Source organism: Streptomyces sp. CT34 (genome assembly GCF_000805335.1).
Classification (GTDB): Bacteria; Actinomycetota; Actinomycetes; order Streptomycetales; family Streptomycetaceae; genus Streptomyces.
Map to the genome: position 1 here is coordinate 3,703,362 of NZ_KN708638.1, position 56,643 is coordinate 3,760,004.

At 72.7% G+C, this 56,643-nt stretch carries 49 protein-coding genes, 4 tRNA genes and 2 pseudogenes (1 of these 55 cut by a window edge); 17 read left to right on the forward strand and 38 right to left on the reverse strand.

Translation table 11 applies throughout. The annotated features are described in order from the left end of the window. The 3 genes and pseudogenes from RZ84_RS16140 to RZ84_RS16150 form a co-directional block, all read right to left on the reverse strand. Positions 1-631, reverse strand: a pseudogene (locus RZ84_RS16140) (transcription termination/antitermination NusG family protein); the annotation flags it as partial. A 73-nt stretch (positions 632-704) separates the two neighbouring features. Beyond that, the gene (secE, locus tag RZ84_RS16145) at positions 705-1,001 is read right to left on the reverse strand and encodes a preprotein translocase subunit SecE (RefSeq protein WP_043264910.1); all 297 of its coding nucleotides are present in this window, start codon (positions 999-1,001) and stop codon (positions 705-707) included. Positions 1,002-1,109: 108 nt separating this feature from the next. Beyond that, a tRNA-Trp gene (locus tag RZ84_RS16150) sits at positions 1,110-1,182 on the reverse strand. 183 nt (positions 1,183-1,365) lie between these two features. Between RZ84_RS16150 and RZ84_RS16155 the strand changes: the two genes are divergently transcribed. Both RZ84_RS16155 and RZ84_RS16160 read left to right on the forward strand, forming a co-directional pair. Next, entirely contained in the window at positions 1,366-2,601 is a 1,236-nt protein-coding gene (locus RZ84_RS16155) for a pyridoxal phosphate-dependent aminotransferase (RefSeq protein ID WP_043264911.1), read from the forward strand. A 125-nt stretch (positions 2,602-2,726) separates the two neighbouring features. Further along, on the forward strand, positions 2,727-3,764 hold the full coding sequence (locus tag RZ84_RS16160) for an adenosine deaminase (protein WP_043270016.1): 1,038 nt from the start codon (positions 2,727-2,729) through the stop codon (positions 3,762-3,764). Between the two features lie 33 nt (positions 3,765-3,797). Here RZ84_RS16160 and RZ84_RS16165 read toward each other — a convergent pair whose 3' ends face one another. The 6 genes from RZ84_RS16165 to RZ84_RS16190 all read right to left on the reverse strand — a co-directional run bounded on the left by RZ84_RS16165 (position 3,798) and on the right by RZ84_RS16190 (position 6,376). Further along, entirely contained in the window at positions 3,798-4,883 is a 1,086-nt protein-coding gene (locus RZ84_RS16165; protein ID WP_043264912.1) for a UDP-N-acetylmuramate dehydrogenase, read from the reverse strand. A 73-nt stretch (positions 4,884-4,956) separates the two neighbouring features. Further along, complete coding sequence (locus tag RZ84_RS16170) at positions 4,957-5,391, reverse strand: MaoC family dehydratase (protein ID WP_043264913.1); 435 nt, start codon at positions 5,389-5,391, stop codon at positions 4,957-4,959. Between the two features lies 1 nt (position 5,392). Beyond that, positions 5,393-5,845 carry a MaoC family dehydratase N-terminal domain-containing protein gene (locus RZ84_RS16175; protein ID WP_043264914.1) on the reverse strand — a complete coding sequence of 151 codons (453 nt, stop codon included), beginning with the start codon at positions 5,843-5,845 and terminating at the stop codon, positions 5,393-5,395. Positions 5,846-5,929: 84 nt separating this feature from the next. Next, complete coding sequence (gene rpmG / locus RZ84_RS16180; protein WP_006604855.1) at positions 5,930-6,094, reverse strand: 50S ribosomal protein L33; 165 nt, start codon at positions 6,092-6,094, stop codon at positions 5,930-5,932. 89 nt (positions 6,095-6,183) lie between these two features. Next, a tRNA-Met gene (locus RZ84_RS16185) sits at positions 6,184-6,256 on the reverse strand. 47 nt (positions 6,257-6,303) lie between these two features. Then, positions 6,304-6,376: transfer RNA gene (locus RZ84_RS16190), tRNA-Thr, on the reverse strand. A 181-nt stretch (positions 6,377-6,557) separates the two neighbouring features. On the opposite strand from RZ84_RS16190, the gene RZ84_RS16195 reads away from it, so the two are divergent. Both RZ84_RS16195 and RZ84_RS16200 read left to right on the forward strand, forming a co-directional pair. After that, the gene (locus tag RZ84_RS16195; RefSeq protein ID WP_043264915.1) at positions 6,558-7,826 is read left to right on the forward strand and encodes an amidohydrolase family protein; all 1,269 of its coding nucleotides are present in this window, start codon (positions 6,558-6,560) and stop codon (positions 7,824-7,826) included. An 88-nt stretch (positions 7,827-7,914) separates the two neighbouring features. Then, positions 7,915-8,577, forward strand: coding sequence for an NAD(P)H-binding protein (locus tag RZ84_RS16200; protein ID WP_043264916.1), 663 nt, complete (start codon positions 7,915-7,917; stop codon positions 8,575-8,577). Between the two features lie 989 nt (positions 8,578-9,566). Here RZ84_RS16200 and RZ84_RS16205 read toward each other — a convergent pair. Beyond that, positions 9,567-9,648, reverse strand: a tRNA-Tyr gene (locus RZ84_RS16205). 189 nt (positions 9,649-9,837) lie between these two features. Here RZ84_RS16205 and RZ84_RS16210 point away from each other — a divergent pair. From RZ84_RS16210 to RZ84_RS16220, 3 genes are all read left to right on the forward strand, one after another. Continuing rightward, positions 9,838-10,326 carry a YajQ family cyclic di-GMP-binding protein gene (locus tag RZ84_RS16210; protein ID WP_043264917.1) on the forward strand — a complete coding sequence of 163 codons (489 nt, stop codon included), beginning with the start codon at positions 9,838-9,840 and terminating at the stop codon, positions 10,324-10,326. 367 nt (positions 10,327-10,693) lie between these two features. Then, entirely contained in the window at positions 10,694-11,290 is a 597-nt protein-coding gene (locus tag RZ84_RS16215; protein WP_052229968.1) for a hypothetical protein, read from the forward strand. 196 nt (positions 11,291-11,486) lie between these two features. Continuing rightward, positions 11,487-11,768 (forward strand): hypothetical protein, encoded by a 282-nt coding sequence (locus RZ84_RS16220; protein ID WP_043264918.1) that lies wholly within the window; start codon positions 11,487-11,489, stop codon positions 11,766-11,768. Positions 11,769-11,855: 87 nt separating this feature from the next. Here RZ84_RS16220 and RZ84_RS16225 read toward each other — a convergent pair whose 3' ends face one another. From RZ84_RS16225 to RZ84_RS16295, 14 genes are all read right to left on the reverse strand, one after another. Next, positions 11,856-12,248, reverse strand: a complete 393-nt coding sequence (locus tag RZ84_RS16225) for a YccF domain-containing protein (RefSeq protein WP_043264919.1) — start codon at positions 12,246-12,248, stop codon at positions 11,856-11,858. 116 nt (positions 12,249-12,364) lie between these two features. After that, positions 12,365-13,231: a zinc metalloprotease HtpX gene (htpX, locus tag RZ84_RS16230; RefSeq protein ID WP_043264920.1), complete on the reverse strand. Its 867-nt coding sequence runs from the start codon at positions 13,229-13,231 to the stop codon at positions 12,365-12,367. Positions 13,232-13,423: 192 nt separating this feature from the next. Beyond that, positions 13,424-14,938, reverse strand: a complete 1,515-nt coding sequence (locus tag RZ84_RS16235; protein ID WP_043264921.1) for an NADH-quinone oxidoreductase subunit N — start codon at positions 14,936-14,938, stop codon at positions 13,424-13,426. Continuing rightward, positions 14,938-16,587 (reverse strand): complex I subunit 4 family protein, encoded by a 1,650-nt coding sequence (locus tag RZ84_RS16240; RefSeq protein ID WP_043270019.1) that lies wholly within the window; start codon positions 16,585-16,587, stop codon positions 14,938-14,940. Before RZ84_RS16240 ends, RZ84_RS16235 begins: the two co-directional genes overlap by 1 nt. A 113-nt stretch (positions 16,588-16,700) precedes the next feature. Further along, positions 16,701-18,698: an NADH-quinone oxidoreductase subunit 5 family protein gene (locus tag RZ84_RS16245; RefSeq protein WP_043264922.1), complete on the reverse strand. Its 1,998-nt coding sequence runs from the start codon at positions 18,696-18,698 to the stop codon at positions 16,701-16,703. Beyond that, positions 18,695-19,069 carry an NADH-quinone oxidoreductase subunit NuoK gene (nuoK, locus tag RZ84_RS16250; protein ID WP_043264923.1) on the reverse strand — a complete coding sequence of 125 codons (375 nt, stop codon included), beginning with the start codon at positions 19,067-19,069 and terminating at the stop codon, positions 18,695-18,697. Before nuoK (RZ84_RS16250) ends, RZ84_RS16245 begins: the two co-directional genes overlap by 4 nt. Next, on the reverse strand, positions 19,069-19,686 hold the full coding sequence (locus RZ84_RS16255) for an NADH-quinone oxidoreductase subunit J family protein (protein WP_043264924.1): 618 nt from the start codon (positions 19,684-19,686) through the stop codon (positions 19,069-19,071). Before RZ84_RS16255 ends, nuoK (RZ84_RS16250) begins: the two co-directional genes overlap by 1 nt. Beyond that, positions 19,683-20,252 carry a 4Fe-4S binding protein gene (locus RZ84_RS16260; RefSeq protein WP_052229969.1) on the reverse strand — a complete coding sequence of 190 codons (570 nt, stop codon included), beginning with the start codon at positions 20,250-20,252 and terminating at the stop codon, positions 19,683-19,685. The genes RZ84_RS16255 and RZ84_RS16260 overlap by 4 nt, the downstream gene beginning before the upstream one ends. Before the next feature lie 146 nt (positions 20,253-20,398). Continuing rightward, positions 20,399-21,364, reverse strand: a complete 966-nt coding sequence (locus tag RZ84_RS16265; protein WP_043264925.1) for a complex I subunit 1/NuoH family protein — start codon at positions 21,362-21,364, stop codon at positions 20,399-20,401. Then, positions 21,361-22,980, reverse strand: coding sequence for an NADH-quinone oxidoreductase subunit C (locus tag RZ84_RS16270; RefSeq protein WP_063772682.1), 1,620 nt, complete (start codon positions 22,978-22,980; stop codon positions 21,361-21,363). The genes RZ84_RS16265 and RZ84_RS16270 overlap by 4 nt, the downstream gene beginning before the upstream one ends. Further along, positions 22,977-23,756, reverse strand: a complete 780-nt coding sequence (locus RZ84_RS16275) for an NADH-quinone oxidoreductase subunit B (RefSeq protein WP_078893819.1) — start codon at positions 23,754-23,756, stop codon at positions 22,977-22,979. Before RZ84_RS16275 ends, RZ84_RS16270 begins: the two co-directional genes overlap by 4 nt. Then, a complete protein-coding gene (locus tag RZ84_RS16280; RefSeq protein WP_043264926.1) occupies positions 23,747-24,148 on the reverse strand; it encodes an NADH-quinone oxidoreductase subunit A in 402 nt (133 codons plus the stop codon). Before RZ84_RS16280 ends, RZ84_RS16275 begins: the two co-directional genes overlap by 10 nt. Before the next feature lie 404 nt (positions 24,149-24,552). Further along, complete coding sequence (locus tag RZ84_RS16285; protein WP_277816875.1) at positions 24,553-25,911, reverse strand: CpaE/TadZ family protein; 1,359 nt, start codon at positions 25,909-25,911, stop codon at positions 24,553-24,555. A gap of 929 nt (positions 25,912-26,840) precedes the next feature. Then, positions 26,841-27,956 (reverse strand): secretion protein snm4, encoded by a 1,116-nt coding sequence (locus tag RZ84_RS16295; protein ID WP_241777730.1) that lies wholly within the window; start codon positions 27,954-27,956, stop codon positions 26,841-26,843. Between the two features lie 204 nt (positions 27,957-28,160). Here RZ84_RS16295 and RZ84_RS16300 point away from each other — a divergent pair, with 204 nt between their 5' ends. The 6 genes from RZ84_RS16300 to rarD all read left to right on the forward strand — a co-directional run bounded on the left by RZ84_RS16300 (position 28,161) and on the right by rarD (position 36,597). After that, positions 28,161-29,396: a sensor histidine kinase gene (locus RZ84_RS16300; protein WP_043264927.1), complete on the forward strand. Its 1,236-nt coding sequence runs from the start codon at positions 28,161-28,163 to the stop codon at positions 29,394-29,396. Between the two features lie 167 nt (positions 29,397-29,563). Next, on the forward strand, positions 29,564-30,886 hold the full coding sequence (locus RZ84_RS16305; protein ID WP_043264928.1) for a sensor histidine kinase: 1,323 nt from the start codon (positions 29,564-29,566) through the stop codon (positions 30,884-30,886). Positions 30,887-31,122: 236 nt separating this feature from the next. After that, positions 31,123-31,782 carry a response regulator transcription factor gene (locus RZ84_RS16310; RefSeq protein WP_043270032.1) on the forward strand — a complete coding sequence of 220 codons (660 nt, stop codon included), beginning with the start codon at positions 31,123-31,125 and terminating at the stop codon, positions 31,780-31,782. Between the two features lie 306 nt (positions 31,783-32,088). Beyond that, a complete protein-coding gene (locus RZ84_RS16315; protein ID WP_043264929.1) occupies positions 32,089-34,041 on the forward strand; it encodes a 2-oxoacid:acceptor oxidoreductase subunit alpha in 1,953 nt (650 codons plus the stop codon). Beyond that, a complete protein-coding gene (locus tag RZ84_RS16320; RefSeq protein WP_043264930.1) occupies positions 34,034-35,128 on the forward strand; it encodes a 2-oxoacid:ferredoxin oxidoreductase subunit beta in 1,095 nt (364 codons plus the stop codon). Before RZ84_RS16315 ends, RZ84_RS16320 begins: the two co-directional genes overlap by 8 nt. Before the next feature lie 428 nt (positions 35,129-35,556). Next, positions 35,557-36,597: an EamA family transporter RarD gene (gene rarD / locus RZ84_RS16325; protein ID WP_043264931.1), complete on the forward strand. Its 1,041-nt coding sequence runs from the start codon at positions 35,557-35,559 to the stop codon at positions 36,595-36,597. Here rarD and RZ84_RS16330 read toward each other — a convergent pair. From RZ84_RS16330 to RZ84_RS16355, 6 genes are all read right to left on the reverse strand, one after another. Beyond that, positions 36,587-37,453: an ABC transporter permease gene (locus tag RZ84_RS16330; RefSeq protein WP_043264932.1), complete on the reverse strand. Its 867-nt coding sequence runs from the start codon at positions 37,451-37,453 to the stop codon at positions 36,587-36,589. The genes rarD and RZ84_RS16330 overlap by 11 nt on opposite strands. Beyond that, positions 37,440-38,453 (reverse strand): ABC transporter ATP-binding protein, encoded by a 1,014-nt coding sequence (locus RZ84_RS16335; RefSeq protein WP_043264933.1) that lies wholly within the window; start codon positions 38,451-38,453, stop codon positions 37,440-37,442. Before RZ84_RS16335 ends, RZ84_RS16330 begins: the two co-directional genes overlap by 14 nt. Before the next feature lie 177 nt (positions 38,454-38,630). Next, complete coding sequence (locus tag RZ84_RS16340; RefSeq protein WP_043264934.1) at positions 38,631-39,890, reverse strand: LolA family protein; 1,260 nt, start codon at positions 39,888-39,890, stop codon at positions 38,631-38,633. A gap of 347 nt (positions 39,891-40,237) precedes the next feature. Further along, positions 40,238-41,251, reverse strand: a complete 1,014-nt coding sequence (locus tag RZ84_RS16345) for a polyprenyl synthetase family protein (protein ID WP_043264935.1) — start codon at positions 41,249-41,251, stop codon at positions 40,238-40,240. A 458-nt stretch (positions 41,252-41,709) separates the two neighbouring features. After that, positions 41,710-42,912, reverse strand: a complete 1,203-nt coding sequence (locus tag RZ84_RS16350; RefSeq protein WP_043264936.1) for an NAD(P)-binding domain-containing protein — start codon at positions 42,910-42,912, stop codon at positions 41,710-41,712. A gap of 25 nt (positions 42,913-42,937) precedes the next feature. Continuing rightward, complete coding sequence (locus tag RZ84_RS16355) at positions 42,938-44,146, reverse strand: carboxylate--amine ligase (protein ID WP_347232764.1); 1,209 nt, start codon at positions 44,144-44,146, stop codon at positions 42,938-42,940. 300 nt (positions 44,147-44,446) lie between these two features. Between RZ84_RS16355 and fahA the strand changes: the two genes are divergently transcribed. From fahA to RZ84_RS16370, 4 genes and pseudogenes are all read left to right on the forward strand, one after another. Continuing rightward, positions 44,447-45,688, forward strand: coding sequence for a fumarylacetoacetase (fahA, locus tag RZ84_RS16360; RefSeq protein ID WP_043264938.1), 1,242 nt, complete (start codon positions 44,447-44,449; stop codon positions 45,686-45,688). Between the two features lie 34 nt (positions 45,689-45,722). Continuing rightward, positions 45,723-45,887 (forward strand): annotated as a pseudogene (locus RZ84_RS41195) (GPP34 family phosphoprotein); the annotation flags it as partial. A gap of 282 nt (positions 45,888-46,169) precedes the next feature. Continuing rightward, positions 46,170-46,568 (forward strand): hypothetical protein, encoded by a 399-nt coding sequence (locus RZ84_RS41200; protein WP_052229970.1) that lies wholly within the window; start codon positions 46,170-46,172, stop codon positions 46,566-46,568. 37 nt (positions 46,569-46,605) lie between these two features. After that, on the forward strand, positions 46,606-47,091 hold the full coding sequence (locus RZ84_RS16370) for a hypothetical protein (RefSeq protein ID WP_043264939.1): 486 nt from the start codon (positions 46,606-46,608) through the stop codon (positions 47,089-47,091). 83 nt (positions 47,092-47,174) lie between these two features. Here the strand turns inward: RZ84_RS16370 and nuoN are convergent, their stop codons facing one another. The 8 genes in view from nuoN to RZ84_RS16410 are tightly spaced (at most 13 nt apart) and all read right to left on the reverse strand, a layout consistent with a single transcriptional unit that may run on beyond the window. Next, entirely contained in the window at positions 47,175-48,827 is a 1,653-nt protein-coding gene (gene nuoN, locus RZ84_RS16375; RefSeq protein ID WP_043264940.1) for an NADH-quinone oxidoreductase subunit NuoN, read from the reverse strand. Beyond that, the gene (locus RZ84_RS16380; protein ID WP_043264941.1) at positions 48,824-50,491 is read right to left on the reverse strand and encodes an NADH-quinone oxidoreductase subunit M; all 1,668 of its coding nucleotides are present in this window, start codon (positions 50,489-50,491) and stop codon (positions 48,824-48,826) included. Before RZ84_RS16380 ends, nuoN begins: the two co-directional genes overlap by 4 nt. 3 nt (positions 50,492-50,494) lie before the next feature. Beyond that, positions 50,495-52,378: an NADH-quinone oxidoreductase subunit L gene (nuoL, locus tag RZ84_RS16385; RefSeq protein ID WP_043264942.1), complete on the reverse strand. Its 1,884-nt coding sequence runs from the start codon at positions 52,376-52,378 to the stop codon at positions 50,495-50,497. A 13-nt stretch (positions 52,379-52,391) separates the two neighbouring features. Next, complete coding sequence (gene nuoK, locus RZ84_RS16390) at positions 52,392-52,691, reverse strand: NADH-quinone oxidoreductase subunit NuoK (RefSeq protein ID WP_006604821.1); 300 nt, start codon at positions 52,689-52,691, stop codon at positions 52,392-52,394. Next, positions 52,688-53,542 (reverse strand): NADH-quinone oxidoreductase subunit J, encoded by an 855-nt coding sequence (locus RZ84_RS16395; protein ID WP_043264943.1) that lies wholly within the window; start codon positions 53,540-53,542, stop codon positions 52,688-52,690. The genes nuoK (RZ84_RS16390) and RZ84_RS16395 overlap by 4 nt, the downstream gene beginning before the upstream one ends. Then, on the reverse strand, positions 53,539-54,189 hold the full coding sequence (nuoI, locus tag RZ84_RS16400) for an NADH-quinone oxidoreductase subunit NuoI (protein WP_043264944.1): 651 nt from the start codon (positions 54,187-54,189) through the stop codon (positions 53,539-53,541). Before nuoI ends, RZ84_RS16395 begins: the two co-directional genes overlap by 4 nt. Further along, positions 54,182-55,561 carry an NADH-quinone oxidoreductase subunit NuoH gene (gene nuoH, locus RZ84_RS16405; protein ID WP_043264945.1) on the reverse strand — a complete coding sequence of 460 codons (1,380 nt, stop codon included), beginning with the start codon at positions 55,559-55,561 and terminating at the stop codon, positions 54,182-54,184. The genes nuoI and nuoH overlap by 8 nt, the downstream gene beginning before the upstream one ends. Continuing rightward, positions 55,558-56,643: the 3' end of an NADH-quinone oxidoreductase subunit G gene (locus RZ84_RS16410; protein ID WP_043264946.1), read on the reverse strand. It continues 1,425 nt past the right edge of the window; the window shows 1,086 of its 2,511 coding nt (coding positions 1,426-2,511); its start codon lies beyond the right edge, outside the window; it ends in the stop codon at positions 55,558-55,560. The genes nuoH and RZ84_RS16410 overlap by 4 nt, the downstream gene beginning before the upstream one ends.

Genomic DNA, 56,643 nt, shown 5'->3' on the forward strand with positions numbered 1-56,643 from the left:
CCTTGGCGGCCTTCTCCTCGGCCTCCGGGGCGAGCATCTTGACGATCTCGTCCAGGGTCAGCGGGTACGGGTCGTAGGCGTTGCCGACGAAGCCGGTGACGCCCGGCGTGTTGCGGACCACGCCCCAGGACTCGTTCGTCAGGTCCATGCGCACCAGCACATAGCCCGGGAGCTTGTTCTGGCGGACGGTGCGGCGGTCGCCGTTCTTGATCTGGACGACCTCTTCCTGCGGCACCTCGGCCTGGAAGATGTAGTCCTCGACGTTCAGCGAGACGGCGCGCTGTTCGAGGTTGGTCTTCACGCGGTTCTCGTAGCCCGCGTAGGTGTGGATGACGTACCACTCACCGGGCAGGCCACGCAGTTCGTCGCGGAGGGCGGCCACCGGGTCGACCGGCTCCTGCTCCTCGGCGGACTCGACGGCCTCGGCCTCGTCCTCGACGTGCACCGCGGCCTCCTCGGCGGGCTTGCCGGCCTCGGCTTCCTCGGCGTCGAGCTCGTCGATGACGTCGGCGCCCTCGATGATCTCGCGCTCGGTGTCGTTGCCCTCGACCTCGGCCGAGGCAGCCGCGTCAACGTCGGCCGCTGCCGTCTCGGCGGATTCGGCGGCGTCGTTCAGGTTCGGGTCAGACACGGTGGCTGCTTCTTCCTGGCTTCAAGGGGTTGAACATGCGAAATGGTGCCCGCGCAGGCGCCCCTCCGCGGGATCAGCCGAAGACGTACCCGACGGCTCGGTTGATTCCCAAGTCAATCACGGTTACGAGACCGATGATGATGACAACGAAGACGATCACCACACTGGTGTACGTCGACAGCTGGCTGCGCGTGGGCCAGACGACCTTACGGAGTTCCGCGATGACCTGGCGGTAGAAGAGCGCGAGCCGTGCGAAGGGGCCCTTCTTGCCGCGCTTGCCACCGCGGCGGGGCTTCTTCTGGGAATCCGTGGCGTCGTCCTCGGAACGACCACGCTCAGGCATGTCGATGGAGCCCAGGGCGTCCGTCACTCGTCCTCACCTGAATCCGGGTCGTGGCCGTGCCGCGCCCGGCCTGGCCGCACGGCGGTGCATTTCGTACGTACGCGTGCACGCACCTTGGTGACGAAGTGCGTGTAGCAGGGCCGGAGGGACTTGAACCCCCAACCGCTGGTTTTGGAGACCAGTGCTCTACCAATTGAGCTACGACCCTTTGTGGTTCCCCCAACCTACCGCATGCGGCCGACTGCACTAAGTTCGTGCGCCGCGGCGACCCGTCGGGAGCCAACGGTCAGCGAGTGTACGTGGTTCGGAGCCGGGCGTCGAACAGAAACGTCCCGGGTGGCGCCCGCAAACCCAGGTTCCGGGCCGGATAGCCGTCTGCGACGATGCCTGTATGAGCGCTGCCACTCCTTCCGTACCGTCCCCCGCCGACCGCCGGGTCTCCGCCCGCGTCGGTTCGATCTCCGAGTCCGCCACCCTCGCCGTCGACGCCAAGGCCAAGGCCCTCAAGGCCGCCGGGCGCCCGGTGATCGGCTTCGGCGCCGGTGAGCCCGACTTCCCCACGCCCGACTACATCGTCGAGGCGGCCGTCGAGGCGTGCCGGACCCCGAAGTACCACCGCTACACGCCGGCCGGCGGCCTCCCCGAGCTGAAGTCCGCGATCGCGGCGAAGACGCTGCGCGACTCCGGCTACGAGATCGAGGCCGCGAACGTGCTGGTGACGAACGGTGGCAAGCAGGCCATCTACGAGGCGTTCGCCGCCATCCTGGACCCGGGCGACGAGGTCATCGTGCCGGCGCCGTACTGGACCACCTACCCCGAGTCGATCCGGCTCGCGGGCGGTGTGCCGGTCGACGTGGTCGCCGACGAGACCACCGGCTACCGCGTGACGGTCGAGCAGCTGGAGGCGGCCCGCACCGAGCGCACCAAGGTCCTGCTGTTCGTCTCGCCGTCGAACCCGACCGGCGCGGTCTACCCCCGCGAGCAGGTCGAGGCGGTCGGCCGCTGGGCCGCCGAGCACGGCCTGTGGGTGCTGACCGACGAGATCTACGAGCACCTGGTCTACGGCGACGCGGAGTTCTCGTCGCTGCCGGTGGTCGTGCCGGAGCTGCGCGACAGGTGCATCGTCGTCAACGGCGTCGCGAAGACGTACGCGATGACCGGCTGGCGGGTGGGCTGGGCGATCGGCCCGAAGGACGTCGTCAAGGCCGCCACCAACCTCCAGTCGCACGCCACCTCCAACGTCTCCAACGTGTCGCAGGCGGCGGCCGTCGCGGCGGTCACCGGCGACCTCACGGCCGTCGAGGAGATGAAGGTGGCCTTCGACCGGCGCCGCAGGACCATCGTGCGGATGCTCAACGAGATCGACGGCGTGCTGTGCCCGGAGCCGGAGGGCGCGTTCTACGCGTACCCGTCGGTGAAGGGGCTGCTGGGCAAGGAGATCCGCGGCCGTCGCCCGCGGTCCAGCGTCGAGCTGGCCGAGCTGATCCTGGAGGAGGCGGAGGTCGCCGTCGTCCCGGGCGAGGCCTTCGGTACCCCCGGCTACCTGCGGCTTTCGTACGCGCTGGGCGACGAGGACCTGGTCGAGGGCGTCTCCCGGATCCAGAAGCTGCTGGCCGAGGCGAAGTAGCGCCGGCACCCGGGCGCGGGTGATGCGGGGCCGGAACATCTTCCGGCCCCGCACGCCTTTCCGGTGGTCGCTTCGTTCGGGGCAGGGCCTGTACCAGCGGTGCACGGGTGCGGCAGTATCTCCAGATGGAGCGTGTTCGTGATCTGCGTCAGTTGCCGAAGGCCCACCTGCACCTGCACTTCACCGGCTCGATGCGGCCGGCGACCCTGCTGGATCTCGCCGACAAGTACGGCGTCCACCTGCCCGACGCGCTCAGGGGCGGTGAGCCGCCCCGGCTGAGGGCCACGGACGAGCGCGGCTGGTTCCGCTTCCAGCGGCTCTACGACATCGCGCGGTCGTGCCTGCGGTCCCCCGAGGACATCCAGCGGCTGGTGCGCGAGGCCGCCGAGGAGGACGTCCGGGACGGGTCGCGCTGGCTGGAGATCCAGGTCGATCCGACCTCGTACGCACCGCGGCTGGGCGGGCTGATCCCGGCGCTGGAGGTCATCCTGGACGCGGTGCGCCGCGCCTCCCGCGACACCGGGCTGGGCATCCGCGTGCTGGTCGCCGCGAACCGCATGAAGCACCCCCTGGACGCCCGCACGCTGGCCCGGCTCGCGGTGCGCTACGCCGACCGCGGCGTGGTCGGCTTCGGGCTCTCCAACGACGAACGCCGGGGTCTCGCCCGGGACTTCGACCGGGCCTTCGCCATCGCCCGGGACGGCGGTCTGCTGGCGGCCCCGCACGGCGGCGAGCTGTCGGGGCCGGCGAGCGTACGGGACTGCCTGGACGATCTGCACGCCGCGCGGGTCGGGCACGGCGTACGGGCCGCGGAGGATCCCGTGCTGCTGCGGCGGCTGGCCGCGCGCGGGGTGACCTGCGAGGTGTGCCCGGCGTCGAACGTGGCGCTGGGCGTCTACGAGAAGCCGGAGGACGTGCCGCTGCGAACGTTCTACGAGGCGGGGGTGCCGATGGCGCTGGGCGCGGACGATCCGCTGCTGTTCGGCGCGCGGCTGGCCGCGCAGTACGAGATCGCCCGGAGCGCGCACGGCTTCACGGACGCCGAGCTGGCCGAGCTGGCCCGGCAGTCCGTACGCGCCTCCCGCGCCCCCCAGGACGTCCGGCAGCGGCTCCTGGCGGACGTCGACGCCTGGCTGGCCGCCCCGCCGTCGCAGGAGCCCTGAGGCGGGTGCGCGCGGTCCGCCCCGGCCGCTCCGCTACAGGCTGACGCCGACCGTCACCGGTTCGTTGACCAGGGTGATGCCGAAGGCGGCCCGGACGCCGTCGCGGACCTCGCGGGCCAGCGCGAGCAGGTCCTCGGTGGTGGCCTCGCCGCGGTTGGTCAGGGCGAGGGTGTGCTTGGTGGAGATCCGGGCGGGGCCGCTGCCGTAGCCCTTGGTGAAGCCGGCCCGGTCGATGAGCCAGGCCGCTGAGGTCTTCACCCGGCCGTCGCCGTCCGGGAAGGCGGGCGGCGCGGCGTCCGGGCCGAGGCGGTCCCGGACGCGCCGGAGGAAGGCGGCGTGCTCGGCCTCGGTGAGGATCGGGTTGGTGAAGAAGGAGCCGGCCGACCAGGTGTCGTGGTCCGCGGGGTCCAGCACCATGCCCTTGCCGGCGCGGAGCGCCAGCACGGTCTCCCGGGCGGTGGCGGCCGGGACCCGGTCTCCGGGCTCCACGCCGAGTGCGCGGGCCGTCTCGGCGTACTTCAGGGGCGCGGAGAGGCCGCCCGCGTCCTCCAGGGCGAAGCGCACCCGCAGGACGACGAACCGGTCGGGGTGCTGCTTGAAGCGGCTGTGGCGGTACGAGAAGGCGCACTCCTCGTTGGTGAGCGTGACCGTCTCGCCGGCCCGGCGGTCGTAGGCGACGACCTCGGTGATGGTGGCGGAGACGTCCTGGCCGTACGCGCCGACGTTCTGGATCGGGGTGGCGCCGGCCGAGCCGGGGATGCCGGCCAGGCACTCGATGCCCGCGAGTCCGGCCTCGACGGTGTGCGCGACGGCGTCGGACCAGTTCTCGCCGGCGGCCAGCTCCAGGTCCGTGCCGTCCAGCCGGAAACCGCGGGTGGCGATGTGCAGGGCGGTGCCGTCGAAGCCCTTGTCGGAGATGACGAGGTTGCTGCCGCCGCCGATGACCAGCAGCGGCGTGCCGGCGTCGTCGGCCGCGCGGACGGCCGCGATGACCTCCTCGTCCGTGGTGGCCGTGACGAGGCGGGTCGCCGGGCCGCCGAGCCGGAAGGTGGTCAGCGGGGCGAGGGGGGCGTTGTCTTCTGCGGTTTCTACGACTTCTGCGGTGTCTGCGACGTCCACGTGTTGTTCCTGCACGCGCCCCAGGGTACGGGGGCGGTCCGGCGGGGCCGGCCGGCCGCCCCTTCCGGCCGCCTCAGGCGAGGCGGACCACGGCGCGGGACATGCCCAGCACCTTCTGGCCCGCGCTCATCGCGAGCAGGTCGACGCGGACCGTGCGGGCGTCGTCGTCCAGCTTGGCGGCGACCTTGGCGCTGACCTCGATCAGCGCGCCGTTCTCGTCGTTGGGGACGACGACGGGCTTGGTGAAGCGCACGCCGTACTCCGCCACCGCGCCGGGGTCGCCGACCCAGTCGGTGACCACGCGGATCGCCGAGGCCATGGTGAACATGCCGTGGGCGATGACGTCCGGGAGGCCGACCTCCTTGGCGAACTTCTCGTTCCAGTGGATCGGGTTGAAGTCGCCGGAGGCGCCGGCGTACCGGACGAGCGTGGCGCGGCTCACGGGGAAGGACTGCGCCGGGAGTTCGGTGCCGACCTCGACGTCGTCGTAGGCAATCTTCGCGGTCATCTCACGCCTCCTCAGCGCGCCGGGCGACGAGTTTGGTGAATGCGGTCACAACGTGCTCGCCCGCCTCGTCGTGCACCTCGCCGCGGATGTCGACGATCTCGTTGCCGGCCATGGTCTTGACGGCCTCGATGGTGGAGGTGACGGTCAGCCGGTCCCCGGCGCGCACCGGCCGGTGGTAGGCGAACTTCTGGTCGCCGTGCACCACCCGGCTGTAATCCAGGCCCAGTTGCGGGTCCTCCACGACCTGTCCCGCGGCCTTGAACGTGATGGCGAACACAAAAGTCGGCGGCGCGATCACATCGGGGTGGCCCAGCGCCTTGGCGGCTTCGGTGTCGGTGTAAGCGGGGTTGGCGTCACCGATCGCCTCGGCGAATTCGCGGATCTTTTCCCGGCCGACCTCGTACGGGTCGGTGGGCGGGTACGTGCGTCCGACAAAAGACTGGTCGAGCGCCATGGGGCTCGCAACCTCCCTGTACTGATGGTGATAACGCCGTGAGGCCGCCCCCAGATTGGGGACGGCCTCACGGACTAGCCTGTGTTATCGCGTCTCGCGGTGCGCGGTGTGCGAGTTGCAACGGGGGCAGTGCTTCTTCATCTCAAGACGGTCCGGGTCGTTACGCCGGTTCTTCTTGGTGATGTAGTTCCGCTCCTTGCACTCCACGCAGGCCAGCGTGATCTTCGGGCGGACGTCGGTGGCAGCCACGTGAGTGCTCCTTGACGGACGGATGGACGAATCGAACGCATAGAAGAGTAGCCGATCGGAGGACCGACCCCACAATCGGCTACTGTCAGTAGCGGTGACCGGACTTGAACCGGTGACACAGCGATTATGAGCCGCTTGCTCTACCGACTGAGCTACACCGCTGTGATGTGAGAGTTCCTCGTCCGAGGACGAGGTCCCCCACACATCAGAGCCCCAATACGGAATCGAACCGTAGACCTTCTCCTTACCATGGAGACGCTCTGCCGACTGAGCTATTGGGGCGAGCGATGAAGACATTACACGGCCCGCCGCCAAACGTGAAATCCGTATCGGGGCCGCGCCCCAACGGCCTCGCGCACCACACCGGTACGACTATTTCGCGCCTGCGCGAAGCTCTCCGGACGGGAGCCTAGGCTCGGAAGAACGCTGCGTGATCTTGCACGCCGTGCCTTCGAGGAGCGCGATGTCCGACAGCAGTTCACCGCAGCCCCAGCCACAGCCGGGAAAGCCCGGAGGCGCCGGCCGGTACGCCAGGTCGGAAGCCGGCGCGCTCGTGCTGTGCGGGGCCCGGCTCGCCGACGGCCGCACCGTGGACGTACGGCTGGGCGGCGGGCGCATCGAGGCGGTGGGCACGGCCGGCAGCCTCGCCCCGCAGGGCGCCCGGGTGGACCTCGCCGGCTATCTGCTGCTCCCGGCTCCCGCGGAGCCGCACGCGCACTGCGACACCGCCCTGACGGCCGACTCCGACGGTCCCGCGTCCGACTCCTCCGAGGACGTCCAGCGCCGTACGACCGAGGCGGCGCTGCTCCAGCTCGGGCACGGGGCCACCGCCTCCCGGAGCCACGTCCGGATCGGCGACGTCCAGGGGCTGCGGTCGCTGGAGGCGGTGCTCCAGGCCCGCAGGTCGTTGCGCGGGCTGGCGGACCTGGCGGCGGTGGCGGTGCCGCGGGTGCTGACCGGGGTGGCCGGTGCGGACGGGCTGGCGATGCTGCACGACGCCGTCAAGATGGGCGCCACTGTCATCGGGGGCTGCCCGGACCTCGACCCCGATCCGGCCGGGTACGTCGAGACGGTCCTGGAGGTGGCCGGCGAGCACGGCTGCCCGGTGGACCTGCACACCGACGGGGACGACCCGGCGCGGCTGGCGCGCTTCGCGGCGATGTCCGGTGGGCTGCGGCCGGGGGTGGCCATCGGGCCGTGTGCCGGGATGGCGCGGATGCCGCGGAGTGTGGCGTCCCGGGTCGCGGAGCAGCTGGCCGCCGCGGACGTCGCGGTGGTGTGCCTGCCGCAGGGCGACTGCGCGGGCCTGGAGCGGTTCGGCTCGCGGGTGTCCCGGCCGGCTCCGGTACGGCTGCTGCGGGCGGCCGGCGTGCGGGTGGCGGCGGGCAGCGGGGCACTGCGGGACGTGGCGAACCCGGTGGGGCGCGGGGACCCGCTGGAGGCCGCGTATCTGCTGGCGTCCCTCGGGGAGGCCACGCCGGAGGCCGCGTACGAGACGGTGAGCGCGGCGGCGCGGGCGACGCTGGGGCTGCCGGAGGTGCGGGTGGAGGCGGGCTTCCCGGCGGAGCTGCTTGCGGTGCGCGGGGAGCGGATCGCCGGGGTGCTCTCGCTGGCGTACAGCCGGATCGTGGTGCACCGGGGGCGGGTGGTGGCGCGGACCAGCGCGGTGCGCGAGTACTGCGACTCGGCGGTGGACGTGGCGCTGGAGCTGCCGCGGCAGTCGCAGCGCTGAGGGCCGGGCGGGCGGCGGCCGGACGGGCTCGGCGCCGCACCGGCCGGTCCGTCGGTGCGGCGGGGCGGTTCGGCGTACCGTCGGCTTCATGCGCATTGTCATCGCAGGTGGACATGGTCAGATCGCGCTGCGGCTGGAGCGGTTGCTGCACGCGCGCGGGGACGAGGTCGCCGGGATCGTCCGGCGGCCGGAACAGGCCGGCGACTTGCTGGCCGCGGGTGCCGAGCCGGTCGTCTGCGACCTGGAGTCGGCGTCGGTGGCCGATGTCGCCCGGCATCTGGAGGGAGCGGACGCGGCGGTCTTCGCGGCGGGCGCCGGGCCGGGCAGCGGCGCCGAACGCAAGGACACCGTGGACCGGGGCGCCGCGGCGCTCTTCGCGGACGCGGCCGAGGCGGCCGGCGTCCGGCGCTTCCTGGTCGTCTCGTCGATGGGCGCGGACCGCGAGCCCCCGGAGGGCACCGACCAGGTCTTCGCGGCGTACCTGCGGGCGAAGGGCGCCGCGGACGCGGACGTACGGGCCCGCGCCGGGCTGGACTGGACGATCCTGCGGCCCGGCCGCCTCACCGACGACCCCGGTACGGGCCAGGTGACGCTGGCCGACGCGACCGGGCGCGGGGAGGTGTCCCGGGACGACGTGGCGGCCGTGCTGGCGGCGCTGCTGGAGGAGCCGGACACGGCCGGCCGGACGCTGGAGCTGATCGGCGGGGACGTGCCGGTGGTGGAGGCGGTGCGGAACGTGGCGTCGCACTGAGCGTGAACTCGCCGTGGGCCCCGGTGCGTTGACGTCGCGCACCGGGGCCGTCCTACGGGAGGACGAGGATCCGCCGAGGCTGGTCCGCTCCTCGAAGAGCCGGCGCACGGCGGGCGCCTCGGCGAGCGGGAAGCGGGCGTGCACGGCGGTGCGCAGCCGCCCGGCGGACGCCGGGCCGGCCGGCTCAGTCGTCTCCTCCGACTCGGTCATCTCCTCGCGGGCCTGTTCGCGGGCGGCCGTGCGCCGGACGAGCAGAGAGAACCCGGCCACCGTCTTCAGGCCGAACAGCGCGGTCACCGGGACGCCGGCCAGGTCAGGTCGCCGGCGGCGGCTCCGTAGGCGACGGCCCGAGCGGGTGCGCGCCGGCGCGTCCGGGCTCCGCCGCAGGGCCTCGCCGCCAGCCCGCCACGGGACGGCGTCGACGCCCCGTGGCGGGGCGGCGCGCACCCGGTCGGGCAGTCCGGCCGCCGAGTGGCCGGCGGCGAGGTCGGCGCCCAGGGAACGGGCGCCTGTCCGCGTGAGCGGCCGTGAGCGGCCGCCGGCCTTCCTGGACGCCACCGTCCGACGTCGTCGCCCATGACAAGGGCCTGCCGGCCGCCCCGGGCCACGCCGTACGCCTCCCGGCAGCCGCCGGACGAGCGGCCCGGTCCACACCCCGTCCACACCCCGTCCACGCTTTCCGGCACGCTCTGTCAGCACGCTGATCGCCGCACAGCGCCCCGATCCGGCCGCCGAGCCGCCGGCCCACCTGCTCCTCGGCGGCCTTCAGGGCGACGCGGTGCGGCGCCTGCTGGAGCGGGGCGAGGGCGCCCGCCCGGCGGCCTCGCCGCGCACCCCGGTGACCGCCGTGCCCGACGCCCCGCCTGCCACGGAGACCGAAGCCGGCGGGGGGTGTGACACGGCGCGGGTGACACGGGGACGCGCCGCTTCAGGACACACGAAAGGGGCCCTGAATCGTATTCCTACGATTCAGGGCCCCTTCACACCTGTGGCGGCGCCAGGATTCGAACCTGGGAAGGCGAAGCCGGCAGATTTACAGTCTGCTCCCTTTGGCCGCTCGGGCACACCGCCAGGGTTTGCCGCCGGGAGCTCCGCTGTGGGGCGGTACTCCGTGGCAACGACGTAAACCATACCCGATGGCAGGGGGTGCTTCGCCACTCGATTGCGCAGCGCTGGATCTTGGCCAGGTGGCTAGGCTTGGCAGGCGGTCCGGGAAGGACCGCACCTCTGATGGATCTACGTACGAGGAGCCAACTCAACATGGCCGACTCCAGTTTCGACATCGTCTCGAAGGTCGAGCGGCAGGAGGTCGACAACGCCCTCAACCAGGCCGCCAAGGAGATCTCGCAGCGCTACGACTTCAAGGGCGTGGGAGCGTCGATCGAGTGGTCGGGCGAGAAGATCGAAATGCGCGCCAACGCCGAGGAGCGGGTGAAGGCCGTACTGGACATCTTCCAGTCCAAGCTGGTCAAGCGCGGGATCTCGCTGAAGGCCCTGGACGCCGGCGAGCCGCAGGCGTCGGGCAAGGAGTACAAGATCGTCGCCTCGATCGAGGAGGGGATCTCGCAGGAGAACGCGAAGAAGGTCGCCAAGATCATCCGCGACGAGGGCCCGAAGGGCGTCAAGGCGCAGGTGCAGGGCGACGAGCTGCGGGTCAGCTCCAAGAGCCGGGACGACCTCCAGTCGGTGCAGCAGCTGCTGAAGGGGAAGGACCTGGACTTCGCGATTCAGTTTGTGAACTACCGCTGAGAACCCCGGATTCGGGGTGCCTTACGAGGTGGGGCGGATGGGGCGGTGCGACACGGGGGCGCGCCGCCCCACCGGCATTTCGGGCCGCGGCCGGGGCGCGTCGGCCACCCCTTGACCTCAACTCCGCTTGAGGTTGCAGGGTGCGGACATGGCTTCTTCACCTTCCGCCTCTTCTCCGTCTTCCGCGCCTGCCGCTTCTTCGCCTTCCGCTGCGTCTTCCCCTTCCGCTGCGTCTTCCCCTTCCGCTGCTTCGTCGCCTTCCGGCGACTTTCGTAGCGATGTCTTTCCGGAGATACGGCGGGCGGATGCCGGTGCCGTACTGATCGGCGAATGGGACGCGGGGAGCCCGGAGGGGCAGCGGGCCGTCATGGACGGCGTCGCGCGGGCCTGGGAGGAGACGCCGCTGCCGGACGGGTTCCTCTCGCGGGTGCTGTTCGCCGGTACGGACGGGCGCAGTGTGCTCAACTACGCCCAGTGGACGAGTGATTCGGCACACCGGGAGTTCCTCCGTACCGAGGGCACGGGGCTCGCGGACCGGGTCGCGGGGGTGCTGGACCGCGTCGGGGACGCCGACGGTTTCGGCGATTCCGGGCCAGGCCGGTTCCGGCTGCACGGCAGCCTGCTGCTGCCGGAGGGCGAGGCACCGGAGCCGGGCTGCGTCGTACGGGTCGCGTTCCGGACGGCGGGGCACGGGCCGGCCCGGCGACTCGTGGACGGACTGCTGGAGATGTTCGGCGGGCGGCAGAGCGGGGACGGCGGGATCGCCTCGCACTTCCACATCAGCGAGGACGGCACCCGGGTCGTCAACTACAGCGAGTGGACCGATCCGCAGTCCCACGAGCGGGTGGCCGGTACCCAACTACAGGACGGCGGGGCGGTGATGCGCTTCATCACGGGCCTGGAGGGCGTCGAGCCGCTCGGATTCCGGCGGTACACGGCTCCCCGGGGGCTGGTACGCGCCTGAGGCGGCCGGCGGTGAACGGGGCCGGTCCGCGGGCGCGATGACGCGAGCGCGGGGCAGGGCGATCGGCTCCGGCGCCGTCACCACGACGGAGTAACGTGGCGTGATCATGGCGTTACGGCTTCGTTATCGCGGTGATCCCGGCATGGGACCGGGACCAGGACAGGAAGGACGTTCCGTCGTGGGTAAAGCATTGCGTGTGGCCGCAGGCGCCCTCGGGGCAGGTGCGCTGGTGCTGTCGGTGGCCGGCACTGCCAGCGCCGGGGAAATGGGTGGCGGGTATTTCGATCAGGACATCCGGTGCGCGCCGTCGTTCAGCATCAGCCTGCTGCTCCCCCTCACGCCGGCGGAGGGCTGCCGCACGAACATCTTCATCGACAACCACAAGAGGCTCGACAGCATCACCCAGAAGGCCACGGGCAGCATCACCGGCACGGTCGTGACGGACCGGGGCGGCCGGGGCGGCCGGGGCGGCCGTTGACACAGACGCCGCACCCCCGGAGCGCGGTGCTCCGGGGGTGCGGCGTTTGTGTGTCGAGTTCAGCGCATGGTGTTCAGCGTGTGGTGTTCAGCGCGTCGCGAACGGCCGGTCGGTGGGGACGATCTCGCGGCCGAGCGGCAGCAGGGAGATCGGGATCATCTTGAAGTTGGCGATGCCGAACGGGATCCCGATGATCGTCACGCACAGCGCGATACCGGTGACGATGTGCCCCAGGGCCAGCCACCAGCCCGCGAAAACGATCCAGATGATGTTGCCGATCACCGAACCGGCACCGGCGTCCCGGCGCTCCACGGTGGTGCGGCCGAAGGGCCAGAGGGCGTAGCCGGCGATACGGAACGACGCGATGCCGAACGGGATCGTAATGATCAGGATGCAGCAGATGATTCCGGCGAGTACGTAGCCGAGCGCCATCCAGAAGCCGCTGAGGATCAGCCAGAGAATGTTGAGGATGAACTTCATGATCGGCAGCCTTCCACGGGCACGGCGAGTATTTCTGCCGTGCTAGACGCGCCGGACCCTGTGGGACGTTGCATTCAATCTTGCGTGGAGGCGGGCGGCGGCGCCAGCGGCCGGGGTCAGGGGCGGTGGTGGCCGGCCATCTGTTCCAGGCGGGTGATGCGGTCGTGCATCGGGGGGTGGGTGGAGAAGAGGCGGGAGAGGCCCTCGCCGGCGCGGAACGGGTTGGCGATCATCATGTGACTGGCGGTCTCCAGACGGGGCTCGGGCGGGAGCGGGAGCTGCTGGGTGCCCATTTCGAGCTTGCGCAGGGCGGAGGCCAGGGCGAGCGGGTCGCCGGTGAGCTGGGCGCCCGAGGCGTCGGCCTGGTATTCGCGGGAGCGGCTGACGGCGAGCTGGATCAGGGAGGCCGCGATCGGGCCGAGGATCATGATCAGCAGCATGCCCACGATGCCGGGACCCTCGTCGTCGTCCGAGCGTCCCACCGGGATCAGCCAGGCGAAGTTGACCAGGAACATCACGACCGAGGCCAGGGCGCCCGCGACGGAGGAGATGAGGATGTCGCGGTTGTAGACGTGGCTGAGCTCATGGCCGATGACGCCGCGCAGTTCGCGTTCGTCGAGGAGCTGGAGGATGCCGTCGGTGCAGCAGACCGCGGCGTTGCGGGGGTTGCGGCCGGTGGCGAAGGCGTTGGGCGCCTGCGTCGGGGAGATGTACAGCCGCGGCATGGGCTGGCGGGCGGTCGTCGAGAGCTCCCGCACCATGCGGTAGAGCTGTGGTGCCTCGAACTCGCTGACCGGGCGGGCGCGCATGGCGCGCAGCGCGAGCTTGTCGCTGTTCCAGTACGCGTAGGCGTTGGTGCCCACGGCTACCAGGACGGCGACGATCAGGCCCGTACGGCCGAAAAGGCTGCCGATGACGATGATGAGTGCGGACAGTCCCCCGAGGAGTACGGCGGTCCTGAGCCCGTTGTGCCGGCGGTGCACGGTACGCCCTCCAAGTGGTGCGGCAGGGGAACCCTTTGCTTCGTTTCTCCACTCTCCAGTGGACCCTTACTCACTGGTCAACGCGAGATGGGGTGGGGTGGTTCCCCTGGCGTGGCGGGGAGGCGCCGCGCGGGTGCGCGGCCGTGCCCGACCGCCGTACGGGCGGGCCGCGGGGATCCGGCTGCCGTACGGCTAGAGGAGTGCCCCGGAGGCGAAGCGGAGGACCAGCTGGGGGGCTCCGGACAGGGCGATGCCGAGGGCCGCGGCCAGGGTGATGGCGGTGGTGAGGGGGGCCGGGATCCGGGCGCGCGGGGCTTCGGCGGCCGGGGCCGCGCCGCCGCGGAAGAGGACCGCCGTCCACTGGAGGTAGTAGTAGAGCGCGATTACGACGTTGACCGCCATGACGACGGCGAGCCAGCCCAGGCCGGCGTCGACGGCCGCGGAGAAGACCGTCACCTTGGCGAAGAGGCCGATGATGCCCGGCGGCAGACCGGCGAGGCAGAGCAGGAAGAAGCCGAGGGCGAGCGCCACCAGGGGGCGGCGGGCGTAGAGGCCCCGGTAGTCGGCGATGCGGTGGGCGGGGCTGGTGCGGGCCACCAGGGCGGCGACGGCGAAGGCGCCGAGGTTCACCGCGCCGTACATGAGGGCGTAGGCGACGGTGGAGCCGATGGCGTGCGCCGGGTGGTGGGCGTAGCCGGCGGCGGCGATCGGGACCAGGAGGTAGCCGGCCTGGCCCACCGAGGACCAGGCGAGCAGGCGGATCGCGCTGTGCGTGCGCCGGGGGTCCTGACGGAGGGCGGCGACGTTGCCGACGGTCATGGTGAGGGCGGCGAGGACGGCCAGTGCCGGGCCCCAGACGTCGGCGTACGAGGGGAAGCCCTGGACGGTGACAAGGATCAGGCCGGAGAAGCCGACGGCCTTGCCGACCACGGAGAGGTACGCGGCGATCGGCAGCGGCGCGCCGACGTAGGTGTCCGGCACCCAGAAGTGGAACGGGACGGCGGCGGTCTTGAAGGCGAAGCCGACGAGGGTGAGCGCGACGCCGGCGCTCGCCAGGGTGGCCAGGCGGGGGTCCGGGAGGGCGGTGAGGGCGTGCGCCACCCGGGAGAGGTGCAGGCTCCCGGTGGCCGCGTACACGAAGCTGACGCCGAGCAGCATCGCGGCGGTGGCGGCCACGGAGGACAGGAAGAACTTCAGGGCCGCCTCGGAGGAGAGCCGGTCGCCGCGCCGCAGTCCTACGAGGGCGAAGGCGGGCAGCGAGGCGACTTCGAGGGCGATGACCAGGGTGGCCAGGTCCCGGGAGGCGGGCAGCAGGGCGGCGCCGGCCGCGGAGGAGAGCAGCAGGAACCAGTACTCGCCGGTGGGCAGGTCGTGGTCCTTGATGGTGTCGACGGACAGCAGGGCGGTGAGCAGCGCGCCGGCCAGCACCAGGAACTGGATGACCAGGGCGAAGTGGTCGGCCGCGTAACTGCACACGTCCGGCCGCCCGGTGAGGCAGAAGGTGCGGCGGTGGCCGTCCAGGAGGGGCAGCAGGGACAGCGCGGCGAGGGCCAGGCCCGCGGTCGCGATCCAGCCGAGCAGCGGCTTCCGGGCCGTGGGCAGGAAGAGGTCGGCGACCAACACCACCAGGGCGACGGCCGCGGCGATGGTGGGCGGGGCGACGGCGAGCCAGTCGACGGACTGGACCAGGGACGTGACCGAGCTCATCACTTACCGCCTCCGAGGAGCTGCTGGACGGCCGGGTTCGTGAGGCCGAGGAGGGCCGCGGGCCACAGTCCGGCGAGGACGGTGAGGGCGGCGAGGGGGCTCCAGACCACGTATTCGTAGCGCGCGAGGTCGGGGATGGCGGGGACGGCCGGGCGCGCCGCCGCGGTGCCGTCCCCGGGTGCCGGCTCCGCTGCCAGGGTGCCGCCCATGCAGACCCGGCGGACGACGAGCAGCAGGTACGCCGCGGTCAGCAGGGTGCCGAGGCCGGCCAGGGCCATGAACGTCAGGAAGGCGGGGCGGCTCAGGCCCGCGGCCGGGCGGAAGGCACCGAACATCGCCAGCATCTCGCCCCAGAAGCCGGCCAGTCCGGGCAGGCCCAGGGAGGCGACGGCCCCGAAGGCGAGCAGTCCGCCGAAGCGGGGCGCCCGGCCGTAGAGGGCGGCGCCGGTGGCAACCGGAAGGGGCGCGGCGGAGCCGCTCGTTGAGGGGCGGTGGTCGGGCGACGGGAGGGACAAGGTGTCGAGGTCGGTGCTGCCGCAGCGGTCCTTGAGGGCGCCGACGAGGAAGAACAGGAGGCCGGTGATCAGACCGTGCGCGATGTTGGCGAACAGGGCGCCGTTGACGCCGGTGGGGGTCATGCCGGCGATGCCCAGCAGGACGAAGCCCATGTGGCCGACGGAGCTGTAGGCGATCAGGCGCTTGAGGTCGCCCTTGGCGCCCTTGCGGACGAGGGCGAGGCAGGCGAGGGAGCCGTAGATGATGCCCACGGCGGCGAACGCGGCGAGGTAGGGCGCGACGGTGTGCATGCCGTCGGGGGTGATGGGCAGCGCGATCCGCACGAAGCCGTAGGTGCCCATCTTCAGCAGGACGCCGGCCAGCAGTACCGAGCCGACGGTGGGGGCGGCGGTGTGGGCGTCGGGCAGCCAGCTGTGCAGCGGCCACAGCGGGGACTTGACGGCCAGTCCGATGCCGACCGCGAGCACCGCGATCAGCTGGACGGTGTGGCTGAGCTGGGCTTTCGGGCCGTTGTCAGTGGCGAGTGCGACCATGTCGAACGTGCCGGATTTCAGGCCGATGAGGAGGAGGCCGAGCAGCATGACGACCGAGCCGAGCAGCGTGTAGAGGATGAACTTCCATGCGGCTGCCTGCTTCTGCGCACCGCCCCAGCGGGCGATGAGGAAGTACATCGGGATGAGGACCATCTCGAAGGCGAGGAAGAACAGCATCAGGTCGAGGACGGCGAAGGTCGCGAGGGTGCCGGACTCCAGGACGAGCAGCAGCGCCACAAATGCCTTGGGTGACGGGCCCGTTGGCATCTTGAAGTAGCTGTAGAGGGCGCAGAGGAAGGTCAGCAGCGCGGTCAGGACGAGGAGGGGGAGCGAGATGCCGTCGACGCCGAGGTGGATGCGGATGCCGAGCGCCGGGATCCAGCTGAGGTCGGTGGTGGCCTGCATACGGGCCGGGTGGCCGCGGTCGAAGCCGACGGCCAGCGCGAGGGTCGCGGCGAGCACGACCGCGGTGACGGTCACGCCGTGGCGCAGTACGGCCTGGTCGGGGTTTCTGCCCTTCAGGCCGGGCGGGGGTGGCAGCAGGGCGGCCAGCGCGCCGACGAGGGGGAGGACGACGGCGCCGGCGAGGAGGATCTGCATGGCGGTGTGATTCACGGGTCAGGCCCTCCTCAGGGTTTCGGCTCCGGCGAAGCCGGCTGCGAGGGCGCTCGGCTGAGGGTGCGGGGGTCGGCCCCCGGATGATGGCAGCACGGTCAGGCCCCCGTGCCCGTGGCGACGAGGACGGCGGCGACGGCCAGCACGAGCGAGCCGGCGAGCAGCGCGCCGAGGTAGGTCTGCACGTTCCCGGTCTGGGCGCGGCGGACGGCGGCGCCCAGCCAGCGCGGGGCGGTGCCGGCGCCGCGGACGTAGGTGTCGACGACCTCGCGGTCGAGGAAGCGGACCAGCTCGGCGGCGCCGCGGACGGGCCGGACGAACAGTGCGGCGTAGACGGCGTCCAGGTGGAAGCCGACGGCCGCGTGGCGGTGCAGCGGGCCGAGCAGCAGGCGGCCGGGGTCGGCCGGATCCGGGGCCTCGGCGGCGCCCGCGTAGGCCGCGGGGTGGATGACGATGGCCAGTTCCTCGGCGAGCGCGGGGGCGGCGTCGGCGGTGACGACGGGCGCGGGGAGAGGGGTGCGCGCGGCCAGGGCGCTGGTGTGGCGCCAGGCGGCGTAGGTGACCAGGCCGCCGACGAGGGCGGCGCCGGTGCCCAGGACGGAGGTGGTCAGGGTCGGGGCGAGCGAGCGCCCGTCGAACCAGGCGGGCAGGAAGGGGGCGGTCAGGCCCAATCCGACCGTGGGGACGAACAGGACCCACAGGACGGAGGTCATGGCGAACGGCTGCGGACCATGGTCGGGGGCCTCGGCTCCCCGGCCCTTGAAGACCAGCAGCCACAGACGGGTGGCGTAGGCCGCGGTGAGGAGGGCGGTGAGGAGTCCGGAGACCAGGACGGTCCAGCCGGCGGCGCCGGGGATACCGGTGGCGTGACCGGTGGCGGCGTGCTCGGCGGCGCCCAGGACGGCTTCCTTGGAGAAGAAGCCGGCGAACGGCGGGATGGCGGCGAGCGCGAGCAGCGCGACGGTGACCGTCCAGAAGGCGTCCGGGATGCGCCGGGCCAGGCCGCTCGTACGGGACATGGCGGCCAGCGAGTTGGTGCCCGCGGCGTGGATGATCACGCCCGCGCCGAGGAAGAGGAGGGCCTTGAACGCACCGTGGGAGAGGAGGTGGAAGACGGCGGCGCCGCGGTCGCCGACGGCCAGCGCACCGGTCATGTAGCCGAGCTGGCCGACGGTCGAGTAGGCCAGTACGCGCTTGATGTCGTCCTGGGCGAGCGCGGCCAGCGCGGAGCCGACCATGGTGACCGCGGCCATCACCGCGAGCACCGTCAGCGCCGCCGCGGAGGCGGCGAAGACGGGGAGGAGGCGGGCCACGACATAGACGCCGGCGGCCACCATCGTCGCGGCGTGGATGAGCGCCGAGACGGGCGTCGGACCGGCCATCGCGTCCGGCAGCCAGGTGTGCAGCGGGAACTGCGCGGACTTGCCCGCGACGCCGGCCAGCAGCAGCAGCGCGATCAGCGTCGGGTGGTCCAGGCCGTCCCGGGCGACGTGGCCGAGGATGCCGGTGATCCGGAACGTACCGGTCTCGGCGGCCAGCGCGAAGATGCCGAAGAGGAACGGGACGTCGCCGAGCTTGGTGACCAGGAACGCCTTGAGGGAGGCGCTGCGGGCGGCCTCGGTCTCCCAGTAGTGGCCGACGAGGAAGTACGAGCAGATGCCCATGACTTCCCAGCCGACCAGCAGCACCATCAGGTCGCCGGTGTAGACGACCAGCAGCATCGCGGAGGTGAAGAGGGAGACCAGCGCGGCGTAGGAGGCGTAGCGCGGGTCGTCGCGCAGATAGCCGGTGGAGTAGATCTGCACACAGCTCGCCACGGCGCCGACGAGCACGGCGATCAGCGCGGCGAAGCCGTCGATGTGCAGGGCCAGGTCGATCGGGAGCGAGCCGGTCGGGGTGAGCCGGGTGGCGACGTCGGTGGCCGGGCCGGCGCCCTGGCCGACGGCGACGGTCACCGCGAGCACCGCCGCGGCGAGCGTCGGCAGCACGGCCAGCGGGCGGACGAAGCCGGGTGCGCGGCGCCCCAGGAGGAGGCCGGCGACGGCTCCGAGGAAGGGCAGGAGGGGGACGAGTACGGCGGTGGTCGTGAGCGTCACGTGGCGGCCTCCGCCTTGGTGTCCGGCTGCTGCCGGCCGCCGTCCCCGGCATCCGGGCCGGCCGGCCGCTCGGCGAGGTCGCGGAGCCGGTCGATGTCGGAGCTGCCGCGGTTGCGGTAGACGAGCAGCACGATCGCCAGGCCGAGGCCGATCTCGGCGGCGGCGATGGCGATGGTGAAGAGGGTGAGCGCCTGGCCGGCGTGCAGGGTGTCGCGCAGCCAGACGTCGAAGGCGACGAGGTTGAGGTTGACGGCGTTGAGCATCAGCTCGACGGACATCAGCACCAGGATCGCGTTGCGGCGGGCGAGCACGCCGTACAGGCCGGTGCAGAAGAGGAGGACGGCGAGGACGGCCGGGTAGGCGAGATGCATCAGCGCTGCCCCTCCCGGGCGACGGGGGCGGCCGGGGTGCGGCGCACGGCGCCCTTCGCGGAGCCCTCCGCCGCGCCCTTCGCGCCGCCGCCCTTGCGGGACAGCACGATCGCCCCGACGAGCGCGGCGAGCAGCAGGACGGACAGCGCCTCGAAGGGCAGCACCCAGTACCGGAAGAGGCTGCGCCCGGAGACCGCGGCGGAGCCCTGGACGCCGTCGAGGGTGATCCAGGTGGTGCGGAAGGCGTCGACCACGACCCAGACCAGGGCCGCGGCGGAGGCGAGGGCCACCGCGAGCGCGGCCCAGCGGTTGCCCGAATCGGCGTCCGGGGAGCGGCCGATGGGCGCCTTGGTGAGCATCAGCCCGAAGAGCAGCAGGACGACGACGGAGCCGACGTAGATCAGCACCTGCACCCATGCGATGAACTCGGCGGTGAGCAGCAGGTATTCCACGGCGATCCCGCCGAGGGCGACCACCAGCCACAGTGCGGCGTGCACCAGCTGGCGGGAGCTGACGGTCACGATCGCGGCCCCGAGGGTGGCGATCCCGACGAGGACGAAGGCGATCTCGACACCCGTGGGCGTAAGGAAGCCATGGCTTGCGGCGGCGAGCGTCACGTTCCCTCCTCCTTGGTGTCCCGGTCCGGTCTCTCCGGTGCCCCGGCCGGCGCTTCGGCCGCGGCTTCGGCCGCCGCCTCGGCCGCCGCCTCGGCCGCCTGCTGAGCGGCGAGTTTGTCCGCGGCCTTGCGGGCGGCGGCGATCTCCTTGGGCTCCTCGGCCGCCGGGTCCAGCGCGGGCGGCTCGGGCACCGTCCACATCCACTCGCGCAGCTTGTCGCGCTCGTGGGTCAGCTCGCGGATGTCCGTCTCCGCGTACTCGAACTCCGGTGACCAGAAGAGCGCGTCGAACGGGCAGACCTCGATGCAGATACCGCAGTACATGCACAGCGCGAAGTCGATGGCGAAGCGGTCGAGGACGTTCCGGCTGCGCTCCCGGCCCCCGGGCGCGGCCGGCGGCACCGTCTCCTTGTGGGAGTCGATGTAGATGCACCAGTCCGGGCACTCACGGGCGCACAGCATGCAGACCGTGCAGTTCTCCTCGAACAGCCCGATGACGCCGCGCGTACGGGGTGCGAGGTCGGGCTGGACGTCCGGGTACTGGGCGGTGACCGAACGCCGGGTCATCGTGCGCAAAGTGACGGCCAGGCCCTTGGCGAGGCCGCTGCCGGGAATCGAACGGGGTCGCCTGGCAGGCGTCGTCGAGGGGGTTGGGGTCTCCCCTGCTCGAACGGAGTTGAGAGCTTGGGGAACATCGGGCGACGGGCGGGACATCAGGAGATCACCACCTTGACGATGCCGGTGAGGGCGATCTGGGCGAGGGCGAGCGGGATCAGGACGGTCCAGGCGAGCTTCTGGAGCTGGTCCTCGCGGAGCCGCGGATAGGTGACCCGCAGCCAGATGACGCCGAAGGCGAGCACCACCGTCTTCAGCAGCGTCCACAGCCAGCCCAGGCCGTCGGCGCCGAACGGGCCGTGCCAGCCGCCCAGGAAGAGGACCGAGGTCAGCGCGCAGAGGACGACGATCCCGGCGTACTCGGCGAGCAGGAAGAGCGCGAAGCGCAGCCCGGTGTACTCGGTGTACGCACCGAAGATGATCTCCGAGTCGGCGACCGGCATGTCGAACGGCGGTCGCTGGAGCTCGGCGAGCCCCGCGGTGAAGAAGACCGCGCCGCCGACGATCTGCCACGGCACCCACCACCAGTGGAAGGCGCCGAGGATGCCGGGGAGGGAGAGGGTGCCCGCGGCCATGGCGACGGAGGCGGCGGCGAGCAGCATCGGCAGCTCGTAGGCGAGGAGTTGGGCGGCGGTGCGCAGGCCGCCGAGGAGGGAGAACTTGTTGGCCGAGGCCCAGCCCGCCATCAGGGAGCCGAGCACGCCGACGCCCATGACGGCGAGCACGAAGAAGATGCCCGCGTCGAGGGCCTGTCCGACGGCGTTGTGCGGCCCTATCGGGATGGCGACCAGGACCAGCAGGTACGGCAACAGGGCGACGGCCGGCGCGAGTTGGAAGATCCGCCGGTCGGCGCCGGCCGGGACGATGTCCTCCTTCTGCGCGAACTTGACGCCGTCGGCGACCAGTTGCGCCCAGCCGTGGAAACCGCCCGCGTACATCGGCCCGAGGCGGCCCTGCATATGGGCCATGACCTTGTGCTCGGTCTGGCCGATGACCAGCGGGAAGACCAGGAAGACGACGAAGACGGCGAGCAGCCGCAGCGCGATGGCGAGGGTGTCGCTCACGGGGTGTCGCCTCCTTCTTCGTCGGGTCGGCGGGCGGCGGAGTCGGTGTCCGGGCCGGGGCTGGGGGCGGCTTCCTGCTCGGGCGTACGCTCCGGTTCCGGCTGGCGTTCCGGTTCCGGCTGGCGTTCCGGTTCCGGCTGGCGTTCCGGTTCCGGCTGGTGTCCGGGCTCGGGGGTGCGCCCTGCTTCCGGCTCCCGCTTCGCTTCCGGCTTCCGTTCCGCTTCCTGCTCGGGCGTGCGCTCCGCTTCCGGCTCCAGCCCGACTTCCGGCTTCCGCTCCGGACGGGATTCGTCGAAGGCCGGGCGGGCGTGGTGCCAGGGCGCGTCGGAGGAGCGCGGGGGCGCGGGGGCCTCCTCGGCGGGCGGAGCGGGCGGGGTGGCCGGGGTGGCCGTAGCGCCCTCGGGCGCGGCAGTGTCCTTGCCCGCGGCGGCTTCCTTGCCCGCGGCGATGTCCTTGCCCGCGGCAGTGCCCTCACCCACCACGGCATCCGCACCCGCGGCGGCCTGCTGGCTCGCTGAGCCCTCGCTCGCCGAACGCATCCGGCGGGCGGGCCGGTCCGGGCGCCCGGCACGTACCGGGCGTTCGCCGCCGGTAGGCACGGCCGCGGTGCCGGTGGGCCCGGCCGCGGTTCCCTCGGCGGTATCCGGCTCCGCGGCAGCCGCCGTCCCCGCGGCCTGCTGGCTGGCCGAGCCCGCGCCCGCGCTGCGGGTACGCCGGGCCGGCCGCTCGCCGGCGGCGGCACCCGCACCGCGCGCGGCACCCGCCGCACGGGCACCCCGCGCCGGGCGCGCCGGCGCCGGCGGCAACTGGCCCTTGAGCGGGCCCCACTCGTTGGGGTCGGGCACACCGGGCGGCAGCATCTGCCGCCGCTTGGGCCCGCCCGCGGCGGAGCCGCCATGTGCTGCCGCGGACTCCCCCGGTTCCTTGGCACCCGGCCACGCCTTGGCGACCCGTGCCGCGAGCACGAAGTCCTTGCGCAGCGGATGCCCCTCGAACTCCTCCGGGAGCAGCAGCGGAACGAGGTGCGGATGGCCGGTGAAGTCCACGCCGAACATCTCGTGCGTCTCGCGCTCGTGCCAGGCGGCACCGGCGTAGACGCCGACGGCGGTGGGCAGCGCGGGCGCGTCGTGCGGCACGGTCGTCCGGACGAGCAGCCGGCGGACGGTGCCGGGGTGCGCCACCTGCGCGAGGTGGGCGCAGATCCGGAATCCGGTGCCGGGCTCGTCGACGGCGCTCAGCCAGTCGAAGTAGGTGCAGCCGAGGTCGTCGCGGGCGGCGGTGAGCGCGTCGATCCAGCCGTCCTGCGGGACGTCCACGGTCAGCAGGTCGTAGGCCAGCTCCGCCGTGGCACCCGTACCGAAGATCTCGCTCGCGGGGCGCGGCAGCCAGCCGACGCGGGCGGGCTCGGGGGCGTCCTCGGCGGGCTGCCCGTCCGCGACAGGCCGTCCGTCCGCGACAGGCCGTCCGTCCGCCACGGGCTGTCCGTCCGTCACGGGCCGTCCCGCTTGCTGCTCGGTCTGCTGCGCCGGCTGCTCTTCCGGCGTCGTCCGCTCCGGCTGCCGCTCGGGCTGCCGCTCGGATTGCTCGTCAGGCTTCTGCTCCGGCCGTTCGGTCATCGGGGGCCCTCCCCCGTCGCGGTTTCCACCGGATCCTCGGCCGCGCGGGCTTCCTCGGCCACACCGGCCTCCTTTGCACCACCGGCCTCCTTTGCGGCACCGGCCTCCTTTGCGGCACCGGCCTCCTTTGCGGCAGCGGGGTCCTTGCCCGCGCCGGTCTCCTTGGCCGCCGGGGGTGCGACGAGCCCGCTGCGCAGCGCGGCGGCGGACGGCCGGCCGGTGCGCGGGTAGCGCTCGCCCAGTGACTCGCGGGCGATCTTCTCCTGGAGCTTGAGGATGCCCTGGAGCAGCGCCTCCGGGCGGGGCGGGCAGCCCGGTACGTACACGTCCACCGGGATGATCTGGTCGACGCCCTTGGTGACCGAGTACGAGTCCCAGTAGGGGCCGCCGCAGTTGGAGCACGCCCCGAAGGAGATGACGTACTTCGGCTCCGGCATCTGCTCGTAGAGCCGCTTGACCGCGGGCGCCATCTTGTCGGTGACGGTGCCGGAGACCACCATCAGGTCGGCCTGGCGCGGGCCGGGCGCGAACGGGATCACGCCGAGCCGGATGAAGTCGTGCCGGGCCATGGACGCGGCGATGAACTCGATGGCGCAGCAGGCCAGCCCGAAGTTGAAGACCCACAGGCTGTAGCGGCGGCCCCAGTTGAGGACCACCTTCATCGGCTCGGGCGCGAGCCGGGCGAGCACGCCCAGGCGGCGCGGCTCCGGCAGGAACTCGGGGCCGGCGGTCTCGGACGCGGCGGCGGAGCCGGCGGAAACGGGGGTCACGTCCATTCCAGGACGCCCTTCTTCCATGCGTAGAGCAGGCCGACGGCGAGGAAGCCGAGGAAGATGAACATCTCCGCCAGCGTCACGCCGCCGAAACCGGGGGCGGCGAAGATCGTCGCCCAGGGGAACAGGAAGATCGAGTCGACGGCGAAGATGACATAGAGGAACGCGTAGACGTAGTAGCGGACCTGGGTATGCGCCCAGCCCTCGCCGACAGGGTCCACACCACATTCATACGTCAGCAGCTTCTCGGGCGTCGGCACCACAGGCCGCAGCAGCCGCCCGGCCCCGAAGGCCACGGCGACGAACAGCACCCCGACCACGGCGATGATCCCGACGACCGAGTAGCCCTGGAAGTAGTCCGCGGCGACGGTGGTGCGTACGGTCGCGTCCGGCACGTCCGCCCCTCGCTCCCTGACTGCGCTTGTTCAACGACTTCGACGATCTGTACGGGACGGAGTCTAGGCCCTGCCCCGACCGCGCTGAGCAGCCGCATCGTGGCGGATGGCCTGGTTGTCCCCACTTCGCCCTACCTGGGTGGCCGGCAGCGTAGACGGCCGCTCCGCTTGTCTCAGCAGGCGTCTCACAGAGCGGACGGCGGAGGGGCTGGATGACGGGATGGGGAGCTGGGGGGGAGGTGAGGTGGTGCGATGTGGTGGGGGTGGGGCCCCGGGTGGCCGGACCGGCTCGCCCGCCGGAATCCCGCCCCTCGGAATCTCGGCGGAATCTCGCCGGAATCCCGCCGGGGTCCGGTCGGGGTCCCGTCCGGGGCCGGTCGGAGTCCCATCAGGGCCGCTCCGGGTCAGCTCGGGGAGCCGCCGAAGGACGTGCGGGGATCGACCGGCGGGGACGGGGGCGGCGCCTGCGGGGGCCGGGGCGACGACGGGTGCCGGGGGTGCGCCGGCGGCGCGGCGGGTGCCGGGGCCGGCGGCGCGTACGGCTGAGGCGCGTAGGTCTGGGGCGCGTACGTCTGGGGCGCGGGCTGCTGGGGCGCGGGGGCGTACGGCTGGGCTGCCGGCCGGGGGTGCCGGGACGCCGCCTGCTGCATCGTCGGCTGTTGGATCGGCTGCTGCTGTGGTGGTGGTGTCGGCTGCGGCTTCGGCGGAGGGGAGTCCTGGTGGGGCGTCCGCTGCTGTTGCCGACGGCGGTTCGGGGCGCGGGAGACCGCGCGGTCCATGGCCTCGGCCGCGATCCGCGCCGCGGCCTCCCGCGTCCGCTCCCCCAGCAGCTCCGGGCGGATGGCGCCGCCGGCCGCCAGATGGCGGTCGTACGGGAGCGGCAGCACCGCCGCGCCCCCGGCGCCCAGATGGCCGGCGGCCTTGCGGACGTCGACGCCGCTGTCGGGCGAGGAGTGGGTGAGCACCACGACCGTGGTCGGCAGGAGGCCCGGGTGCAGACCGCCGACCCAGTCCAGCACGGAGCGGGTGGCCGCGACGCCCTCCGGGGTCGCCGGGGTGACCAGGACCCGGGCCTGGGTCGTCACCAGCGCGGTGCGCGCCACCTCGGCGGGCAGCGTCTCGCAGTCCACGACCGTGGCCGCGAAGTGGCGGCGCAGGGAGGTCATCACCACGCGGTACGCGTCGATGTCCAGCCGGGCCCCGATGGCGCCCTGGCTGCCGGGCAGCAGCCAGCCGCCCCCGGCGAACGGGAGGAGATAGCCGGTCAGGTCCGTTATCAGCATCGACGGATCGACGATCTGCGCCAGATCGCTGCCGGACCAGCGCACTTCGCGGGCGCCGAGCCGGTGCGGGAGCGTGCCCAGCGCCGGGTCGGCCTCGATGGCGAGCACCGGATCGGAGCGGTAGTGCGCGAACGTCAGCGCCAGGAGGGCGGCGACGGTGGACTTGCCGGCGCCGCCGCGGATGCTGGAGACGGCGATCTGCCGGCCCGTGGACACCGGCTGCTGGATGGCGTAGGCGGCCTGGGTGACGGCGGCGGTCTCGGCTGCCGGGGACGACGCGAACACCCGCCGCAGGGCCCGGCCCGCGCGCCGGGACAGCGGGTCGCCGCGCCGCGGCCGGGGCTGACCGTCGGCCAACTCGGGCGGCAGCAGCGGTACGGAGACCGGGGTCCGGGCGGGCAGCCCGGCACGGCCGTGGCGACCGGGGGCGGGGGCCGCGGGAGCCGACGGCGGCGCGGGGGCCGCCGCGGGGGCCGGCATCGGGGCGGCGGCCGGCGGAGGCGGGGCAGCCGGGCCCGGCGCAGCAGGTTCGGCAAGTGCAGCAGATGCAGCAGGCGCAGCAGGTACAGCGGGCGCCACAGGCCCGGTCGACGCGGTGGACGCGGTGGACGCTGCCGCTGTCGGCATGCCGGGAGCGGCAGTCGGCGTGGGCGCCGCGGGCCCGGTCCACGGCGTGCCGGGGGCCGGCGACGCTCCTCCGGGAGCCGCCACCGGAGGCACCGACGGTACGGCCGGTATCGCCTCGGGGGGCATCGGCACGGAGGGCGCCACCGCCAGGCTGGGGTCGGCCACCACCGGCCTGGGGTCGGCCACCACCGGCTTGGGGTCGAACGGCGACGCCTCAACAGGCGCCGGCGCAACGGGAGTCGTCAGCGCAGCGGCCGACGCCGCAGGGGCCGACACCGTAGCGGCTGCCTCCGCACGGGCCGCCCCCGCGGGCGGCGGCTCCGCGGGCGTCGGCTCGGCAGGGGCCGCCGTCGGCATCGGTACCGCCGCCGGCAGCGCACCCGGCGCGTTCCCGGCGTCCGCCGCCGCACCGCTCGCCATGTCCACACCCTCCGTACTCACCGGACCCGCACCCCCTCCCCGCGCCTCGCGGTCGCGCGGCTCAGCCATCTCTCCGCCCACCCGGCCCTCGTGCCGAACCTGTCGTGCTTCCCGGACCTGCCGGTCTTGCCACGTTTTTCGGTCTTGTCGGTCTTGCCACGCCTGCCAGTCTTGCCCTTCCCGCATTCCGAACTGCTCAGCGCTGCCGGGAAGTTCCGGCGGCGCCGGGTCTTCACAGGTTTTCCCCGGCGGACTCCCGCTTTCCCCCAGCGGCCCCCACCGGGAGTATCGGTACCCCTCGCCCCCGCCAGGGGTACCGGTACCCCTCGCCCCCGCCGGCACCGCCCCTCCCGTCTGCCCGGTCAGGGCCCGCCCCACAGCAGCCCGTAGAGCCCGCAGGCCCCCAGGCCCATCGGGATCAGCGCCACCATGCTCACCGACTCGACGAGGTCCAGCCAGTGCCACAGCCGGGCCCGGAGCGGTTCCGGTACCCGTACGGCGAGCGCCACGACCGGCACGGCCGCCAGGACGCACAGCGCGGCCAGGGCGAGGCCCGGGGCGCCGCCGGCCGTGGCGCAGCGGAGGACGAGCCGTACGCAGACGGCCGCGCCCGCCGCGAGCAGGGCGACCACCTCGATGACCAGGGGGTAGGCGCGGGCCCGGGAGAAGAGGACCACGGACAACAGCACGGCGGTGAGCTGCGCCCAGATGCCGCCGTCGCCCGCCACGAGGACGCCCGCCGCGCCGGCCGAGGCCGCCATGGCCACGGTGGCCGGGGCCAGCCCCCGGTGGGTGGCGCCCAGTGCGGCGGCCACCTGGTGCCGGCTGACCGGGGTGCCCCCGGAGTGCCGGTCGTCCAGCCGGGTCAGGCCGGCCGCCGTCAGGGCCAGCCGGGGCAGCGCCCCGAGGGCCAGTACGGAGAGGAAGCCGACGGCGGCTCCCGTAGGGGTGGGACCGGCCAGGGCCAGGCCCGCCTCCCAGGCGCCCACGGCGAGCCCGAGTGCCGCCGCCCCCGTGAGGCCACCGCGCCCGAGGCCCGTGCACAGTCCGAGGAGCGCGAGGACGGCGGCGGCGGTGAGTCCGACGGCGGCGAGCCGGGCGGCGCCCGCCGGGGCGGCCTGCCAGGCGGCGACGGCGCCGAGGGTGCCGCCGGACAGCAGCAGGGCGGTGCCGGGGGCGGACCGCCCGGTGCGCCGGGCCGAGGCGGCGAGGGCGGCTCCGGCGCCGGCGGCCACGACGGCGACACCGCCGAGCCAGCGGGCGGCGCCGCCGTTCCCGTACCAGGAGCCCGCGCACACCCCGGCGACCGCGGCGAGCAGCACGCTCGCGGCCACCGCGGTCCAGGTCCGGCCCGGCTCGCCCCATCCCCAGCCGTGGACGTCCAGCGGGTCGGCCGCGTCACCGGTGAGGTCCCTGCCGGCCGGGGCCGTCGCGGGGGCCGGCCGGCTGCTGCCGCGCTGCCCGGTTGCCGCGCTCACGTCCGTCTTCGCACTCGTCATGTCCACGCGGCCCCGTTCTGCACCGCAACACCATACGGTCCCGCCGCGGCGCGCTGTCCACACCGGTCGCGTAACGGAGCGGCGGCAACCGGCGCCGATACGGCGGGTGGTGGGGCAAACCCCACCCCCGCCACCCCACGAACCCCATGGCACGCCGGTCGCGGGACCGGCAAGCTGGGGCGTATGACGGAAAGTTCCCAGCTCACCGACCCCGCCGACGACCGCGACGGGGTGCCGCTGCCGCCGCCCAGGGCGCCGCTCGGCGGCCGGACCTGGCGGGAGATCGGGTATCTGCTGGCCAACTTCCCGCTGAACGTGGTGGCGTTCGTGGTGCTGGTGGTATGGCTGGCGACGGGGCTGGCGCTGTCCGTCACGGTGGTCGGACTGCCGCTGCTGGCGACGGGGCTGATGGCCTGTCGGCAGTACGGGAGGCTGGAGCGGGCCCGGGCGCGCTCCTGGCTGGGCGTGGCGGTGGACGAGCCGAGCCGGCTGCGGCCCCGGGAGCGCGGGTTCTTCGGGTGGCTGTGGACGTGTCTGAGGGACCCGGTCGCCTGGCGGCACGCGCTGTTCGCGTTCGTCCGGCTGCCGTGGGGCATCCTCACGTTCGCGGTCGTCCTCATCTCGCTCTTCGTGGGCTGGCCGGTGCTGCCCTGGCTGGCGCGCTGGCTGTCCAACGTGGACCGGGCGATGGTGCGCGGGCTGCTGTCGCCGTCCGACGAACTGGAGCGGCGGATCGCCGAGTTGGAGTCGGACCGGGTGGCGGTCACCGACACCGCGGCGGCCGACCTGCGGCGTATCGAGCGGGATCTGCACGACGGCGCACAGGCCCGGCTGGTGGCGCTCGCCATGGGGCTGGGGCTGGCGAAGGAGAAGCTGCTGGAGGGCCGGGCCGACGAGAGCGTGGCGGCGATGGTGGACGAGGCGCACGGCGAGGTGAAGCTGGCGCTCCAGGAGCTGCGGGACCTGGCCCGGGGCATCCATCCGGCGATCCTGACCGACCGCGGCCTGGGGCCCGCCCTGGCGTCGCTGGCCGGGCGCTGCACGGTGCCGGTGACCACGTCGGTGGACCTGGCCGAGCGGCCCGCCCCCGCCATCGAGGGCATCGTCTACTTCACCGTCTCCGAGCTGCTCCAGAACGTCTCCAAGCACAGCGCCGCCCGGCAGGCGTCCGTGGAGGTGTGGCGGTCCCGGGACCGGCTGCTGCTCCAGGTGCGGGACGACGGCAGGGGCGGCGCGCGGCTCGACGGCGGCAGCGGGATGGCCGGGCTGGCGGAGCGGCTGGGGTCGGTGGACGGGCTGTTCGTCCTGGATTCGCCGGCGGGCGGGCCGACGCGGGTGACGGCGGAGGTGCCGTGGCGACCGCGGCCCGGGGAGCGTCCGCAGGGCAGCCGGGGGAAGGGCGCACGCGGGCACCGCTGACCGCCGTCCCGGGGGTGGGGAAAACCCCCGGAGAAGACTGCGAGCAGCCTCATGGTCCGGGCGGCGGCGGTGACAGAACCTGGATACCAGTCGGCGGGCATCGGCGCCGGCCGGAACCGGCGCCCGGTACGGCACGGGACGCCACGGCAGAAACGGACGACGAGAGCATGGCCACCGCGCACTCCGCTCACCCCCCGCACCCCCGCGGTCCCCGGGTACCCGTGGGGCTGCGCGCTCCCTTCTCGGGGCGCACCTGGCGGGAGTTCCTGCACCTCTTCCTCAGCGTCCCGATGGCGAGCCTGATGTTCTGCTACGCGATCGCGGTGGTCGCGCTGTCGGCCGGCCTGCTGATCACGTTCCTGGGCATCCCGGTACTGGCCGGCGGCCTGACGGGCGCCCGGGGGCTGGGCAGTCTGGAGCGCGCCCGGGCCCGGGCGCTGCTGGCGGTGGAGGTCGCCGATCCGGAGCCGGTCCGCCCGTCGAAGGCGGGCCTGATGGGGTGGGTCGGGGCGGTGCTCAAGAGCGGGGCCTCCTGGCGGCATCTGCTCTACTCGCTGCTGCACTTCCCGTGGGCGCTGTTCGCCTTCGTCTTCGCGACGACCTTCTGGGCGGTGGGCTGGGCGCTGCTGGTCTATCCGCTGTGGGCGTGGACGTTCCCCGAGTACTCCGCCCAGCCCGGCCTCCAGCTCTGGGGCGACGGCGCCGGCCACGGCTTCTACCTCGACTCCCCCCTGTCGTACGGGCTCACCAGCGCCGTCGGGCTGCTGATCGTCCTGGCCGGGCCGTGGGTGATCCGCGGGCTGACGCAGCTGGACCGGGTCCTGGTCCAGGGCCTGCTGGGGCCGTCGCCGCTGGCCACCCGGGTCTTCGAGCTGGAGTCGGACCGCGGGGTGGTGGTGGACACCGCCGCCGCCGACCTGCGGCGCATCGAGCGGGATCTGCACGACGGCGCACAGGCCCGGCTGGTGGCGCTGGCGATGGATCTGGGCCTGGCGAAGGAGAAGCTGGCCGAGGACCCGCAGGCCGCGGCGCGGATGGTGGGCGAGGCGCACGGCGAGGTGAAGACCGCCCTCCAGGAGCTGCGCGACCTGGCCCGCGGGATCCACCCGGCGATCCTGACCGACCGGGGGTTGGGCCCGGCGCTGTCCGCGCTGGCCGCGCGCTGCACGGTTCCGGTGGCGGTCCAGGTCGACCTGGACCGGCGCCCGGCCGCGGCCATCGAGGGCATCGCGTACTTCACCGTTTCCGAGCTGCTCCAGAACGTCGCCAAGCACGCCCGGGCCGGCCGCGCGACGGTGGACGTCTGGCGCACCGCGGACCGGCTGATGCTGCTGGTGACGGACGACGGCCGGGGCGGTGCGCACACCGAGGCGGGCAGCGGCCTGGCCGGTCTCGCCGAGCGGCTGGACTCGGTCGACGGCCTGCTGGTCGTGGAGTCCCCCGAGGGCGGCCCGACCACCGTCACCGCCGAGCTGCCGTGGCGCGGCTGACCGCGGCCGGGCCACGCCGCTGAGACCGCGCGGCCGGAGCCGGGACGGGGGTCCGGCTCCGGCCGCGCGACCCACCGCGCCGTCCGCCTCCCTCTTCCCCCTCCCTCTTCTCCCCTCCCTCTACGTTCCGCCTACGTTCCGCCTCACCCGCCCGCCCCCGTCCGGATGCTGGAATGCTGGGGGCTGGCAGGGTGGGACCGTACGGAGCTGGGGGACGCGTAGTCGTGGAGGACAAGGTGCAGGTGGTCATCGCCGAGGATTCGGTGCTGCTGCGGGAGGGCCTCACCCGGTTGCTGACCGACCGCGGGCACGAGGTCGTGGCCGGGGTCGGCGACGCCGAGGCGCTGATCAAGGTGATCGGGGAGCTGGCGGACGGGGGCGCGCTGCCGGACGTGGTGGTGGCGGACGTGCGGATGCCGCCGACCCACACCGACGAGGGCGTACGGGCCGCGGTCCGGCTGCGCCGGGACCACCCCGACCTGGGGGTGCTGGTGCTGTCGCAGTACGTGGAGGAGCAGTACGCGACCGAGCTGCTGGCCGGGTCGAGCCGGGGCGTCGGCTATCTGCTCAAGGACCGGGTCGCCGAGGTGCGGGAGTTCGTGGACGCGGTGGTGCGGGTGGCGCAGGGCGGTACGGCGCTGGACCCGGAGGTGGTGGCGCAGCTGCTGGGCCGCAGCCGCAAGCAGGACGTACTGGCCCACCTGACGCCGCGGGAGCGGGAGGTACTGGGGCTGATGGCCGAGGGGCGGACGAACTCCGCGATCGCCCGGCAGCTGGTGGTCAGCGACGGCGCCGTCGAGAAGCACGTCAGCAACATCTTCCTGAAGCTGGGCCTGGCCCAGAGTGACGGGGATCACCGCCGGGTGCTTGCAGTACTCACCTATCTCGATTCCTGACGATCTGACACCCTGTCAGGTGTGCAGGCCGGGGCGATATACGGGGCGATATACATCCGGACCCGGGACCTCGGACGTAGAACCAATAGACGAGTCCGCAGTGCGAGGAAAACGGGGCCACGGGGGCAATGATTCGATGACAAAACAGGTCAGAACGGTGTCTCACCTTGGCGTCCACGATGTGACCGGCCCAGGGAAGGACACCCTTACCCAAGTACGATGGATATGGGACAACCGGTCGGTCCGATACGTCCCGAGCCCTGCCTCCGGCGGGGATGCCGCACCCGTTGAGGGAGGTCCGAAGCAGTGACCAGCCAGGTCAGTAGCACAGCCGAGCAGGCGGACGGAGCGCTTGTCGGGGAACAGCGCAGCTCCGGCGACGGAGGCGCGGGCAAGGAAGTCCGGCGTCTGGACCGGGTGATCATCCGGTTCGCCGGCGACTCCGGTGACGGTATGCAGCTCACCGGTGACCGGTTCACGTCCGAGACGGCTTCCTTCGGTAACGACCTGTCGACGCTGCCGAACTTCCCGGCCGAGATCCGGGCCCCTGCCGGCACCCTGCCGGGTGTCTCCAGCTTCCAGCTGCACTTCGCCGACCACGACATCCTCACCCCCGGTGACGCGCCGAACGTGCTGGTGGCGATGAACCCGGCCGCGCTGAAGGCGAACATCGGCGATGTGCCGCGCGGCGCGGAGATCATCGTCAACACCGACGAGTTCACCAAGCGCCCGATGGCGAAGGTGGGCTATGCGACCAGTCCGCTGGAGGACGGCTCGCTGGAGGCGTACAACGTCCACCCGGTGCCGCTGACGACGCTGACCATCGAGGCGCTCAAGGAGTTCGGGCTCTCCCGCAAGGAGGCCGAGCGCAGCAAGAACATGTTCGCGCTGGGGCTGCTGTCCTGGATGTACCACCGCCCGACCGAGGGCACCGAGAAGTTCCTGCGCGCCAAGTTCGCCAAGAAGCCGGACATCGCGGAGGCGAACGTCACCGCCTTTAGGGCCGGCTGGAACTTCGGCGAGACCACCGAGGACTTCGCGACATCCTATGAGGTCGCCCCGGCCACCACCGCCTTCCCGACCGGCACCTACCGCAACATCTCCGGGAACCTCGCACTGTCCTACGGGCTGGTGGCCGCGAGCCGGCAGGCCGATCTGCCGCTGTACCTCGGTTCGTACCCGATCACCCCGGCCTCCGACATCCTGCACGAGCTGTCCAAGCACAAGAACTTCGGTGTGCGGACGTTCCAGGCGGAGGACGAGATCGCCGGCATCGGCGCGGCACTGGGCGCGGCGTTCGGCGGCTCACTGGCCGTGACCACGACCTCGGGCCCCGGTGTGGCGCTGAAGTCGGAGACCATCGGGTTGGCGGTCAGCCTCGAACTCCCGCTGCTGGTCGTGGACATCCAGCGCGGCGGCCCCTCGACGGGCCTGCCCACCAAGACCGAGCAGGCCGACCTGCTCCAGGCGATGTACGGGCGCAACGGCGAGGCGCCGGTGCCGATCGTGGCGCCGAGGACGCCCGCCGACTGCTTCGACGCGGCGCTGGATGCGGCCCGTATCGCGCTGACCTACCGCACCCCGGTCTTCCTGCTCTCCGACGGCTACCTGGCCAACGGCTCGGAGCCCTGGCGCATCCCCGAGGTGGACGAACTCCCGGACCTGCGTGTGCAGTTCGCCTCCGGCCCCAACCACGAGCTGGCGGACGGCACCGAGGTGTTCTGGCCCTACAAGCGCGATCCGCAGACGCTGGCGCGCCCGTGGGCCCTCCCCGGCACGCCCGGTCTGGAGCACCGCATCGGCGGCATCGAGAAGCAGGACGGCACCGGCAACATCTCCTACGACCCGGCCAACCACGACTTCATGGTGCGCACCCGCCAGGCGAAGGTGGACGGCATCGAGGTCCCGGACGCCGAGGTCGACGACCCGGTGGACGACGGCGGCCAGGGCGCCGGCACGCTGGTGGTGGGCTGGGGCTCGACGTACGGCCCGATCACCGCCGCGGTACGGCGCGTACGGGGCGCGGGGGAGCGCATCGCGCAGGTGCATCTGCGCCACCTCAACCCCTTCCCGCGGAATCTCGGCGAGGTCCTCGCGCGTTACGAGAAGGTGATCGTGCCGGAGATGAACCTCGGACAGCTCGCCACCCTGCTGCGCGCCAGGTATCTGGTCGACGCACGCTCGCACACCCAGGTCAGCGGAATGCCGTTCAAGGCCGAGCAGCTCGCGGAGGTCTTTAAGGAGGCCATCAATGACTGAGACGATCTCGGAGAGGTCCTCGCAGATCGAGGCGCTCTCCCTGGTGCCCAAGGCCGACGCCAAGCAGTCCATGAAGGACTTCAAGTCCGACCAGGAAGTGCGCTGGTGCCCCGGCTGCGGTGACTACGCCGTCCTCGCCGCCGTCCAGGGCTTCATGCCCGAGCTCGGCCTGGCGAAGGAGAACATCGTCTTCGTCTCCGGTATCGGCTGCTCCTCCCGCTTCCCGTACTACATGAACACCTACGGGATGCACTCCATCCACGGCCGCGCCCCGGCCATCGCCACCGGCCTGGCCTCCTCGCGCCGCGACCTGTCCGTGTGGGTCGTCACCGGCGACGGCGACGCGCTGTCCATCGGCGGCAACCACCTCATCCACGCCCTGCGGCGCAACGTCAACCTCAAGATCCTGCTCTTCAACAACCGGATCTACGGGCTGACCAAGGGCCAGTACAGCCCCACCTCCGAGCTCGGCAAGATCACCAAGTCGACGCCGATGGGCTCGCTGGACGCGCCGTTCAACCCGGTCTCGCTGGCGCTCGGCGCCGAGGCGTCCTTCGTGGCCCGCACCGTCGACTCCGACCGCAAGCACCTGACCTCGGTGCTGCGCGAGGCCGCCGCGCACCCCGGCACGGCACTGGTGGAGATCTACCAGAACTGCAACATCTTCAACGACGGCGCCTTCGAGGTCCTCAAGGACAAGGAGCAGGCCCAGGAAGCCGTGATCCGCCTGGAGCACGGGCAGCCGATCCGGTTCGGCGCCCCGGCCCCCGACGGCCTGGGCTCCCAGGGCGTGGTCCGCGACCCGGCCACCGGCGACCTCAAGATCATCGACGTCACCGAGGAAGGCGCCGACGGCGTCCTCGTGCACGACGCACACAGCCCCTCCCCCACCACGGCCTTCGCCCTCTCCCGCCTCGCCGACCCCGACACCCTGCACCGCACCCCGATCGGCGTACTGCGCAACGTCGACCGGCCGGTCTACGACACGCTGATGGCCGACCAACTGGAGCGCGCCGTCGAGCAGAAGGGCAAGGGCGACCTCGCGGCCCTGCTGGCCGGCAACGACACCTGGACGGTCGTCGGCTGACCGACGGCCACCGCCTGCCGGAAGCGAGCGGGTGCCCGTACGGGAGCGTCTCACGGCGTTCCGTACGGGCACCCGCTCTTTCCGTACGGACACCCGCCCTCCGGTTCCGGGCGACTCACGAGCGGCGGCAGCGGGCCGCCGCGGGGCCCTCTGGCGGGGCCCGGCGGGCGCTGATCGGGGCCCCGTGGGCGCGAGTTGGGGACGGCGGGCGCGGATCGGCGGCAGGGGTACGCGAGTTGGGAACCGGCGGTGCGGATCGGGGCCCCGCAGGCGCGAGTTGGGGGCCGACGGGCGCGGTTCGGCGGCCGGCGGCGGCCCGTCGGCTGCACCGCGGCTCGGCTGTCATGACCGTATTTCGGAACGGACATGACAGGCGGCTCGGACGGCGCTACCTTGCACGGGTCGACGCAGCACATCAGGAGGGCCCCTTGCAGCCTCGAAGCGACCAGCGCGCCGGACTCGCCTACGGCCTTGCCGCCTACACCATGTGGGGTCTGCTGCCGCTCTACTGGCATCTCCTCAGCGCCGCCGCACCGGCCGAGATCCTGGCCCACCGCATGGTCTGGTCGCTGCCGGTCGCCGTCGTCATCCTGGCCGTGCTGCGCCGCTGGTCCTGGATACGCCCGCTGCTGCGGCAGCCCCGCCGGCTCGGGCTGATCCTGGTCTGCGCCGTCGTCATCTCGCTGAACTGGTTCCTGTACATCTGGGCGGTCAACTCCGGGCATGTGCTGGAAGCCTCGTTGGGCTACTTCATCAACCCGCTGGTCAGCATCGCCTTCGGGGTGCTGGTGCTGCGGGAGCGGCTCCGGCCGCTCCAGTGGACGGCGGTGGGCGTCGGCGCGCTGGCCGTCGTGGTGATGACCGTCGCCTACGGCAAGATGCCCTGGATCGCGCTCGGGCTGGCCCTGTCGTTCGCGACGTACGGCCTGGTCAAGAAGGGCATCAAGCTCGACGGCATCGAGGGGTTCAGCGCCGAGACGGCGCTCCAGGCACTGCCGGCGCTGGGGTATCTGGTCTTCCTCGGGGTCCGCGGCGAGTCCGGCTTCACCACCGGCGGAGTGGGCCAGGCGCTGCTTCTGTCGGCGTGCGGAATCGCCACCGCGGTGCCGCTGATCTGCTTCGGCGCCTCGGCGGTACGGCTGCCGCTGACGACGATCGGCATGCTGCAGTACCTGGCGCCGACCTTCCAGTTCCTGCTCGGCCTGACCGTCTTTCACGAGGCGATGCCGGCGGAACGCTGGGCCGGCTTCGCGCTGGTGTGGGCCGCGCTGGCGGTACTGACCTGGGACGCGCTGCGCACCGCCCGGCGCGGCCGGACGGAGCTGGACCGGGCCGCGGCGCGGGCCGGCGAGAATGCCGCGGCCGAGGCGGCGCGGGCCACACGGACCGCCGCGGACCCGGCCGCCGCCGCGGACCCGGCCGGGCACGAGGCCGGGCCGCCGGCCGCCTCCGGTCCCGTCAGGCAGTGATGTCGCGGGTGGTGAACCGCGCCCAGGCCGCCGAGCCGAACACCACCGCGTACAGCGCCTGAAGGCCGAGGTTCTTCTGCAACTGGTCCCAGTAGACGGGATCGCGGAGCAGGTCCGCGAAGGACAGCCAGTAGTGCGAGAAGAGATACGGCTGGATGGCGTGCAGCTGCGGGATGGTGTCCAGGATCTGCACGGTGATCAGCAGGCCGACCGTGGTCGCCATCGCCGCGATACCGCTGTTGGTGAGCGTCGAGACGAACAGGCCCAGCGCCGCCACCCCGAGCAGGGACAGCGCCACCACACCGGCGATCGCCAGCGCCCGCAGCAGCCCCTCGCCGAAGGATATGGACGTCCCGGAGAGCAGGGTGACCTTGCCGAGGGGGAACAGCGCCGCGCCGGTGGCCAGCGCCGAGAGCGCCACGACCAGGGTGCCGACCAGGCAGAACGCCATGCTCGTCGCGTACTTGGCGAGCAGCAGGCGGGGGCGGCCCGCGGGGGCGACCAGGAGATAGCGCAGCGTCCCCGCGTTGGCCTCGCCGGCGATGGCGTCGCCCGCGATGACCCCGATGGCCATCGGCAGGAAGAACGGCAGCGTCACCGCGAGGGAGGTGAAGACCAGGAAGAGGCCGTTGTTGGTGACCTGGGCGATGAACGCCGGGCCGCCGTCCCCGCCCCCCGGACCGCGGCTGCCGGTCTCGATCTTGACGGCGACGCCGACCAGGACCGGGACGCCGGCGAGCACGGCCAGCAGCGCGAGGGTGCGCCAGCGCCGGAAGGTCGTACCGATCTCGCTGCGCAGCAGCCCCAGCGACCACAGCCGGCGGGGCGCGCGCGGCACCGTCTCAGCCTGCGACATCGAAGCCCTCCCCGGTGAGGTGCACGAAGACGTCCTCCAGCGACGCCCGCTCGGCGCCGAAGGCGCGGACCCGGACGCCGGCCCGGACCAGCGCGGCGTTCAGATCCGCCGGCTCCGCCGGCTGCCCGTCCGGCTGCGCGGGGAGGTCGCCGGTCACCCGGTCGCCGGCGACCCGGAGGTCGGTCACCCCGTGCTCCTTCAGGACGCGGACCGCGTCGGACGGGTCCGGGGTGGTCAGCGCCAGCCGGCCGTGGCCGCCCGAATCGAGGACGGTGGCGGAGAGTTCGGCGACCGTGCCCTGGGTGATCAGCCGGCCGCGGGCCATCACCGCGGCATGCGTGCAGACCTGCTCGATCTCGTCCAGGAGGTGGGAGGAGAGGAAGACCGTGGTGCCGTCCGCGGCCAGCTCCCGGACCAGGGTGCGGATCTCCCGCATGCCCTGCGGGTCCAGGCCGTTGGTCGGCTCGTCCAGGACCAGCAGCTCACGGGGCTGGAGCAGCGCGGCGGCCAGGCCGAGCCGCTGCTTCATCCCGAGGGAGTAGGCGCGCGCCTTCTTGCCGGCGGCGGCGCCCAGGCCCACCCGCTCCAGCGCCCGGCCCACCCGCTCGTCGCGGGTGCGCGGATCGGCGGCCGGGTCGGCGGCGTCGAAGCGCCGCAGGTTGTCCCGGCCGCTGAGGAAGCCGTAGAGCGCCGGGCCCTCGATGAGCGCGCCCACCGCGGGGAGCACCTGGCGGCTCGCGCGCGGCATCGGCCGGCCGAGCACCCGGGCGCTGCCGGCGGTCGGCTCGATCAGGCCCATCAGCATCCGGATGGTGGTGGTCTTGCCGGAGCCGTTGGGGCCGAGGAAGCCGAAGACGCTGCCGCGCGGCACGGCGAGGTCGAGGCGGTCGACGGCGAGCTGGCCACCGCGGTACGCCTTGGTCAGCCCGCGGGTCTCGATCACATGGTCCGCGTCGCGCGGCACCGCGCGCCCGGAATCCGCGGCGGATGGCGGTGGCATGGCTCCCTCACCTCATGGCGTAGGCATGGCTCGCTGGGACGCGGGACGACGGCGGACGGCGCGGCGTGCCGGTGCCGGTGTGCGGGGCGCGCCGCGCCTCCCGGGCAGGAGGCGCGGCGGGCCCTGCGCGCAGGGCGGATCGTACGGCGGCCCGTGCGGACCGCCGTACCCGGCCCGCTACTTCGCGGCGTCGGCGGCGGCTATCAGGGCCTGCTTGTCGACGGCGCCGACATAGATCGTGCCGTTGTCCGTGATCAGGGCGTTGACCAGCCGGGTGCTGAAGAGGTGGCCGGAGCCGAAGGAGCCGGTCACCTTGCTGCCCATGCTGTCCATGAGCTTGCCGGCCTGGCCCTTGGCGGCCTGGTCCTTGCCGCCGGGGCCGGCCGCGCCCTTGATCTTGGCGATGGACGTCCAGTCCTTGCCGATGACGTTCAGTCCGCCGAAGTCCTTCAGGCCCTGGCGGTCCTTGGCGCCCTTGCCGTGCTCGCGCTGCGCCTTCGCCCGCTGCTGGTCGCCGTTGACGACCTTGGCGCCCTTGGGCGGGGTGAAGGAGAAGGTGCTCGCGGCGGGCTTGGCGAAGTCGACACTGGTGTAGCCGACGTCGACGGCCGCCGGGCCACCGCTCTTGGGGGTGAGCGTGAACTTCAGCGGGACGCCGTTGGCCGCGTCCACCGCGACCCGTATCGAGCCGATCGTGGAGCCGGACTGCTTGGGCTTGATGACGAGCTGGTAGGCGTCCCGCCCGGCCACCTTGGCGGTGTCCCCGACGGTGACGGAGGTCGTGTCGCCGGCCGCCTTCAGGGCCTGCTGGGCGAGCTGCTGCGGAGTGGCGTTCTGCAGGCCCTTGGGGAGGTCCTTGGGGCCTTCGTGGTGCTTGCCGTGGCGGGCGTCCTCACGGGCGGTGTTGTGCACAGCGGTGTTGCTGCCGCTGTCGTACGCCCAGAGGTCCTTGCCGTTGTGGACGAGGGTGTAGTCGGCGGTCTTGTCGACGAGCGACACCCGCTGCTTCTCGGGGCCGTCGGCGGCGACCCGCAGCGTGTGCGTACCGGACGCGAGCTCGGTGAGCTTGCTCTGGGGCGACGCTGCGGCGCCGGCCCCGCCGTGCCTGCCCTGCTCGCCGCCACCCGGGCCGCCGCCGAAGCCGCCGGCTCCGCCGACACCGCCCGGCAGGGACGGCAGGCCGAGGTCCGTGGTGACCTGGACCGTGCCGGAGAGCTGCTGGACATCGGATTTGGCGATCTTGGCTATCAGGTCCTGCGCGGAGATCTTCGGCAGGTCCGGGGAACCGGATCCGGCGAACGCCGGGACCAGCCCGATCGTCGCCGCCGTCACCCCGGCCACCGCGACCGGTACGGCGTACCGCACCGCCTTACGACGCTTCGACGAGCGCCCCCCGTCCCATTCCTCGGTGACCTCGGTCGGTTCGTTCCGTGGCATCTGGCCTACCTCCGTCGTGTGCGGCGGTGCTGCGTCCTCCACGCGTCCACCCCTGGCTCATTGTGGCCCGCCCGCCGCTTTCTGGTGCTCTCCATCCCACCAAATCCCGCGAGCGCAGGCGTCAACCCGCAGGGCCAACTCCGCGTACTGCTCTGGGATGACGCCGGGCCGCCGCCCGCCTGCCCCCGTACGACGGCGGGTTGATCGCCTCCGGGGGAACGCCCTAGGGGAGACCCCCGGCAACGTCGGGGTACGTCGGGGACGTCGGGAGACATCGAGGGAGGAGCCGGACACGGCCACCGGGCGGCAACCACCCGGACCTCCGCCGGCACCGCGGCACCGCGGCCTCACCCCGCGCGGTGCACCACCGTGTCGCAGAGCCCCTCCAGCGCCGACTTCGCCATGCACTCCGGCAGCGGCGCCAGCGTCGCGCGGGCGTCCTCGGCGTAGCGCACGGTGTCCCGGCGGGCCTGCTCCAGCGCCGGGTGGGCGCGCAGCCCGGCCAGCGCCTCGGCGTGCCGGGCGTCGTCCGTGAGATCGCCGGCCAGCAGCTCGCACAGCGCGCGGTCCTCGGGGGTGCCGGCGCTGCTCTCGGCGAGCGCCCGCAGCCGCAGCACCGGCAGCGTCGGAATGCCCTCGCGCAGGTCCGTACCGGGCGTCTTGCCGGACTCGTGCGAGTCGCTGGCGATGTCCAGGACGTCGTCCGCCAGCTGGAAGGCGGTGCCCAGCCGCTCGCCGTACTGGGTGAGGATGTTGACCGTCGACTCGTCGGCGCCCGACATCATCGCGCCGAAGCGGCCGGCGACCGCGATCAGCGAGCCGGTCTTGCCCGCGATGACGTCCAGATAGTGGTCGACCGGGTCGCGGCCGTCGCGCGGCCCCGCGGTCTCCAGGATCTGCCCGGTCACCAGGCGCTCGAACGCCTCGGCCTGGATCCGGACCGCCTCGGGCCCGAGGTCGGCGAGGATGTGCGAGGCGCGGGCGAAGAGGAAGTCACCGGTCAGCACCGCGACGGAGTTGCCCCAGCGGGCGTTGGCGCTGGCCACCCCGCGGCGTACGTCGGCCTCGTCCATCACGTCGTCGTGGTAGAGCGTCGCCAGGTGCGTCAGCTCCACGACGACCGCCGAGGGCACCACACCGGGGCTGTACGGGTCGCCGAACTGGGCCGCCAGCATCGCCAGCAGCGGGCGGAACCGCTTGCCGCCGGCGCGCACGAGATGCTGCGCGGCTTCGGTGATGAACGGCACGTCGCTCTTGGTGGCCTCCAGAAGGCCCTCCTCGACAGCCGCCAACCCGGCCTGGACATCGGCCTCAAGAGCCTGGTCCCGCACGCTCAGCCCAAAGGGCCCGACGACGGTCACGAGGGGTACTCCTGTCTGCTGACGATCAAACGGAATGTCGATCTGTCGCTGTCTCCACCATTGGCCAGCGTATCCGGTCGCACTTGGATCACCGTGAGCGCCCGCCCCCCGAACCACTCGGCCAGCACAGAAGCCGCCGCGCAGCCGGGTCCCGGATCGCCGCTCGGCACGCGGCACCCGTAAGAGACAGGGGGCGGGAGAGGCGTACGAGGCCCCGAACACCCCTTGCGGCACAGGCGCACCACCGTCCCGGTCACGGGTCCCGCCACGACGACGACCGGAGAACCGCATCCCCGCGAGGACCGCACGCCGGGCGGCCGGCCCTTTCCCCGGCCGCACCGATGCCCCTCGGCGTCCCCGGCCGCCCCGATTTCCTCGACACACAGGTCATTGTGGCCGCCCCCGCGGCCGGCCGGGTCCTCAGGGCGCCTCCGGGTACCGCCGGGCGCCCCGCCGCCTCACCCGTAGGTCCGCGCCACCGCCCGCGCCAGCCGGGGCGCGGCGAAGTCCGTGCCGCACACGAAGCGCATCACCGGCCCGAAGGACGCGGCGGCCGACAGGCCGGTGAAGTACAGCCCCGGTACGGACGAGCCGAAACCGGCGTCCAGCAGCGGCCCGCCCGCCCGTACGGTGATGCCGGTCCGCAGTCCCGGGCCCAGGAAGTCCAGCGCGTCCAGCGCCATCCGGTAACCGGTCGCGGCCAGTACGTGGTCGGCGGCCAGCTCGCCGCCGCGCCCGTCGGGGCCGCGCAGCGACAGCACCGGGCGGCCGTCGCGCACCTCGGCCCGGTCGATCGCCCGCCCCTGGGTCACCCGCACCCGTCCCACGAAGCGGTCCCGCAGCCACCATGCGCCCAGCGGGCCGAGCACCCGGCGCACCAGGAACCGCCGGGCGGGGACCGGGAGATGGCGGAAGCCGCCCGCGTGCTCGGTCAGCGCCCACAGCGACCAGGCGTTGCCGAACGGCGAGGACGGGCGCAGCCGCGACTGACGGTCCGGGGGCGCACCGAAGCCCACCGCCGCCTTCCCGCGTGCCACCACCCGGACCGACGCCGCGCCCGCCTCGACGAGCAGTACCGCGCTCTCCAGAGCCGACTGCCCGGCGCCGACGACCACCACCTCGCGCCCGGTCAGCGCGGCGAGGTCGCGGTGCTGCGAGCTGTGCGAGACGGGCCCGGTGGCCGACGGCCCTTCAGGGACCGCGGCGGCCAGTACGGACGGCAGGTGCGCCAGCCCGCTCAGTCCGGTGGCGACGACCACCGCCCGTGCCCCGAACTGCTCGCCGCTGTCCAGTTTCAGCTCGAAGCCGTCCGCCCGCCGGTCGACCGAGACCACCCGGACCCGCTCCAGCTCCGGGAGCAGCCGACGCTGCACCCACCGGCCGTAGCGGACGAAGGTCTCGACGGGTATGACGTCCCAGTCGGAGGCATAGCGCCGCTCCCCCGTCGCCGCACAGAAGTCGCCCAGGGTGTACCCGGTGTGCGGGACGGAGATACTGGACGCCGCCGGGGTCGACTTGAGCAGCATGCCCGCGGGCATCCGCTCGTCCCAACTGTCCATCGGCTGCCCGAAGACCCGTACCGGCAGGCCGCGGGCCCGCAGATGCGCTGCCGTCGCCAGCCCGTACGGCCCGGCCCCTATGACCGCTACCGGAGTGCTCACTTCGGTCCCTCCCCACGGTGGAGTTTCACGTGAAACGGCCCCCGGCCGTACCGGCACGGCGGCCCGCCCGCCAGAGCTGCACCAGATGGCGGGTGCCCGGCCCGACGCTGCGGGCGAGCATGGTGAAGAACGGCAACGGGTCATCGCCGGCGAACCAGGCCAGTTCGGTGCCGCCGGCCCGTGCCGGTCCGTGCGGTCCCGTACGGCGGCGCCGGTAGGCGAGCCGTGCGGGCAGATCGACGTTCTCGACCACGAAGCGGTGCCCGGTCCGCTGCACGCCCTCGGGCACCGGCCGCCCGGTGAGCGCGAGGTGCTGGGCGCGGACCACGTCCACCCCGGCGGTGTTCTCGAAGAGCCGGAACTGCGCGCCCATCCGCGGGTTGAAGTCCAGCAGCTTGTAGCGGCCGTCCCGGCGGTCCAGCCGCCAGTCCAGGTCGGCGATCCCGGCGAAGCCGATACGCCGGACGAAGTCGCCGGTCATGGCGGCGAGTTGGGGGTTGCCGACGACATACGCACAGGCCGTCATCCCCGCGTACGGCGGCCAGGAGCGCACCTTGACCCCGGTGAACAGCACCCGCACCGCGCCGTGTTCATCGCAGCAGGCGTGCACGATCCAGTCCTCGGCCTGCTCGCCCGGCAGGTACTCCTGAAGGATCACCGCCGGCCGCGGCCCCCAGTCGCGCGCCAGGTCCAGCAGCCTCTCCGGCCCGCCGATCCGGGTCGTCCCGGCGACCGCGGGCCGGCTGCGCCGGACGAACGCCTCCCGGTTCTTGGCCACCACGGGGAAGCGGGCCCGGTCCGCGTACGCCGCGATCTCCGCGTACGAGCGGGGGAAGGCGGCGGCCGGCGTGGGCACCCCGTGCGCGGCGCAGAGCTCGTGCAGGCCCTGTTTGCTGGCGAGTTGGCGGGGCAGCGCGGGATCGACACGGGGAAACAGAAACGATCCGGCGAGCTCCGCGGCGTGCTCGGCGATCAGCACCGCCGCCTCCTCGTCGGTCGGGAACAGCACCGTGGGCCGGCCGATCCGGCGGCCGATCCGCAGCAGCCCGTCGACCAGCCGCGCCGGATCCTCCCGCCCGGTGGTGGGCCAGACGAACCGCCCCGCCAGATAGCGCGAGGCCGCGGCGGGCGTGAACCGGTCCTCGGTGACGGCGTACACGGGTATCCCGAGCCGCCCCAGGCTGCGGATCGCGCCGACACCGCCGTGGTGCAGCGGATACCGGCCGATTTTCACGATGAGTCCCGGCACACTCCGGTCGACCCCGAGCCGTACGCCCCTGCGCGCCACATGTCCCCCCAACGGAACGGCCCCGACGGGACGGCCCCCCGGCACGTGCCCGCAAAGGAAGCTAGGACCGAATTGCGCAGTGCGGCAAGGCTTTTCCGGACATTGCCAGAACCAGAGGGTTCACGCCGTCGGCACACCGCCGATTCCCGGGCGCGAACCGCTCCGGCGCGCGCCCCCGGCCGTACCCTGATCGACGGACCACCGGCCGCCCACCGGCGACGACGACGAACGCGAGGAGCAGTGTCCATGCCCGAGCAGAGCCCGGAGCAGAGCCCGTTCGACCTGGCCGAAGGCGACCCCTTCGGCCCGCACACCCTTCCCTACGGCATCTTCAGCACCGCCGACGCGCCCGACCGGCGCCGGATCGGCGTCCGCTACGGCAGCCGGGTCCTGGACCTGAGCGCGCTGCCCGGCGCGCTGCCCTCCGTCGTTCCCGCGCCGCACGGCGAGCTGCTCGGCGCCGCCACCCTCAACCCGCTGCTGGCCGCCGGCCGCCCCGTATGGCAGCAGGTCCGCGCGGCCGTCGGCACCGCCCTGACCGACCCCGCGCACCGCACCGCCGTGGCCCCGCTGCTGCACCCGCTGGACGGCGTCACCCTGCACCTCCCCTTCGAGGTCGCCGACTACGTCGACTTCTACTCCAGCGAGCACCACGCCACCAACGTCGGCAAGATCTTCCGTCCGAACGGCGCCGCGCTGCCGCCCAACTGGAAGCATCTGCCGATCGGTTACCACGGCCGGGCGGGCACCGTCGTCGTCTCCGGCACCCCGGTGGTCCGGCCCAACGGCCAGCGCAAGACCCCCGAGGACGCCGCCCCGGTCTTCGGCCCGTCCACCCGCCTCGACATCGAGGCGGAGGTCGGCTTCGTCGTCGGCACCCCCTCCGCACTCCACGAGCCGGTGGGCCTGGCCGGCTTCCGCGACCACGTCTTCGGCGTCTGCCTGGTCAACGACTGGTCCGCGCGCGACATCCAGGCATGGGAGTACGTGCCGCTCGGCCCGTTCCTCGGCAAGTCCTTCGCGACCTCGGTCTCCGCCTGGATCACGCCGCTGGACGCCTTCGACGCGGCCCGGACCCGGCCGCCCGCCCGGGACACCGCGCCGCTGCCGTACCTCGACGACACGGCGGCCGAGCCGGGCGGTATCGACCTGCGGATCGAGGTGGCCCACAACGGCGAGGTGATCTCCCGCCCGCCGTTCGCCGCGATGTACTGGACGGCCGCCCAGCAGCTCGCCCACATGACCGTCAACGGCGCCTCGCTGCGCACCGGCGACCTCTACGCCTCCGGCACCGTCTCCGGCCCCGAGCCCGACCAGCTCGGCTGCCTGTTGGAACTGACCCAGGGCAAGGGCCCCTACCTCCAGGACGGCGACGAGATCACCCTCACCGCCTGGGCGCCGGGTCCGGACGGCTCCCGGATCGGCCTGGGCGAGGTCACCGGCCGGGTGCTGCCGGCCCGTGAGGTCCCGGCCGGCGCCCCGGCGTGACGGACCGCCCCGACACCCTGCTCCCCCGGAAGAAGTGCCGCTGATCGCCCTCGACCCGGCGCGCGGCCGGCCCCTGGCCACCCGCCGGTTCGTGCGGTACGGGGTGGCCGGGGCGGCCCTCGCCGACCTGGAGGCGGCCGGGCGGATCACCGCGGCACCGGGCGGCCGGGTCGCCGTGAAACGGCCGCTGCCGCTGCCGCACGACCCGGTGCCGACCCGGGGGCGCCGGCCGCGCTCTCCCGGCCCGGAGAAGGGCGGCAGGGGCGTCCGGGCGCACCTGGGGGCGCGGCACCGGCCGGACGGTCCACGAGCTGTTCGTGCGGTGGCCGGCGGCGCGCGGCGCGATACGCAGGGAGACCCGGCGGGCGCTGGGCCTCCTCCCGTACGTCGGGGTGTCCCCTGCTCATGGGGGTGCCCCGCTCGAACGAAGTCGAGAGTGCGGGAGGAGTCGAGAGCTCGGGGAAGGCTCCCCGCCGGTCCGGTGGATCTCGCCGGCCCGACCCGGGAGCGCTTCCGGGCGGCGGCGCAGGCCGGTCCGCCGGACCCCCGCGCCCGGCTGCTCGCGGCACTCGCCCCGGCCCGCGGCCCGGACCGCAGGCTGCTGCCGGGCCACGGCCACCGCGCCGTCCGCCGCGAGCGGCGGCGACCGGTCCGCGCCGAGTGGCACGCGGTGGAGCGCGCCGCACGGGAGGACAAGGCCGCGGCGGGCGGGGGCCGGTTCCCGTCGTCGAACTCCCGTCGTCCGCCCGAAGGGCGGGCCGGGCGGCGCCCGGTGCGTACTCTCGGCGCGCCGGGCGGCGGTCGGCAGGCGGGAGTTCGACGACGGGATCTGGCGTCTGTCGGCAAACTCACGTCTGCCGACCGCCCGGCCCGCTGCTAGCCTCACGGGTCCCTGTCCCACAACGGAGGAGACGTACGTGCGCAAGGCAGCGCAGTTCGCCGGGGCGGTCGCCGTCGCCGCGCTGCTGCTCAGCGGTTGCGGCAGCAGCGGCGGCAGCGGCAAGGACGGCAGCACCCCCGACAAGACGCCGGAGGCCGCCCCGTCGACTCCCGGCGGCGACGGCAAGGCATCGGGCGCCACCGCGGTCGAGGGCGCGTGGAAGGGCGGCACCGCGTCGAGCCCGCTGGTCCTCGTGGTCGCCAAGGGCACCGTCGCGTTCAGCAACGGCCACAAGTCCGCCTGTATGGGCAAGGTCGAGAAGATGGCCGGGATGACCATGGCCGTCCTCAAGTGCACCGACGGGGACACCACCCGCACCACGGGCACCCTCAAGCCGAGCGCGGACGGCAAGACGCTGACCGTCTCGTGGAAGGGCGGCCCGACCGAGAAGTACACCAAGAGCGAGGACGGCAGCGTGAAGATCCCCGACATGCCGAAGCTCCCGGACCTGCCGAAGAGCTGACCGCCGCGCAGCACAACGGCCGCCGCCCGGGACCCGCGACGGGATACCGGGCGGCGGCCGTTCGCCGGCGGGCCGCAGGGCCCTCAGCGGATGAACACCCCCGCCTGGCCCGCCAGGCCGAGGAAGTACTGCGGCGCCAGGCCGAGCACCAGGGTGGCCGCGACCCCGACCGCGATGGCCGTGGACGTCAGCACGCTGGGCACCGCGACCGTCGGGCCGTCCGCCTTGGGCTCGCTGAAGAACATCAGCACGATCACCCGGATGTAGAAGAACGCCGCGATGGCAGACGAGATCACACCGACCACCACCAGCCAGCCCGCGCCGCTCTCCGCCGCCGCCTTGAACACCGCGAACTTCCCGGCGAAGCCGGACGTCAGCGGAATGCCCGCGAAGGCCAGCAGGAAGACCGCGAAGACCGCGGCCACCAGCGGTGAACGGCGGCCCAGACCGGCCCACTTGGACAGGTGGGTGGCCTCGCCGCCGGCGTCCCGCACCAGGGTGACCACGGCGAACGCGCCGAGCGTCACGAAGGAGTACGCGGCCAGGTAGAAGAGCACCGAGGAGATGCCGTCCTTGCTGGCCGCGATGACACCGGCGAGGATGAAGCCGGCGTGCGCGATGGAGGAGTAGGCCAGCAGCCGCTTGATGTCGGTCTGGGTGATGGCGATGACCGCACCGCCCAGCATCGTGATGATCGCGACGCCCCACATCACCGGCCGCCAGTCCCAGCGCATCCCCGGCAGCACGACGTACAGCAGCCGCAGCAGCGCGCCGAAGGCGGCGACCTTGGTGGCGGCGGCCATGAAGCCCGTCACCGGCGTGGGGGCGCCCTGGTAGACGTCCGGTGTCCACATGTGGAAGGGCACCGCGCCGACCTTGAACAGCAGGCCCATCAGCAGCAGCGCCCCTCCGATCAGCAGCAGCGCGTCATTGCCCATCGTGCCGGCCAGCGCCGGATCGAGCTGCTTGGCGCCGTCCGAGACCACCTCGGCGATCCCGGCGTACGTCACCGTGCCGGCGTAGCCGTACAGCAGCGCCACGCCGAACAGCAGGAAGGCGGACGAGAAGGCGCCGAGGAGGAAGTACTTGACCGCGGACTCCTGCGAGAGCAGCCGCTGGCGGCGGGCCAGCGCGCACAGGATGTACAGCGGGAGGGAGAAGACCTCCAGGGCGATGAAGAGGGTCAGCAGGTCGTTGGCCGCGGGGAAGATCAACATGCCGCCGACCGCGAAGAGCAGGATCGGGAAGACCTCGGTGGTGGTGAACCCGGCCTTGACCGCGGCCTGTTCGGCGGCGCCGCCGGGGACGGCGGCGGGCTGTGCGGCGAAGGAGTCGACGCGGTTTCCGTGCGCCGTGGGGTCGAGCCGGCGTTCGGCGAAGGTGAAGACCGCGATCAGCGACACCAGCAGGATGGTGCCCTGGAGAAACAGCGCGGGGCCGTCGACGGCGAGGGCGCCCATCGCGGCCAGCTGCGCCCTGGACGATCCGAAGCCGCCCGCCGCCAGGCCGATCACCGCGGCGAACGCGGCGGCCAGCGACACCACCGACAGCAGCAGCTGGGCGTAATAGCGGCTGCGGCGCGGCAGGAACGCCTCGATCAGGATGCCGGCCACGGCGGCGCCGAGGACGATGAGCGTCGGCGACAGCTGGGCGTACTCGATCCGCGGCGCCGGGATCCTGCCCGGCGCACCGGCCGCCGCCGTCCACAGGCTGTGGACACTTGCCACGGGACTCACTTCGCGGCCTCCACGTCTTGGTCACGCACGGCTTGGCCGGGCCGGCCCTGGCCGGGCACGGCGGTCACCCGCACGGTGGGCTTGGGGTCCTTCTTGTCCACGACGGACAGGGTGTGGCCGACGGCCGGGTTGACGATGTCGGTCAGCGGCTTGGGATACACCCCGAGGAAGAGCAGCAGCGCGATCAGCGGCGCGACCACCACCAGCTCCCGGGCCCTCAGATCGCGCATCCCGCCGACCTCCGCCCGGACCGCGCCGGTCATCGTCCGCTGGTAGAGGACCAGGACGTAGAGGGCGGCCAGCACGATGCCGAGGGTGCCGATGGCGCCGATGGCCGGATAGCGGCTGAACGTGCCCACCAGGACCAGGAACTCGCTGATGAACGGGGCCAGTCCGGGCAGCGAGAGGGTCGCCAGACCGCCGACGAGGAAGGTGCCGGCGAGGACCGGGGCGACCTTCTGGACGCCGCCGTAGTCCGCGATCAGGCGCGAGCCGCGGCGGCTGATCAGGAACCCGGCGACCAGCATCAACGCGGCGGTCGAGAGGCCGTGGTTGACCATGTAGAGCGTCGCGCCGGCCTGGCCCTGGGAGGTCATCGCGAAGATGCCCAGGATGATGAAGCCGAAGTGGGAGATCGAGGCGTAGGCGATCAGCCGTTTGATGTCCCGCTGGCCGACCGCGAGCAGCGCGCCGTAGAGGATGCTGATCAGAGACAGCACCAGGATGGCCGGGGTGGCCCAGCTGCTGGCCGCCGGGAAGAGCTGGAGGCAGAAGCGGAGCATCGCGAACGTGCCGACCTTGTCGACGACCGCGGTGATCAGCACCGCGACCGGGGAGGTCGCCTCGCCCATGGCGTTGGGCAGCCAGGTGTGCAGCGGCCACAGCGGCGCCTTCACCGCGAAGGCGAAGAAGAAGCCGAGGAAGAGCAGCCGTTCGGTGCCCGTGCCGAGGGTGAGCCGGCCGGATGCCCGCGCCTCGACGATCTGCTGGAGCGAGAAGGTGCCGGCGCCGAGCTGGTGGGCGGTGACGGCGTACAGCCCGATCACCGCGGCCAGCATGATCAGGCCGCCGGCGAGGTTGTAGAGCAGGAACTTCACCGCGGCGTACGACCGTTGGGTGGCGGCCTGCTCCTCGCCGTGCGGGCCGGCCCGGTCCCCGAAGCCGCCGATGAGGAAGTACATCGGGATCAGCATGGCTTCGAAGAAGATGTAGAAGAGGAAGACGTCGGTGGCCTCGAAGGCGATGACCACCATCGCCTCGACGGCCAGGATCAGCGCGAAGAACCCTTGGGTGGGGCGCCACCGGCGGTTGGGCACCGCGCCTTCCAGGGGATCGGCGTCATGCCAGCCCGCCAGGATGACGAACGGGATCAGCAGCGCGGTCAGCCCGATCAGGGCGACCGCGATGCCGTCCACCCCGAGGTCGTAGCGGACCCCGAAGTCCCGGATCCAGGCGTGCGATTCGGTCAGCTGGAACGGGCCCTTGGCGCCGGGCCGGAAGCGGACCGCGATCACCACCGCCAGCACCAGGGTGGCCAGCGAGAACAGCAGCGCCAGCCACTTGGCGGCGGTGCGCCTGGCGGCGGGCACCGCGGCGGTGGCGATCGCACCGATCGCCGGCACCGCGGCGGTCACCGTCAGCAGGGGGAAGGAAAAGGCTGCCATGGCTCAGACACCCCTCATCAGCAGGGTCGCGGCGACGAGAACGGCGGCCCCGCCCAGCATCTGGACCGCGTACGAGCGGACGAAGCCGGTCTGCAACCGGCGCAGCCGGCCGGAGAGTCCGCCCATCGAGGCCGCCGTGCCGTTGACCGCACCGTCCACCAGGGAGTGGTCGAGATAGACCAGGGTGCGGGTCAGATGCTGCCCGCCGCGCACCAGGACGACGTGGTTGAAGTCGTCCTGGAGCAGATCGCGGCGGGCCGCCCGGGTCAGCAGCGAACCGCGCGGGGCGAGCGCCGGGACCTCCTTGCGGCCGTACATCTGCCAGGCGATGCCCACGCCGATGACCAGCACCACCATCGTGGCGGCGGTGACCACACCGGCGCTCACCGGGGAGTGGCCGTGCGCGAACGAGGTGACCGGCTGCAGCCAGGTGACGAAGGTGTCGTTGATGCTGAACAGCCCGCCCGCGAAGACCGATCCGACGGCCAGCGCGATCATCGGGAGCGTCATGACCTTCGGTGACTCGTGCGGATGGACCTCTTCCGGATCCCACCGCCGCTCGCCGAAGAACGTCATCACCATCACCCGGGTCATGTAGAACGCGGTGATCGCGGCGCCCAGCAGGGCCGCGCCGCCGAGGATCCAGCCCTCGGTGCCGCCCTGGGCGAACGCCGCCTCGATGATCTTGTCCTTGGAGAAGAAGCCGGACAGTCCGGGGAAGCCGATGATCGCCAGATAGCCGAGGCCGAAGGTGACGAAGGTGATGGGCATGTGGCTGCGCAGACCGCCGTAACGGCGCATGTCCACCTCGTCGTTCATCCCGTGCATGACGGAGCCGGCGCCGAGGAAGAGGCCCGCCTTGAAGAAGCCGTGGGTGACCAGGTGCATGATCGCGAAGGCGTAGCCGACCGGGCCGAGCCCGGCGGCCAGGACCATGTAGCCGATCTGCGACATCGTCGAACCGGCCAGCGCCTTCTTGATGTCGTCCTTGGCGCAACCGACGATCGCACCGAACAGCAGGGTGACCGCTCCGACCGCGACCACCGCCGTCCGGGCGTCCGGCGCGGCATTGAAGATCGCCCCGGAGCGGGTGATCAGATACACGCCGGCGGTGACCATCGTGGCGGCGTGGATCAGCGCGGACACCGGCGTCGGGCCCTCCATCGCGTCGCCCAGCCAGGACTGGAGCGGCACCTGCGCCGACTTGCCGCAGGCGGCCAGCAGCAACAGCAGCCCGATGGCGGTCAGTCTGCCCTCGCTCGTGGCGCCCGTCGAGGCGAGCACCGGGCCGAAGGCGAAGGTCCCGAACGTCGTGAACATCAGCATGACGGCGATGGACAGGCCCATGTCGCCGACGCGGTTGACCAGGAACGCCTTCTTGGCGGCGGTGGCCGCGCTCGGCTTGTGCTGCCAGAACCCGATCAGGAGATACGAGGCGAGGCCGACACCCTCCCAACCGACGTACAGCAGCAGGTAGTTGTCGGCGAGGACGAGCAGCAGCATCGCCCCCAGGAAGAGGTTGAGATAGCCGAAGAAGCGGCGGCGCCGCTCGTCGTGCGCCATATAGCCGATCGAGTAGATGTGGATCAGCGATCCGACACCGGTGATCAGCAGGGCGAAGGTCATCGACAACTGGTCGAGCTGGAAGGCGAGATCGGCCCGGAAGCCGCCGACCGGGATCCAGCTGAACAGGTGCTCGTGCAGGGTGCGGTGCTCGGCGCTCCTGCCGAGCATGTCGGCGAAGAGCACCACCGCGACGGCGCACGAGGCCACCGCGAAGAGCGAGCCGATCCAGTGGCCGGCGCGGTCCAGGCGCCGGCCGCCGCACAGCAGCAGGGCCGCACCGACCAGCGGTGTCGCGACGAGCAGCGCGATCAAGTTCTCCACTTTGTGCGACCCCTTACAGCTTCATCAGGCTGGCGTCGTCGACCGAGGCCGTATGACGGGTGCGGAAGATCGACACGATGATCGCCAGGCCGACCACGACCTCGGCCGCGGCGACGACCATCGTGAAGAAGGCGATGATCTGGCCGTCCAGATTCCCGTGCATCCGCGAGAAGGTGACGAAGGCCAGATTGCAGGCGTTCAGCATCAGTTCGATGCACATGAACACCACGATGGCGTTCCGCCTGATCAGCACTCCGGCCGCGCCGATGGTGAACAACAGGGCGGCGAGATAGAGGTAGTTGACCGGGTTCACTTCTGGGCCCCTTCCTTCGGCGCCGCGGGACCCGACGGTCCCGGCTCCGCCTCGCCGGAGCCCCGCCCCAGCCGGTCCTCGGAGCGCTGCTCCAGCGCCTTCAGCTCGGCCAGCGACTCACCCGAGACATCGCGGACCTGGCCGCGCTCCCGCAGCGTCGGGCTGACGGTCAGCTCGGACGCGGTGCCGTCCGGCAGCAGGCCGGGGATGTCGACGGCGTTGTGCCGGGCGTAGACGCCGGGGGCGGGCAGCGGCGGCACCTGCTTGCCCTCGCGGACCCGCGCCTCGGACTGCTCCCGCTGGGACTTGGCGCGCTCCGTACGCTCCCGGTGGGTGAGCACCATCGCGCCGACGGCCGCCGTGATCAGCAGCGCGCCGGTGAGTTCGAAGGCGAAGACGTACTTGGTGAAGATGAGCGCGGCCAGGCCCTGCACATTGCCGCCGGCGTTGGCGTCGCCCAGGCCGTTGAACTGCTTGATCGCGGCGTTGCCGATACCGGCGATCAGCAGGATGCCGAAGCCGAGGCCCAGCCCGGCGGCGAGCCAGCGCTGGCCCTTGAGGGTCTCCTTGAGGGAGTCCGCGGCGGTGACACCGACCAGCATCACGACGAACAGGAACAGCATCATGATCGCGCCCGTGTAGACCACGATCTGCACGACGCCGAGGAAGTAGGCGCCGTTGGCCAGATAGAAGACCGCCAGGACGATCATGGTCCCGGCGAGCGAAAGGGCGCTGTGCACGGCCCGTTTCATCATGATCGTGCACAGTGCGCCGGCGACGGCGACGATGCCCAGGAGCCAGAACTGCACGGCCTCCCCCGAGGAGGTCGTGGCGGCGGCGAGAGCGGTCATGCGTGGGCCCCCTTCTCCCGGGCGTCCTGCCCGGCCGCCGCCGCGTCCGGGTCCGGGTCCGCATTCGCTTCCGCTTCCGCTTCCGCGGACGCCGGTTTCTCGCCCTTGGAGACCGCCGCCTGGCGGACCGTCCCCGGAGCGGCCCCGGTCACCAGCCCGTTGTAGTAGTCGCGCTCCGTCATGCCCGGATAGATCGCATGCGGGGTGTCGACCATCGCGTCGTCGAGGCCCGCGAGCAGCTCCTCCTTGGTGTAGATGAGCGATTCGCGGGACTTGTCGGCGAGTTCGTACTCGTTGGTCATGGTCAGCGCGCGGGTCGGGCAGGCCTCCACGCACAGGCCGCACAGAATGCAGCGGAGGTAGTTGATCTGGTAGACGCGGCCGTACCGCTCGCCCGGGGAGTAGCGCTCCTCGTCGGTGTTGTCCGCGCCCTCGACGTAGATCGCGTCCGCCGGGCAGGCCCAGGCGCACAGCTCGCAGCCGATGCATTTCTCCAGCCCGTCCGGATGCCGGTTGAGCTGATGCCGGCCGTGGAAGCGCGGCGCCGTCGGCTTCTTCTCCTCCGGATACTGCTCGGTCAGCCGCTTCTTGAACATGGCCCTGAAGGTCACGCCGAAGCCGGCCACGGGGTTCTGGAACTCAGGCACCGTCGCCCCCCTTTCCGTCGGTCTCATTTCCGTCACTCACAGTGTCCACCCGACCACTGACAATCAACTCGCGGTCCCGGCGCGGGCGCCTGCGCGGCACCGGCGGCAGGCTCTGGCCGGGCAGCGGCGGTACCGGGAATCCGCCCGCCATCGGATCGAAGGCGCCCTCGCCGTCCGGCTCCTCCACCGCGCCGCGCCGGAAGAAGTCCACGAGCAGCGAGATCAGCAGCAGCACGATCGCGCCGCCGGCGACGTACAGCACGATCTGGGAGAAGTCGTAGCCCGCGTTCTTCAGCGCCCGGACGGTGGCGACGAGCATCAGCCAGACCAGCGAGACCGGGATCAGGACCTTCCAGCCCAGCCTCATGAACTGGTCGTAGCGCACCCGGGGAAGGGTGCCGCGCAGCCAGATGAAGAAGAACAGCAGCAGCTGCACCTTGACGACGAACCAGAGCATCGGCCACCAGCCGTGGTTCGCGCCCGCCCAGAACGTGGAGATCGGCCAGGGCGCCTTCCAGCCGCCCAGGAACAGGGTGACCGCGACGGCCGAGACGGTGACCATGTTGATGTACTCGGCGAGCATGAACATCGCGAACTTGATCGACGAGTACTCGGTGTTGAAGCCGCCGACGAGGTCGCCCTCGGACTCCGGCAGGTCGAACGGCGCCCGGTTGGTCTCCCCCACCATCGCGACGATGTAGATGATGAAGGACACCGGCAGCAGCAGCACGTACCACTTGCTCTGCTGCGACTCCACGATGGTCGACGTCGACATCGACCCGGAGTAGAGGAACACCGCCGCGAACGACATCCCCATCGCGATCTCGTACGAGATCATCTGCGCGCACGACCGCAGGCCGCCGAGCAGCGGATACGTCGACCCGGAGGACCAGCCCGCCAGCACGATGCCGTAGATGCCGACCGAGGCCGTGGCCAGGATGTAGAGGATGCCGATCGGGAGGTCGGTGAGCTGCATCGGGGTGCGGTGGCCGAAGATCGAGATCTCGTTGCCGGCCGGGCCGAACGGGATCACCGCGATCGCCATGAAGGCCGGGATGGCCGCCACGACCGGCGCCAGGACGTAGACCACCTTGTCCGCGCGCCGGACGACCAGGTCCTCCTTCAGCATCAGCTTGACGCCGTCGGCGAGCGACTGGAGCAGCCCCCAGGGGCCGTGCCGGTTGGGGCCGATCCGCAGCTGCATCCAGGCGACGACCTTGCGCTCCCAGACGATCGAGAACAGCACCGTCAGCATCAGGAACGCGAAGCAGAACACCGCCTTGACGACGATCAGCCACCACGGGTCGCGCCCGAACATCGACAGGTCCTCTTGGGCCAGCGCGGCCACCGGATGACCGAACCCCTGCATCATGCGTCCACCTCCTTGGCCGGCGCCGGCGTACCGGGGACGGCGGAGACCTTCACCAGGTCACCGGGGAGCGCCCCGGTGTCGGCGGCCACACCGCCGCCCACGGAATTCAGCGGCAGCCACACCACCCGGTCGGGCATCCGCGTGATACGGAGCGGCAGTTGGACCGATCCGGCCGGTCCGGTGACCGCCAGCAGGTCGCCGTCCTCGACGCCGGTCTCCTCGGCGGTGGCGGCCGACAGCCGGGCGAGTGCGGCGTGCCGGGTGCCGGCCAGCGCCTCGTCGCCCTCCTGGAGCAGCCCCTGGTCCAGGAGGAGCCGGTGACCCGCCAGCACGGCCTCGCCGGCGTCCGGGCGGGGCAGCCCACGCCCCGTCTCCACCGGATCGCCGGCGAACGGGCCGCCCCAGCCGCCCAGTTGGTCCAGCTCCCGGCGCACCGCCCGCAGGTCCGGCAGCGCCAGATGGACGTCCATGGCGTCGGCGAGCATCTGGAGCACCCGGGCGTCCGGCTGGAGCAGCCGCCGGGTCATCTGGTCCGGCTTGAGCGCGGCCTCGAACTGCCGGGCCCGGCCCTCCCAGTTGAGAAACGTTCCGGCCTTCTCGACCACGGCCGCCACCGGGAGCACCACATCCGCCCGCTCGGTGACCTCGGAGGGCCGCAGCTCCAGACTGACCAGGAACCCGACCTCGTCCAGCGCGGTCAACGCCCGTGCCGGATCGGGCAGATCGGCGACCTCGACGCCCGCCACCAGCAGCGCGCCGAGCTCACCGGTCGCCGCGGCCTCGACGATCTGGCCGGTGTCCCGCCCGTGCCGGTGCGGCAGCGCGGCCACACCCCAGGCGGCGGCGACCTGGTCCCGGGCCCGCGGATCGGTGGCCGGGCGCCCGCCGGGCAGCAGACCGGGCAGCGCACCCGCCTCGACCGCGCCCCGCTCACCCGCCCGCCGCGGCATCCACACCAGGCGGGCACCGGTCGCGGAGGCGGTACGGATCGCGGCGGTCAGCGCGCCGGGCACCGTCGCCAGCCGCTCGCCGACGATGATCACCGCACCGTCCGCGCGCAGCGCCTCGGCCGCCACCCGCCC

What these genes read in the sequence shown, in the direction of transcription:
- RZ84_RS16155 (WP_043264911.1), top strand. Translation starts at nt 1,366, where the DNA reads ATGAGCGCTGCCACTCCTTCCGTACCGTCCCCCGCCGACCGCCGGGTC.
- RZ84_RS16160 (WP_043270016.1), top strand. Translation starts at nt 2,727, where the DNA reads ATGGAGCGTGTTCGTGATCTGCGTCAGTTGCCGAAGGCCCACCTGCAC.
- RZ84_RS16170 (WP_043264913.1), bottom strand. Translation starts at nt 5,391, where the DNA reads ATGACCGCGAAGATTGCCTACGACGACGTCGAGGTCGGCACCGAACTC.
- RZ84_RS16175 (WP_043264914.1), bottom strand. Translation starts at nt 5,845, where the DNA reads ATGGCGCTCGACCAGTCTTTTGTCGGACGCACGTACCCGCCCACCGAC.
- RZ84_RS16195 (WP_043264915.1), top strand. Translation starts at nt 6,558, where the DNA reads ATGTCCGACAGCAGTTCACCGCAGCCCCAGCCACAGCCGGGAAAGCCC.
- RZ84_RS16200 (WP_043264916.1), top strand. Translation starts at nt 7,915, where the DNA reads ATGCGCATTGTCATCGCAGGTGGACATGGTCAGATCGCGCTGCGGCTG.
- RZ84_RS16210 (WP_043264917.1), top strand. Translation starts at nt 9,838, where the DNA reads ATGGCCGACTCCAGTTTCGACATCGTCTCGAAGGTCGAGCGGCAGGAG.
- RZ84_RS16215 (WP_052229968.1), top strand. Translation starts at nt 10,694, where the DNA reads ATGGACGGCGTCGCGCGGGCCTGGGAGGAGACGCCGCTGCCGGACGGG.
- RZ84_RS16225 (WP_043264919.1), bottom strand. Translation starts at nt 12,248, where the DNA reads ATGAAGTTCATCCTCAACATTCTCTGGCTGATCCTCAGCGGCTTCTGG.
- RZ84_RS16235 (WP_043264921.1), bottom strand. Translation starts at nt 14,938, where the DNA reads ATGAGCTCGGTCACGTCCCTGGTCCAGTCCGTCGACTGGCTCGCCGTC.
- RZ84_RS16240 (WP_043270019.1), bottom strand. Translation starts at nt 16,587, where the DNA reads ATGCAGATCCTCCTCGCCGGCGCCGTCGTCCTCCCCCTCGTCGGCGCG.
- nuoK (WP_043264923.1), bottom strand. Translation starts at nt 19,069, where the DNA reads ATGCATCTCGCCTACCCGGCCGTCCTCGCCGTCCTCCTCTTCTGCACC.
- RZ84_RS16260 (WP_052229969.1), bottom strand. Translation starts at nt 20,252, where the DNA reads ATGACCCGGCGTTCGGTCACCGCCCAGTACCCGGACGTCCAGCCCGAC.
- RZ84_RS16270 (WP_063772682.1), bottom strand. Translation starts at nt 22,980, where the DNA reads ATGACCGAACGGCCGGAGCAGAAGCCTGACGAGCAATCCGAGCGGCAG.
- RZ84_RS16275 (WP_078893819.1), bottom strand. Translation starts at nt 23,756, where the DNA reads ATGGACGTGACCCCCGTTTCCGCCGGCTCCGCCGCCGCGTCCGAGACC.
- RZ84_RS16285 (WP_277816875.1), bottom strand. Translation starts at nt 25,911, where the DNA reads ATGCCGGCCCCCGCGGCGGCCCCCGCGCCGCCGTCGGCTCCCGCGGCC.
- RZ84_RS16300 (WP_043264927.1), top strand. Translation starts at nt 28,161, where the DNA reads ATGACGGAAAGTTCCCAGCTCACCGACCCCGCCGACGACCGCGACGGG.
- RZ84_RS16305 (WP_043264928.1), top strand. Translation starts at nt 29,564, where the DNA reads ATGGCCACCGCGCACTCCGCTCACCCCCCGCACCCCCGCGGTCCCCGG.
- RZ84_RS16320 (WP_043264930.1), top strand. Translation starts at nt 34,034, where the DNA reads ATGACTGAGACGATCTCGGAGAGGTCCTCGCAGATCGAGGCGCTCTCC.
- RZ84_RS16330 (WP_043264932.1), bottom strand. Translation starts at nt 37,453, where the DNA reads ATGTCGCAGGCTGAGACGGTGCCGCGCGCGCCCCGCCGGCTGTGGTCG.
- RZ84_RS16335 (WP_043264933.1), bottom strand. Translation starts at nt 38,453, where the DNA reads ATGCCACCGCCATCCGCCGCGGATTCCGGGCGCGCGGTGCCGCGCGAC.
- RZ84_RS16340 (WP_043264934.1), bottom strand. Translation starts at nt 39,890, where the DNA reads ATGCCACGGAACGAACCGACCGAGGTCACCGAGGAATGGGACGGGGGG.
- fahA (WP_043264938.1), top strand. Translation starts at nt 44,447, where the DNA reads ATGCCCGAGCAGAGCCCGGAGCAGAGCCCGTTCGACCTGGCCGAAGGC.
- RZ84_RS16380 (WP_043264941.1), bottom strand. Translation starts at nt 50,491, where the DNA reads ATGGCAGCCTTTTCCTTCCCCCTGCTGACGGTGACCGCCGCGGTGCCG.
- RZ84_RS16395 (WP_043264943.1), bottom strand. Translation starts at nt 53,542, where the DNA reads ATGACCGCTCTCGCCGCCGCCACGACCTCCTCGGGGGAGGCCGTGCAG.
- nuoH (WP_043264945.1), bottom strand. Translation starts at nt 55,561, where the DNA reads ATGATGCAGGGGTTCGGTCATCCGGTGGCCGCGCTGGCCCAAGAGGAC.